We start from the raw sequence: 57,671 nt of genomic DNA on the forward strand, positions 1-57,671 counted from the left end.
TCATTCGAAAAAGGTGTGTTAGGTTCGCTCTGTATTGCTGCATCAAGCCAAAGTAAAAATTTAACTGAATATTACCCATTATTAAAATCTACAGCCAGTAAGTTATCCGCCATATTTTAAATATGGAAATATAAATTATAAAAACTAAATAATAATTAATTAAAATAGGTAACTCTATGAATCTATCTCATGATAAAAATGATACTGAGGTACGTGTATCTATTTTCTCACCATCAATATTAATTGCTATTATTATATTATCTTTTGTGGGTGCCATTATTGGTATTCAAATTATTGTCACCCTCGGAATATCTGCAAATACATCCATTATAGGTGCCGTGTTAGCTATTTTATTATCTCGGTTACCTATTGGTATATTTGCCTCATTTAAGTTTATTGATGCACAAAATTTAATTCAAACCAGTATTTCTGCTGCCACCTTCGCTGCCGCTAATGGCCTGATGGTTGCTATCGGTGTACCTTGGGTACTCGGCCTTCCAGAACTGATTTACCCTATGATGGCAGGGGCTTTTTTCGCCATTATTATTGATGGCACAATGTTATACGGTCTATTTAATACTAAAGCTTACCCAGCAAGTGCATCATGGCCAGCGGGTGTTGCTACGGCAGAAACGCTATGGGCAGGAAATAAAGGTGGAAAACGTTTAGGCGCATTACTTGCTGGATTTACTGCGGGTGCAGTTGGTGCGGGATTCGGCATCCCGATGGCATCTGCGGGAATTGCCCTAATTGGCAGTATTTTTGCCTTATTCATGTTTGCTATTGGTTTACTCATCCGTGGGTTTTCTGAGTCAGGCTTAATTACTTATAATTTATATGAAAACTATGTCCCTCATGGGGTCATGATTGGTGCCGGCATTGTCGCCTTAATTCAAATTGGTGCGATTGTTTTTCGTCAGAAAAAAAATGATGACCCAATACAAGAAGAAAGCGAAGAACTCGCTCAAAGTAGCCGCCGCATTAAGTCAACATTAATGAAAGGTGCCATCTTTTATTTCTTAACAGCGTTAGCACTAACATTCATTAGCCAAATATTTGTCACCATGACATTACCGCAGTTAATCGGCTTTCTGATTTTTGCAACGCTAGCTGCCTTAATTCAAGAAATGATTGTCGGCATGGCCGCTATGCACTCAGGCTGGTTTCCCGCCACCGCCGCAGCACTTATATCATTAATGATTGGTATTTTACTAGGATTTCCGCCAGAGGCGCTTGCGGTACTTGTCGGTTTTTGTGTTGCAACAGGCCCCGCCTTTGCCGATATGGGGTTCGACCTAAAAACGGGTTTTATGATCCGAGGTTATGGCAAAAACCAAAGTGTGGAACGTTTTGGCCGTAAACAACAGTACTTTGCTTCCATTATTGGTTTTACCTGTGCATTGGTTGTTGTTGCGCTCACTTACGATTTTTATTTTCAACAAGACAAAATTGTCCCTGCCTCTCGTTTATATGCCGCCACCATCCAAGCAGGAAGCTCATCTGATGTCGCTATGATGCTACTACTGTGGGCTATTCCAGGCGCAGTGATCCAATTAATTGGAGGAGCAAAACACCAAATTGGCGTTCTTTTTTCCACAGGTTTGATGATCAATTACCCCATCGCAGGCTGGACAGTCCTTGTCGCTTTAGCGGTACGGATAATCATTGAACGCTTCTTCCATGTCAGCTCCGACAAAATATCGACCTTTGCAGGCGGTTTGATTGCAGGCGATGCACTGTATTCAACAGCGAAAGCCTTCTTACCCACCATAAAAGCCAAACTGCTTGCTTTATGGACTCGCTAATTTGATGAGAGGAAATAAGTAATGACGAACAAATGGTCTCACGTCGCAAACGATACTTTGGTTTCACAACATTTTGCATATTTTGACACTGGAGCAGCGGCACCCCCGCCAAAACAGGTCATTGATGCTGTAAAAAATTACCTTGATAAAACCGCAGAGCTAGGTATCTATCTACCCAGTTTTCGAAAAGAAACATACCAACAAGTTGAAACCTGTCGCCAGAAAATGGCGGCCTTTATTGGTGCCAAAGAAAGCGAAATTGCCTTTACCAAAAATGGGACTGAATCCATCAGTTTAATTGCCCGAGGGATCACATGGCAAGCTGGAGATGAGGTGATCATCCCAGATACTGAAATGCTCAGCAATATCGCTATTTGGCAATTATTGGCTGATGAAAAAGGCATAAAGGTTGTTACTATTCAGGCAGATAGCCTAGGTGTTATCGACCCGATATCAGTCAAAAAAGCCATTACACACAAAACCAAACTTCTAAGCTTTGTTGCGCTTTCAAATATCACAGGTGTTATGCAGCCTGTTAAAGCCATTTGTGAAATCGCAAAACAGCACAATGTACTCAGCCACGTCAGTGCATCTCAAGCACTGGGTATGTATCAGGTGAATATTAATGATTGGCAATGTGATTTTATGTCCTCTTGCGGGCGAAAAGGGTTAAGAGCCATCGAAGGCAGTGGCATTCTTTTTATTAAAGAAGATAAAATCCCATCGATGATTCCGATGTTAGCAGGGTGGTGGAATAGCAGTATTGACAGCAAAACAGGTCGTGTTGTTCTTCCTACAACCGCCAAACGGTTCGAAGCTGGCTGCCCTAATATACCTGCCATTATCAGTTTAGATACCGCGTTAGATTATGCAAACCAGTTAGGTATTTCGCAGATAGAGGCACGAAATCGTGAATTAACCGCCTATGCGATGCAGCAACTCGCCTTATTACCAGACATTGAAATTTACGGCCCTGATAATAGCCACCAGCGAATAGGTATTATTCCATTTAATATTCGCGAGATTCACTCTGATTTATTAATGCAGAAATTAGAAACCAAAAATATCATCATTGAGTCAGGCCATTTTATGGCAACCGCTATTTTAAAATTTTATCGCATAGAAAAAATGGCTCGCATCTCCCTGCATTATTTTAATAACGAAAATGAAATTGACAGATTAATAACCGCGCTTCAAGAAATAATTAAGGAATATAAAAAATGACAAAGGCACTATTAATGAGCAGTTCACGTATGGGAAATATGAATTATTTAGAACATGCAGATGAACAAATTCACCGTTTATTACAACATAAAGAACAAGAAATTTTATTTATCCCTTACGCTGCGGTGACATTTAGCTTTGATGATTTTGAAGCTATTGTTCAACCTGTCTTTAACGCTTTAGGGTATAATTTAAAATCAATTCATCGTTTTAATGACCCAGTTTCAGCTGTTAAACATGCACAAGCCATTGCTATTGGGGGTGGAAATACATTTGCACTTCTAAAGCGCTTATACGATGCCAAAATTGTTGAGCTAATTTCACAACGCGTCAAACACGAAGCAATACCTTATATGGGATGGAGCGCAGGGAGTAATGTCGCAACGCCAAGTATACGAACAACCAATGACATGCCGATTGTTCAGCCCCCGTCTTTTCATGCCCTGAATATCGCCCCTTTTCAAATCAATCCGCATTTTATTTCTGGCAAACCTGTCGGCCATAATGGTGAAAGCCGCGAAGAGCGCTTAAATGAATTTTTAACGATTAATCCGAGTGAAGAATTAATTGCCTTATATGAAGGTACAGCCCTATTCATTGAAAATGAACAAGGTACTATTTTAGGTGACCAGAATGCACTTTGGTTGAAAGGGCCAAATGAGATTGAAGAGATTTCGGCAAATCATCCATTTCGCTTAGATATGATTAAAGGAGCCAACTAATGTCACTTAATTATATCAGTCAAGTGTATGACTTACTTGATACCCCTCAAGTTGATGGCGCCAAAATGGCAGAATTGCTGCGTTCAGTGGGAGTGGAACACGCCAATATTCAAGTCACGTCTATTCCCTATGAAGCACCTGAAGATCCTAGCCAACTGTGTCATTTTATTAAAGTAACACTTAAGGGTACTGAAGGTAAGCTTGCTGGTGGCAACTACCCCACATTAGGCATCATCGGCCGTTTAGGTGCTCAACAAGCGCAACCCAATAGAATGGGGTTAGTATCGGATGCGGATGGCTCGATTGTTGCGTTTGCCAGCGCCATGAAACTACTGGATATGGCAACTAAAGGTAACCGTTTAAAAGGTGATGTAATTATTTCCTCACATATCGCCACTCATGTATCAATCACCCCGCATGACCCTGTCGACTTTATGGGGATGCCTGTTTCTTCATCAACAATGAATACCTATGAGGTTGATGAACAAATGGATGCGATTTTGTCAATCGACACATCGAAAGGAAATAGCATCATTAAGCACCGAGGTATCGCTATTTCGCCAACCGCAAAACAGGGGTATATTTTACGCGTATCCCCAGACTTAGTGCGCTTGTTGGAGTACGCGACAGGTGATGTGGCCAAAACATTCCCAATTACGACGCAAGATATTTCCCCTTATGACAACGGGGTTTATCACTTTAATTCAATCATGCAACCGCATGTCGCCACCCCAGCTCCTGTTGTTGGTTTAGCCATTACCGCTAAAACAATCGTTCCAGGGAGTGATACTGGTGCAAGTTACGAAAGTGAACTCATTGATGCAACGCGTTTTACGGTGGAAGTCGCTAAGCAATTTTGTTGGGGTCGCATTCAGTTTTATCAACAAGATGAATACGAAGAGCTTTATAATTTATATGGCTCATTAGCCCAAATCCAAGGTTAATCACTTTACCGAAAAAAGCCCACTATTGTGGGCTTTTCAATATGTTAAACATATTAATCTTCTAGGATCACTTTCTTTTTAGTCATTACCATTGCAATGATCAGCAATAAAATTAAGAAAATAGATAAAGTTAATAATAAAGAATAGAAACCGTTCCACTGGTATTTTTCAATCACAATAGACAATGGATAACCTGCAATTGACGCACCAATATAGGCAAATAAGCTCACGAAACCTGTCGATGCACCCGCAGCATTTTTATGGGAGTTTTCAGCGGCAGCCATAGCAATTAAGAACTGTGGGCCAAAGATAAAGAAACCCGTCATAAAAAATAAGAACGAAAAGACATATTCATTATCAACAGGTACAATCCATAAACAGAATGATGTGACAATAATACCCAATGCGTAAATTACGTTCATTTGCGCACGGTTACCTTTAAAGATTAAATCAGAGCCCCATCCTGCAACGATTGCACCGAAGAAACCGCCAATCTCAAACATCATGACAACAGCATTAGCCGAAAGCAAATTAAAACCATGCTCTTCGATTAAATATAAGTTTGCCCAGTCATTAATACCTGTTCTGACGATATAAATAACCGCATAGGAAATCGCGAGAACCCAAAGGACTTTATTTTTGAAGATATATTCGTTCAGAATTTTACCTAACGGTAAACCAGCCCCTTTAGCTTCATACTTTAATTCCTCAAGGTCATTACGCCACTCACCCACAGTGGGTAACCCCATAGTACGAGGTCTATCACGCAAAAGAATACATAACCCAATACCAATCACAATGGCAATGATACCTGGAATGATCATCCCATAGCGCCAACCTAACGCGAGTGCAACTCCCCCTGATAAGATGGGAATTATCGCCCCACCAATATTATGGGAAGTATTCCAAATCGCCCACCAAAGACCACGCTCATTACGCGAATACCACGTATTGAGGATTTTGGCACAAGGCGGCCACCCCCAACCTTGGAAGAACGCATTCACCATCCATAAGAAAATAAACATGGATATTGAAGAGGTTAAACCAAATAGAATATTCACAACACCCGTTGCGATTAAACCAATTCCCATAAAATAGCGAGGGTTCGACCTATCACCAATAATACCAGAAAGGAATTTAGATGCGCCATAAGTTAGGTAGAACGCGGTGCCTACCATACCGATGTCAGCCTTAGTGATCCCTAAGTCAGTGAGCATCTCTGGCATCACGAAGTTAAAGCTTTTGCGTGTGAAATAAAAAACTGCGTAGCCAATGTAGCTTACAATCATTAAATGTAATCGCCAGTATTTGTATTTAGCGTCGATTTCAGATTTCGACATTGTTACTGGTATATCTGGTTGTTCCTTAAATATTGACATATTTAACCCCGTCTAAAAGTACAAGCAGGCAAAAATATGACAATAAATAAGTAGCAACAATAAGTGAATACACTTAAATATTACATTTTTGTTACACTTTTGTTTCAAAGTGTTATATCCATCAAATAATGCATTTTTTCTTATTTTATCTATAACACTAAAATAAAAATACTCAGCAAATTGTTATGCAAGTTGTTTCGACGAAATAATTCTCACCCCTTTTTCTGAATGAATGACTGAATTTAGCAAAGCGCCAGCAATATTTTTTGCAGGGCTAATTTGGCAACTCGCAGGTAATATACGGGATAAACAAGAAATAATGCGAATAACAATAACCTCACCAAGACGCTCTTGATTACGATGACCACTAATGACATTAGGACGCACTAATGTCAATGACTCAAAATTCAAGGCGATTAAGCTTTGTTCAAGCTCCCCCTTTATTCGGCTGTAGAAGAATGGTGAGTTTGCATTAGCACCTAATGCAGAGGTTAGCGCATAAGTTGGACAACCCCATTTTTTGGCAAGTTTTGCGCACGCTAAGGGGTAAGTGTAATCAACTTGGCGAAACGCAGATTTTGAACCCGCCACTTTCATTGTTGACCCTAAAGTGCAAATCACCGCATCCACTTCCCACATCATCGCATCATCGGGTAGCTGTTCAAAATTAACAATCGGTGCGAATAATTTGGGGTGCTCAGGTAATGCATGGCGTACAGGGGCAACAATTTGGCTAATTCGAGAGTCTGCAAGCGCTTGCTCTAACACATGACTACCCACTAACCCTGTTGCACCTATTAGTAATATTTTCATGGATAATCCTCATAAATTAGAAATAAGACCAATAATGCAGACTCAAAAAATATCCGTATCAATACACTGAATATAGAAAGTTATTTTAACCAATCCGAAAATCATCACTTAACTGAGCCCAGTGCCTAATTAATTGTTCTTTCTGTTTTTGGAACATAGGCAACTCCTTTAGCATCAAGGGCCAATACGCTCTAGCATGTTGCATAACATCTAATAAATGTGGCTTGATGACAAGCCAAGGAACACCAACTTTTTGTGCCCACTGTTCAAAATGCGCCAACGTAATCTCATTCCATTGTTTTGTACCAACAAATTTTAATGCAAGTTTATCGTTCTCAATGTAAGGACTCGTGAAAACCACATCATATAATGGTGATAGGCAAGGGGATATTTTATCTCGGTAGATTAGTGACCAATTTTTTAAATGGGCATCTCCATTACCTAATAAAATATTAATTAACAATCTCCTCGCCATTTGTTGGATATCTTTATATTTTTCTGAACTTGAATAATAAAGCGTGCTTCCTAAAATTTCATAATTTGCTTTTTGATACTTATCAGTGGGGTATAAACCAAATATTTGAGCAAAATCCTCCGTATGAATTCGGCCTTCTGAGCTACGATCAAACCGTTTAATCCCATAAGCATACTCCTCATCAGCCAACTTTATATCTGGAAGATCCTCAAGATCTGCTAACTTAATTAACCGTATTTCGGGGATGGCTGCCCCTGCACTTTCAGCTAATCTCATGCAGGTATATTCATTGACTGGAACACCCTGATGCAATGTGGAAGGCGTTTTAACAATCCACATATCCTCTGAAACTTCTTGATTAATATAGTAGCGTCCATCTAAATAAGAAGACGAAAATTTTATTTGAACGCCCGCTAATGAAAATTTGCTATCTGAATGTTTAACATCAATTTGTTGTGGTTCAGTCGAAGTTCGATATTGCAAAGCCCAATCAGGCACTTTTCCAGCACGAATTGGTTCTACATATAATGCCCCAGATAAATTACGTCCTAAATATGCCAAGAGCGCAAATTCATTGTCTATCTGACATTTAATCATTTTTGCAGTATGTTCCCTTAAAGCCCCTTCAGGTAACAAATTGGATAAAATAGGAGGGAGCTTTATTCGACTCATTAATGGGCTATCAAGATAATCTGTGTCCATTAACTGCCGCAATGTGAATACTGGACGCTCTAGCACTGACATACTCACAAAGTCAGGATGAAAAACGAGTATATTCCTTCCCCCAGCATAATGAACAACAATGGCAACCTCTAAACCATGTAACTGGATCCTGAGTCCTTCAACATTTTCAGTTTGTTTACTCATTTCGTCCTCGTGATATTTGTCCAAAAATCTAAGTCATCACTCTGTGAGGTTTGTAAATCTTCCTGGTCATCTGGCAGGTGTGTTTTTTCAGCATTAAATTGTAATGATGTTTTATTCGAATCTTTCTGTACAATTGAAATCGCTAAATCTAACCCTTCAAGCACACGAAGAAATGTTGATAATTTAATGTCGTTACCTGCTTCAACACGTTGGTATTGTTGCTGCTTCATACCAATACGCATGTACATATCTTTTTGCTCAAGACCTAAATTTTTGCGTTGTTTAATCAATGTACTCGCTATTTTTTTTATCTCGTCCATACCCACCTCAAATTACAACTTAAGTGATGTTTGCTACTCAATAATACAACTTTAGCATTGTAAAATATCAAAATACAACTTAAATATTGTACAAAACAAAAAAACAACCCACAGATTGTTTAAATCAAGAATTACAACAAATGAGTTGTATTATAACTTTAATACAATAATTAAGTTGTTTTTACTTCAAAATTTGCAGCTTGTAGCTCTTTTGTTGTTTGATTGTGAAAATCACTTGATATTGGCCATAATTATAAAGATAATCATTCTCAATATCATTTCTGTTATCAGTATAGTTAGCATGGTAAATAATATGACAGCGCCAGTTGCAGAAAATATCGCCGAAACGGCCAAGCAAACAATCAAAACTGACGTCGTAGAGAGCCAACAGCTCTTGGGGCCGACAGGAAAGGTTTCCATACAGCACAATGGCGAGCTTTACCAGTTAAGGCAAACACGTACAGGTAAATTGATTTTAACGAAGTAACGTTCCAACAAAAATTTTATCCGCAAGCCACCTAGGTCACTCATCCAGGCAGCCAGCTTAATCTAAAACATAGGAATCGGTTTCTATGGAGTTTAAACTGTCGTCTGTATTTGTTGATTTTTTATCTAAAAAGCAAACAAAAAGGTCATACTCCGACCGCGTAAAATTCGCAATCATCACTCGCACACTTTGCGATATTCCTGCGCATCTTACATTCGAAGCTCCCCATGTAATGCCAATTTCCTATCCTCCTGATGGGCAATCCGCCTGTCTATATGCATTTTCACCATTACATAAATAGCCTTTTATTTTCGCTAGTTAGCCTAGTAAAAAATGAAATTTTTACGGAGTATCACCATTATGTCTCATGTTTTACGGATATCCGTGTTGACCAGTGCGATCCTAAGTGTCATCGCCAGCGCTCATGCACAAGCGGCTGAACCCTCAACGACTAAAAAAAGCAATGACGTCATGACTGTTTATGCAACAGGGACTGAACGTGATAGCTTTGATGCGCCAATGATGGTGAGCGTGATTAAAAATAATTCACCTGAAACCCAAACAGCAAGCACAGTTAATGACATACTACGCAAAGTGCCCGGTATTAACGTGGCAGGGACTGGCCGTTCAAATGGGCAAGATGTCTCTATGCGTGGCTTTGACCGCCAAGGGATCTTGACGCTAGTAGATGGTGTTCGCCAAGGCACCGACACAGGCCATGTGAATGGCACATTTATTGACCCTGCTCTGATTAAACAAGTTGAAATCATTCGAGGTCCATCCGCCCTACTTTATGGTAGCGGTGCAATGGGGGGAGTCATCGCATGGGAAACGGTTGATGCTAAAGACCTACTACGTGATGGGCAAAACCACGGTTTTCGCGTATTTACCCAAGCCGCGACAGGTGACCATAGCTTTGGTTTTGGTGGCACAACGTTCGGGCGTACCGATAACCTTGATGGTGTTTTTAGCTTTGTAACAAAAGAAGTGGGTGATATTCGCATCAGTAATGGCGATGACATGGATAATAAAGAAACTATTGCCAACCTGCTAGCCAAAGGCACATGGCAAATTGATGATGCACAGAAGCTTGCAGGTCAGGTTCGTTACTATAATAACGATGCCCATGAACCTAAAAATCCACAGGTATTGAATGTCGCTAAGGATAACCTACAAGTTAACCGTACCACACGCCAACGTGATGCACAGGCAACTTACCAGCTCAACCCTGCCTCTCAAGATTGGTTAAACCTAAAAGTGACCCCTTACTATTCAGAGGTCAATATTACAGCAAAAGGGATTGGAACGCCTTATGAAGGTCGCACACAAAAAACCTACGGCTTAAAAGCAGATAACCGTTCTAACGTTTATGATTTACCGCTGGCGGCTCATAACCTCACCTATGGCAGCGAAGCTTATAAGCAAAAGCAAACCCCTTACGCAAACACAACCCAATTCCCTGATGCGGATATCACCTTTGCTTCTGGCTTCTTACAAGACGAAATAGCCCTAAAAGACTTACCCGTGTCATTTATTGTGGGTACACGTTATGACCACTATAAAGCAAAAGCAAAAGGCAATGAGGACGTTAAAGCAGATAAATGGTCATCGAAAGGCGCAGTAAGTATTACGCCAACAGATTGGTCCATGCTATTTGCATCCTACTCTGAAGCCTTCCGCGCGCCGACAATGATGGAAATGTATAACGATGCAATTCATTTCCCTATGGGTCCCAACAAATATAACAGGTGGCGACCAAACCCAAACTTAAAACCAGAAACAGCTCAAACTACTGAATATGGGATGGGATTACGTTTTGATGATTTATTGATGGAAAGGGATAACCTGCAATTTAAAGCAAGCTATTTTGATACAAAAGCCAAGGATTATATCAATACAAGCGTTAACTTTGCTGAAGGTTATACCACCTCTGTTAATGATAAACGCGCCAAAATTTGGGGTGTAGATGCATCACTGGATTATACAACAGACTATTTCACGTGGAACTTAGCCTACAACCGTACAACAGGCAAGAACGAATATGACGGCAAATCAATTACGTCAATCAAGCCAGAGTCATTAACCAGTAACCTGTCAATTCCTGTTGCTAATAGCGGTTTCTCTGTGGGCTGGTTAGGGGAATTTACCCGCCACACCGACTTTAATAAGGCCTCTAAAGCTAAGCAACAAGCTGGCTATGCCGTCCATGATTTCTACGTTAGCTACCAAGGCGACGGCGAACTCAAAGGTTTAGGCACAAGCGTGGTGTTAGGCAATGCCTTCGACAAAGAATATTACTCATCACAAGGCATTCCTCAAGATGGACGTAATGCCAAGCTACTGGTCAGCTTCCAGTGGTAATTTATACAATATTAAGGAGATAGACGTGAATTCAACCATTTTCGAGCGTTACCAACAAGCCAAAGCAGATAACAAAGCCAAATACGCTCGTGATCTTGCCGCTTACCTGAATATTTCTGAAGCACAGCTACTGCACAGCCGTGTGGGTCATGATAAAGCCGCGCGTTTAGAGGTTGATGCGCCAACCTTGTTGACTGAATTAGCGGCAGTTGGGCAAGTCAAAGCCATTACCCGCAATGAATATGTGGTGCATGAACAAGTGGGTCGTTATGACAATGCAACATTCAGCCCTCATGGTGGTTTGATTTTAAACCCTCGCGCGCTTGATTTGCGCATGTTTTTTTCCCATTGGGATGCGATTTTTGCACTGACAGAAGACACCAAACACGGTGAACGCCACAGTATCCAGTTCTTTGATAAACAAGGTGATGCGCTGCATAAAGTCTACACCACAGATGAAACTGACATGACGGCATGGCAAGCACTGATTGAAAAATACACCACCCAAAATAACCGTGAATTAGCCCATGTACCCGCGACGTCATTCACTAACCAACCTGTTAGTGATGAACTAAAACAGCAATTGGAACAAGAGTGGCGCAACATGACCGATGTGCACCAATTTTTTGTGTTATTGAAAAAGAATAATTTAAGCCGCCAGCAAGTTTTCGCCGCTGTGAGTGATGATTTAGCCTGGAAAGTGCCGAACGATTCCTTCAATCAGCTGATTAACACTGCGTTCAAGGAGCAGAACGAAATCATGATTTTTGTGGGCAACCGCGGATGTGTGCAAATTTTCACTGGTGAAATCAAAAAAATCATGCCATATCAGAGTGAAGGTTCAGATTTGAAATGGCTTAACATTTTCAATCCTGATTTTACCTTACACATGATTGAAAACGGCATTCATGAGTGCTGGGTGACACGCAAACCAACGCAAGATGGCTTTGTGACTAGCCTTGAAGTTTTCGATATTGAAGGGAATCAAATCGCACAAATGTACGGTCAACGCACTGAAGGTACGCCAGAGCAAGAACAATGGCGCCAGCAAGTCACTGCGTTACCACGCATTTAAAATTTAGGTAAATTTATTATGAAACAATGGCTTCTAACCTTATCGGTCCTGTTTGTCTCATTTAGTTCTTATGCTACCCAGCGCATTGTCACCCTCGGTGGTGATGTGACAGAAATAGTTTATGAACTCGGCGCTCAAGACCAACTTGTGGCTCGTGATAGCACCAGCCTGCACCCAGAGCAAGCGACTAAGCTTCCTGATGTGGGTTACATGCGAATGCTTAATGCAGAAGGCGTGCTTTCAATGCGCCCAACATTGGTTCTTGCCAGTGAATTAGCAAAACCGTCCATGGCGTTAACGCAAATAGAAAAAAGCGGCGTTAAAATTATCAAAGTCACGGGAAAGCCGAGTTTAGAAGCCATTCCAGAAAAAATCACGACCATTGCAGCTGCGGTTAATAAACCTGAGCAAGGCAAGCAATTGGTGGATAAATTTAATCAATCGCTTAGCCAAGTCAACACCGCGCCGATTGATAAAAAAGTGTTATTTATCATGAGCCACGGTGGCGTACTTCCCCTTGCTGCGGGGAAAAAAACCGCGGTTGATAGCATGATAACCGCAATTGGCGCAAAAAATGCAATGGCCAATTTTGATAGCTATCGCCCGCTTTCCTCGGAAGGTTTATTGTCTAGCCAACCAGACTTAATTGTTTTCACTGAAGAAGGCATTAAATCATTAGGTGGCGTCGATCGCGTGTGGAACTTGCCCGGTATCGCCATGACCCCCGCGGGGAAAAATAAAGCACTCGCCGTCGTTGATGATGTGGGCATGCTAACATTCAGTTTAGGCACGCCAAAAGTTATGCAGCAGCTACGAGAGGCATTAGAGAAGTCCCAATGATCCGTTTTAAGCGCCCTTTTTTCGTTATTCTTATTTTATTGTTCGTACTTTGTGGCTTGACGTTTATTGCATCCAACGCAGGGCCAATAAATTTTTCGTTCAATACTCTGTGGCAGGCTTCTGCCACCGATCCTGACTGGCAAATTTGGCTAAATATTCGTTTGCCACGCGTCTTGATAGCCATTTTAGTGGGGCTAGCACTGGCTGTGTCTGGTGCCATTATGCAGGGGCTTTTTCGTAATCCACTCGCTGACCCCAGTTTACTGGGCATTAGTAGTGGTGCAGCATTAGCCGTTGCCGCTTTTATCGTTTTATCATTTTCATTACCAGCAGTAATGCAAAACTATGGCCATATCGCAGCAGCTTTTATTGGTAGCTTAGTTGTCTCCTTAATTATTTTTAGCTTAAATCGTTCATCCAACGGTAATTTAGCGCGTCTACTCCTGGCGGGTATCGCAATAAATGCACTGTGTATGTCATTTATCGGCGTGCTGAGTTATATCAGTAATGACCAACAACTCAGAACCTTTAGTCTCTGGATGATGGGCACACTGGGAAATGTGGATTGGATGTCTCTAGCCATTGCCGCTACGGTCATTTTACCTGTCACCGCGGTTTGTTTGTGGCAAGGCAATAAACTGAATATCCTCCAATTAGGGGATGAAGATGCACACTATCTAGGTTTGAATGTTGAACGGGCTAAATTTGTATTGCTATTTCTCAGTGCCTTATTAGTCGGATGTGCGGTGGCGATGAGTGGCGTAATTGGCTTTGTTGGTCTAGTGGTTCCACACTTAATCCGCATGACATTAGGCCCCGATCATCGTTGGTTAATACCAGGGTCAGCCATTGTGGGCGCTGCCCTGTTATTAATCGCCGACACCATTGCCCGTACAGCAGTCGCCCCTGCTGAAATCCCTGTGGGTCTGCTCACTGGGTTGATTGGTGGGCCATACTTTTTATGGCTTATTTTACGCCAGCCTGCGGGGAGAATTTAAGCGATGCAAGAGAAATCTATTTTATTAGAGGCACAAAATCTCATTTATCAAATAGATGATAAGGTATTGATTAACAATGTTAGTCTCTCGATTAAACAACATGAAATGGTGGTTATTATTGGCCCTAATGGGGCAGGGAAATCCAGTCTACTAAAACTGTTAACGGGCTATAATTCCCCCACACAAGGTACCTGCTTGTTAGAGGGGCGCTCTTTAAATGAGTGGCAAGGTAATGAGTTAGCACGTAAACGAGCAGTAATGAAGCAACATAGTCATTTGCAATTTGCTTTCACTGTTGAGGACGTTGTGGCCATGGGACGTACCCCTTATGGTTCGGAACACAAGCAAGTTGCTATTGAAGAAGCATTATCCCTGACCCATTGCCAAGTGTTGCGCCACCGTGATTATCGGCAGCTTTCTGGCGGTGAACAACAACGAGTTCAGTTAGCACGTGTGTTAGCGCAATTATGGCAACCTACACAGCAAAGCGCTTGTCTATTTTTAGATGAACCCACGTCAGCTCTGGATTTATACCACCAGCAACATAGCTTGCGCTTACTTCACCAGCTCACCCGTGAACGTCCAATTGGCGTATGCTGCGTACTTCATGATTTAAACCTAACTGCATTATATGCCGATCGCGTTTTTTTAATTCACGAAGGAAAATTAGCCGCTAGCGGTACCCCTGCAGACGTGTTAACAGCAGAAAATCTCACTCGCTGGTACCAAGCAGACTTAGGGGTAAGCAAACACCCTGAGAATGATACACCTCATGTCTATTTGCGCCATTAATGATTGAATCGCACTATGACCAATAAGGGCACGCCAAAGGCGAACCCTTATTGGTCGCTATACATTTCTTTATTTATTTGTTTTCCTTGATGATTCATTTTATAACCATCTTGTTATGCTTAAGTTTAATCAAAAAACCAATTATTCATTTACCCCTCTAAAAAGGTGTGAAATTAATACAATCTATTGATAGTCATTTGAAATTTGAAGATAAATATTAAGAATTTTCCCCTAGAATACGCCTAAACATGTAAATGGACGAATAAGGGAGAAAATGGAAAACAATATTATCCAAACATTGATTGAATTAACGCATCGTGGCAATGATGATGTGAAAATTGCCGCAATTTCTGCGTTAGGAGATTACCGAGCGACAGTCGAACAACAAACCGCTATTCATCGTCTTCTTGAATTATGCAAAGATCCTAACAAAGATGTCGCCGTCTCCGCTATAAAAGCATTAAGTAAATTATCTGACCACTTTTGACCTAAAAACCGCCATCTTCAATTGAGTTAATTCGTTAACAAACCCACTGATATTTTCGCTCGTTTTTTACCCTACCACCACACTTTTTCTTACTAAATCAAAAACTCAGGTAGGTACACTCTCTGCCGTTCTGTCATTTTTATTATCAAAACCAATAAATTACATCTCATCTCATTTCATCCTCTTTTTTTTATATTTTTAAATAAATAATTTTGATAATATCAGTATCATTGAACTTAAATGCTGATATATATTAAATATCAGTACATTTAACTACTTTAATATTTATAACATGATCTCGTAGGATGGATAATGGATACACAAGTCATCAACACACTGCTCGATTTAACCAATAGAAAAAATGACGATGTCAAAATAGCGGCAATTTCAGCACTTGGTGATTGTAAGTTGCCAATCAATCAAATGAATACCATGAGCCGGTTGCTCGAACTTTGTAATGACCCGAATCGTGATGTGGCTATCAGCGCGATTAAAGCTGTGAGTAAGCTTTTAAATCATGATAATGAATAAGATAAATCACTTATTCACGATTGTGATAACTAGAATAAAATAGAAGGGTAAAATTAATGATAATCCTACCCTTCTCTATTTATTACGCCTGCTTTAAATGGCGTGCGTGAAAAGCAATATGTTCACCAATAAAGCTGCTAATAAAATAGTAGCTATGGTCATAGCCATCACGTAAATGCAGTGCGCAATCAAACTGTTTTTGCTCACTTATTTTTGCGAGTAACTCAGGCTTTAATTGCTCATGATAAAAGGGATCTGCAGTGCCTACATCCACTAACATTGGTGGCGTTTTTTCGGCTTTGCCCAGTAACTCAAGCGTGTCATACTGTCGCCATTGTGCTGTATTGTCCCCCAAATACGCGGTAAAGGCTTTTTGCCCCCATGGTACTTGTGTCGGCGCAATAATCGGCGCAAAAGCAGATAAGCTGCAATAACGCTCAGTATTACGCAAACCAATCATTAACGCCCCGTGCCCCCCCATAGAATGCCCTGAAATTGCCCGTTTATCCGTCACGGGTAAATAACTTTCCACTAAAGCGGGTAACTCTGAAACGATATAATCATACATTTGATAATGACGTTTCCACGGCTCTTGTGATGCATTGACGTAAAAACCAGCCCCTTGTCCCAGGTCATAGGCTGCATCATCTGCTACGCCTTCGCCCCTTGGGCTGGTATCTGGTGCAATCAGCACCACGCCCTGTTCTGCCGCAAATTGTTGCGCCGCTGCTTTCGTGATGAAGTTTTGCTCGTTACATGTCAGCCCTGACAACCAATAAATCACAGGGCAAGGCTGCGTTTGTGCCTGTGGTGGCAAATAAGCTGCAAATTTCATTTCACAACCTAGCACCGTTGATTGATGTTGATAAACATCCTGCCAGCCACCAAAGCAAGCGTGGCGCTCAATTCTCTCCATCAAAGACTCCTTATTCGTAGTGAATGACGGTGCGGATAGATTTGCCTTCATGCATTAAATCAAAGGCTTCATTGATGCTATCAAGGGGTAATGTGTGAGTCACAAACGGTGCTAGTTCTATATCACCTTTCATTGCATCTTCAACCATTTTTGGCAGTTGGCTGCGCCCTTTCACACCGCCAAAAGCGGTTCCACGCCATGAGCGACCTGTCACCAATTGGAATGGGCGAGTTGAAATTTCCTGTCCTGCACCTGCAACACCAATAATGATAGACTGCCCCCAGCCTCGATGTGCGCTTTCCAGTGCTGCACGCATGACATTCACGTTACCAATACATTCAAAGGTGTGATCGACACCCCATTCGGTCATTTCAACCAATACTTGTTGAATCGGCTTATCAAAGTCCTTTGGATTTAAGCACTCTGTTGCACCGAATTGGCGAGCTAACTCGAATTTTGAGGGATTCGTATCAATAGCAATAATACGGCCCGCTTTGGCTTGTCTAGCACCTTGAATCACCGCTAATCCAATACCGCCTAACCCGAAGACAGCAACTGAGTCCCCTTCTTGTACTTTCGCCGTATTATGTACTGCACCAATTCCTGTTGTTACACCACAACCTAATAAGCATACTTCTTCATGGTTCGCTTCAGGATTAATTTTAGCGAGGGAGACTTCAGCGACGACGGTATACTCACTAAATGTTGAGCAGCCCATGTAGTGATAAACAGGCTCACCATTATAAGAAAAACGCGTTGTACCATCAGGCATCACACCTTTTCCTTGCGTCGCACGGACAGATACACATAAGTTCGTTTTGCCTGATTCGCAGAAAACACACTTCCCACATTCAGCGGTATACAGTGGAATAACGTGGTCACCTACGCTGACACTCGTCACGCCTTCCCCCACTTCCACCACGACACCAGCCCCTTCGTGGCCTAAAACGACAGGGAATAATCCTTCTGGGTCGTCCCCTGAAAGCGTGAATGCATCCGTGTGGCAAACACCTGTATGGCTGATTTTAACCAAAACTTCACCCGCTTTGGGTGGCATAACATCGAGCTCAACAATTTTCAGTGGCTCACCTGGACCAAATGCAACTGCTGCACGTGATTTCATCGTTGTTCCTTTTTTATTTAACGCAAATAAGTGCGAATAAGTGAAATAGCATCATCAACGGACTCTTTTTGATGCTGTGTGGTGGCAGACTCTTGGAGCCCCTCGCGTAAATGACTTTCTAGTACCCCCGCCATTAATCCATTAACAGCCCCGCGAATGGCGGCAATTTGCTGTAAAACTGCAGCGCATTCCACTTCGTCCTCTAGGGCGGATTCAAGAGCTAAAAGTTGCCCTTTAAGTTTACGAACCCGAGTCAGTACCGCTTTTTTTTCTTTTGGTGAATGTGGCATCTTTAAGCCCCTTTCATATACATAGGGGGAGTATAGTATCTATATTGCTATCAGTACAGAATGGCACTCTTTAATTTACTTATTTAAAGCACAAAAAAAGAAAAAATAGCAAAGTGAGCTCTGTTTCACTTTGCCATTTATGGAAATATAACAATAGGAATTACAGCAAGTTAAAGTATTTATCAGGTTTATTCACAGGAGGAAGCGGTTTGAGATCCAGCATGTCCATTGCATTTCGCTCAATACTATTGCAAATCGCATTTAACGGCAGATCATTCGCCGAAGTCCCAAAAGGATCTTCCAATTCTTCCGCTAATGAGTCCCACGCTAAAAAAGTATATGAAATAAATACCGAAACAAATGGGGTCATATAGTGTAAATCAACCACTAACGCAAACGGCAATAACGTACAAAATAAATACACTGTGCGCTGCAAAATCAAGGTATAAGCAAAAGGAATAGGGGTATTCGAAATACGTTCACAACCACCTAAAACGTCAGATAACGCATTAATATCTTTATTGATTGCTTGGAATAATACGTCGCTAATCACTTTATTATCACGCAATTCCCCGACCTTCAGGCCAATCTGCATTAAAATACGGCTACTTGGAAATGGGCTATGAATGACTTCATCAAAAATAGCGCGCGGCAGCAGCCGATATAAATCAACAATGGGGCTGGTTTTTCTTAGTTCATGTTTTAAGCTCCAACCAAATGCAATCAATAAGTGAGCAAATTCTTTTTGTGCAGCTTTGTCATTTGGTAATAACCCTTTAATATTTCTTAATATGTTGCGTTGATTAATCAACAAATTAGCCCAAAGTGTTCTCGCTTCAATTAAACGGCTATAACACGCATTATTGCGAAAACCCAAAAAGATAGCGATGGCTATACCTAATAAACTAAAAGGCGCAATAGTTAAATGAATACCTAATTGTTCGTACCATTGGTAACTCAATACGGCAACAATCGAAATCATGATATTAAGAGATAAGCGAAAGGTGATTTTTGACAGCACGGAACCGTGCCAATCGAACAACCGAAAAAACCAGTGTTGATGCGGGCGAATGACCATAATGTAATCAATAATAATTTAGCAAAACGACATAAAACTTATTATTTCATTTATCAAACTGATAATCTATAGGTCATAATTGATTAACAGCCTCCTATTAATTTCCTCTAAATATAAAAATAGCTGATGGACACTCTCCAGAGCAGCTATTTTTTCTATATTATTTATCCCATTGCGCTATTTCGTTTTCAGTTAACGTTAAGGGCTGCGTACTGCCAGTTTCAGCCGATTTTACCGCAGCCTCCAGAACTGCCATAACCGCCAGCGCTTGCAATGGTGTTACAGGATTAGATGCATGACCATTCAATGCATTACGGATACCAACATAATACTGGCTTTGGTCACCTTTTGGTGTTTGCTGCTGCTTAGGAACTAACGTCTCATCGATTAGAATAATGGAATCATTATCCACCCCCCATTCTTTATCTTGAGGAGTGATCCCTTGCAGTAATTGTTTTTCTTGTTGATCTGGCTGAGATTTTACAGCACTGCCTTTATCGCCATGCACAGTAAAACGCGTAAATCCACCCGCGGCTAACATGCTGCAATGCAAAATCACTTTATGGGTTGGGTAATTTAATAACACATGCGCCCAATCATTAATTTGGCCATCATTCCTTAACGTCGCAATATTACCTTGTACAGACTGCGGCAAACCAAACAGTTGTAGTGCTTGGTCAATTAAATGTGGGCCTAAATCAAACCATAAGCCACTACCTGGTAAGTTTTGTTCACGCCAACGTACTCTTACTTCAGGGCGAAAGCGGTCGATGTGAGATTCAAAGTGCTTTATTTCACCTATCTGTTTTTGTTCAATCACATTTTTAATGGCGAGGTAATCGCTGTCCCAGCGGCGATTATGAAATACAGATAATAAAACATTGTGGGCTTTCGCAAGTTCAATTAACGCTCTTGCTTCTTGCAAATCCAACGTAAATGGCTTATCAACCACCACATTTTTACCCGCTTCAATTGCTAACTTTGCCAATGGTGCATGAGTCGCATTTGGGCTTGCTATCACCACTAAGTCAATATCAGAACGAAGAATAGCCTCCTCGGGTGAGGCTATCACCGTGGTGTTTGGAATATCACGTTTTACTTTTTCTTCATCACTTGAAGCGACTACAGCAAGATTCAACCCATCAACAGACCTAATTAAAGGCGCATGGAATGTTTTACCCACAAACCCATAGCCAATCAGTGCAACATTAATTTCTTTGCTCATAATCTTACCTATTCATTAAATACTAAGAGAATTTACAGTCACCTTGCTATTAGGACTGAGTTCATCCCAATCACAATCCAAAAATAGTTGGTCAATTTCGTCTAAATTAGCAACTAAATAAGGCTGACATAGGTTTAATTTCGTACTGTCTGCAACCACCCAATTCATTTGGCTATTGGCAATCATGGCATGCTTTACATCACAATCCGCTTCCTCTGTGGCACTTAGCCCCAGCGTGGGGTGCAGAGCACAAGCGCCTAGAATGGCAATATCCGCTCTGTATCTCGCCAGCATAGATAATGTGGCACTGCCAGAAAATAACCTTTGCTGAGGATCCCACTCACCACCGAGCAAAATTAACTGGATATCGGTGCGGTCACTGAAGTGAGTCGCGATGTCCAAAGATGTGGTAATGATGTTCATCGGGCCTTGGATAAAGCTAGCAACAGCCATTACCGTACTGCCAGAATCAAGGAAAAGTGTTGAACTCTGCGGAATCAACTTAGCGACCTGTTGCCCTAATTGTTTTTTAACCTCAGACAATAAAATATTTCGCCCGCGACGGCTCATAACTGGCACATTGAACCCCACAGCGCCGCCATGGCTTTTTTGTGCCAAACCTTGGTTTTCTAGTTCAGTCAAATCACGCCGGATAGTATCAGCAGAAACATGCAACTGATTAGATAAGTCTGCAACACTCACCTGCCCATTTTTTGCTATTATTTCAATAATATAATTCTGTCTCGCCTGTTTATGCATAACCGCAAAATCTCGCAAAATACCGCAATATGCATCATATTACCGCAATACGAAAAGAAATAAACATGAAAATAGTACAATAATTACCAATATTTTTAATCATATTGAAATTGTGTACTTTTATGTTGGATAAGAGAGGGGATCACACATAAGTGAAAGGCAGAAAGAAGTAGAAAACCGCCTATTCGGTTTTCTACTTAGCTTGAATTAAAACACTAATTTTTTAACGATTCTAACCGTTTAATTTCATCACGCAATGCATCAATTTCGCGTTCTAACTGACGACTTTCATCTGAATAATATTTACTGTTCAGTTTTGTTGGCCCTGTAGCTCCAGAATAATGGTCATAACAACGGTTTTGTACATTAGAAATAGCACGTTGTAACCCAGCGACTCGATGACGGTTCCCATGTGCTTTTGCGTATTTTAGCTGTTTTTCAAGTTGGTAAATTTTATTATCACAACCAGAGTAATTAGAACCCGCTTGGGAAGATAATGGAATAAACAGTGTTGATAAAATAATTAGCATTATCTTGATCATTTAATTCTCCAAATATAAAAAATAAATTAAATTTTGTCTATTTCATCACTTCTATATTTTATTAATATAAGTAAGCTCTTAATTTGGCTTAGGTTGAAAATTAAATCTAAAATAGACGCACCCTAAAGTCGAATAAATGATAACTTATATTTATAGTTGAGGCTTAAAACAGGTCTGATCACTTTTCATGATAATTTATTACAGACAGACATAGTTTTCCTTGTTACCTTACTCACATGGACTGTTCTCTACACGGATGTAGACACACCTTACTCTAAACGGCCACAATCACTAAACCACTCGCTAAATTAATACTTCAATTTATTCAATCAAATCCAATATTTCAGCTTAATTTTGTAAATATTTATTAAGCACAAATTGCACAACATTGTTTTTATCTAAAAATAAAAAAATCATTTCATTTGTATTTACTTGAACCGATAGGAATAAGTTTAAATTCCCCCCTTATTTTCATATATATTTTGCAGTCTCTTTACGGGCAAAGATATACTCTAGCCAAAGGTAATACTAAAGAGAGTAACCATGCACTCAACTAAATTTGAACTCACATTTGCCAGCGCTAACGAACAACATTTTCATACAGCCTTAAAACAAGCCAGCCAAGATTATCTACAAAGCAAACAGGATCATGTATATGCGAGTAAAACCGATATTGCAGTGGTCATCATCTTATTTAGTATCGCAATATTATGCTACCTACCTACGCTGTTTACCTCATCCATATTAACTTACAGTTTATCCTATTTTATTTTTGTCCTGCTCATCATGTTCCTCAATGTCATTGGACAACACGATGCTTGTCATAATACGTTATTTAAAAATAGCTGGAAAAACCGGGTATTTGGACGTTTAGTCACCTTACCTTTAGGGTTAGAGCCTGAATTTTGGCGAACCCGCCATGTTCACTACCACCACCATTTTGCCAATATTGAAGATTATGACTTAGATACAGAAGAAAATGGCATTTTTCGCCAAACGCCTTTTCAAAAATGGCGACCTTTCATGAAGTATCAACACATCTACTGGCCATTTATAGCGTCTTTTTCTTTAACATGGATAGCACTGGTTTTTGACTGGTCGGATAGAACAGGGAAAACCCGCCTGAAAGATAAAAAGGTTTTAGCGGGAAAAAAAGGTTGGGCACTTTTTATTGCTAGCAAAATTGGCCATTTACTACTGATGCTAGGCTTTCCCTTACTTTTTGCCCATGAACATGGAATAAGTTTAACAGCTATTTTTGTCACTTATATTTTAAGCCAAATGATTGCATCTATTTTTGTCATTTATTTGCTTTTGGGGACGCATTGGGCTGAAACTGAATTTTTTACTGCACCAGAAGACAAACAAATCAAGCATGGTTGGTACCATCATAATTTTGTTACTGCCTGTGATTGGATACCAACACCACATTGTCTATGGCGTTTAACTGGCGGCCTTAATTATCATCTCACCCATCACCTTTTCCCCAATTGGCACCATCGCCACTACCCTGCCTTGGCAAAGATTTTGGGTGAGTTAGCGATGCAACACAATATGCCTTACCGCTGCATTCGTTATAATGACTTGGTCGCAGCACAAATTCGCTTCTTAAAAAAGATGGGGAAAAAACCACACTAAATGTCATCTCACTATATGCATATTCTATAAATATAGTGAGGTCATTTTTCTATTTAAACAGTTACTCAACAAACAATTATTTAAGCATTTATTACCCCTTTAAATAAATACTTAAGATCCATTAACCAACCATATAGTATTCGACTAAATAACCTATACCCATATTATTCGTGGCGAATAATTAAAACGATTGATTTAATTATTGATATAAATTTAATCAAAAAAATATAGTATTAATTATTTTAACATTCATTTATCACTTGTTTAATTTTCATTTATTAAGGAATTATTAAATTCACTATTGCATTCATTGATACTTCATTTAAGTTATCCAAAATATACTTCATAAAAAATAATATTTCTAATTTACATACTACATTTTATAGAATGGTTGACACTCGCATGAAAAAAGCAGAGTACATTATAAAAAAACTACGCACATTTATTATCAGTGATAAGCTTTATCTTACTAATAAATTTGCAAAAAAACTAAATTATCGCCCTGATTTTAAAACACCTAAAAGCTTCAATGAAAAGGTAAATTTTAGAATGCTGCGTGATAAAAACCCACTGTATACGCAGCTTGCTGATAAACTAGCCGTCAGGAGCTACATCAGTCGAACCATTGGCGATGAATATTTAGTTCCTATCTTAGCCACCTATGGCCATGTAGATGAAATTAATATCGATGCACTTCCCCAACAATTTGTTCTCAAATGTAATCATGATAGCGGCAGCAGTGTAATTTGCCGAAACAAAGACAAATTTGATTGGCAATATGCCAAAGATAAATTGTCATTTCATTTATTCAAAAATCTTTATTACATTACTCGCGAACGTCATTATAAAAATATTTCCCCACAAATTATTTGTGAAGAATATATTGACTTATTCGCCAATAAAAATAGAAAACTCGTCCCTGAAACCTGTCGTATACATTGCTTTTCAGGTAAGCCCGTCTATGCAGAAATCGATTATACTGATGAGTCGGGCGAAGAGTTTATCAATATCTATGATATTAACTGGCAGTTGCAACCTGTCACTTTTGGCTACCCAAATATGTTAGAGCCAGTACCAGAGCCACCTCTCTTTAAAGAAATGCTACGCTTAGCTGAAATTCTCGTCACACCATTCGATTATTGCCGTGCAGACTTTTTGATGTCTGATGAAAACACCTTGTATTTTAGTGAACTCACGTTTGCACCTAATGCAGGTAGGACAGAGATATCACCACTGTCGTGGGACTTTAAATTAGGGGAGCATTGGGAACAACGCATTACCCAATCTGCCGGTTATGTACCTCTCGAAGGTGCCTTATCAACTATCTCCGTGAATAAGAAAAAGTAACGAATAGAAAAAAGGCCCTGTGATTCACAGAGCCTTTATAAACCATATTAACTTAAACAGTTAATTCGCCAGCACACTCGCTTTACGGCGCAAGCTGGCTATTAACATATAAATTGCCGTCACGAGCAACACAATAAAGAAGAAATCTACTAACCCATTATGTTGACTTAATAATGCCCCCGCCGCGATTGGCCCCATAGCAGAACCAATACTATAGCTAAACAGCATAACTTGTGTTGCAGCAACAATGTAAGATGAATCCAAGTTGTCACACGCTAAAGTAATCGCAATCGGGTATAACGCAAATGAAGACATTCCTAACAACGCTAATGCAACAATCATCACTAAGTAGTCGCTAGAAATATAAATAACCCCCATCGCGAATACCCCTAATAAGGAAACCATCGCTAACAGCAAAGTCTTACTCATCAAAATGGAAAGCTTGCTAACAACTGGTTGGATCAACATACCACCCAAAATAATTGAGGCCATTAACACCCCAACTTGGTCAGTTGTGAATTGATCTTTTTTCAATGATAAAGGCATCAACCCATAAATAGTACCCATAGTGATACCCGAAACCATACACCCGATAATTGCAGGTTTACTTAATCGCGCAATTTTTTTCAGTGATAATTTTTGGTGTGACCCGCTATCAGGCTGCCCTTGGCGAACGAATAATGGGGGCATTACAGCTAATAACAACAAACCCAATACGACCATAAAAGGATAAGCACCTTGGGTTCCGATAACGCCAATAGCGAGTTGCCCTAATGTTGTACCGCCATATAATGACGTCATATAAAAGCTTAAACGCTTAGCTCGTTCTTTCGGGCTGTCACCAATCAGCAGCCAAGATTCAACCACCACGAAGATACCCGCAACCGCGATACCTGCAATTAAACGGTTTGGAAGCCAAGCTTCAATCGAAGGCGCCCACGGCAAAACCACAACCGTTGCGGCTAGCATTAATAAAAAACCAATAAAAGCGAGGCGATGACCAATTTTGGCAATTACGGGCTCAATCAGCATTGAACCAATTAATAAGCCAATGTAGTAGGCACTTGCTAACCAGCCTGCGTACTGCGTATCAATTCCGAAGCTCCCCATTGATAATGGGATTAAGCTCATTAAATAACCCGATGCAATAGCAAAGATCGTTAACCCAGCAACAGGAACGAATGCATTATCGCGTTTGCGCATGATAGTAGTGGACTGATTCACGCCCCACTCTCCAACAAATAAAAATAAATAATATGCGCTGCAACTACATCGTAGAATACGACAAGGCTGTGTTCTCAAAAAAGGAACACATTTCGGCGATTAGTGCAGGAGTAAAATATAAAAATAAGACTGATTTGAGCGCAATATAGAACGTTAAATCGGTAAGTTAAAATGAGAAAATCTAATGGTGACTAGTAAAATAATTTATGTGAGAAAAATCACGTTTTTCCTGAAAGGAAACTTAGATCAAAATCGGTCAATAAAACAAACAAAACCCTTTAAATTCATATGGATAAAAAAATAATTACTTTTATTTTTTTGTTACAGCTTGACACAACTTAAGTCATATGGAAAAAGTCCTAAAAGTACTCAATGGTAAAATAATTTATTTATTATTTAACCTGGCTATCACACCCAATGCAAAATACCTTTTTTGCTGGCAAAAAAATGAAGGTAATTTAATTTATATTTCTATAATGCCCTCTTTAATTTATTTCGTTTTTAATCAAAAATACTTAATAGGAGATACGATTTAATAATTTCTTGTCGCATAGTTTACCAACTAGCATTTTTCTAATGCAGAAAGGCGGCGCCAAAGTGTTGTTCTGCTAATCCCTAGGTACTGAGCTACCGCTTTACGATCACCATTAAACCGGGCCATTATCTCAGTTAGTGATTCCTTACCTCTATCAATGACAACATCATTGTCATTGGCTATCCACTGGCGCTCTGGGGATAAACTGTTCAGCATCTCTTCAGTAATGGCCTTTTCAGGGTATGCACTACAATAAAGCGCAACTCGCTCCATTAAGTTTCGCAGCTCACGCACATTTCCAGGCCATGCATAATGTAGAAAAAAATGACGACAGCTTAAAAGTTGCTGTACGCGAAATGCAGGGAGCGGCAATACTAATCCCGCAAAGGCCAGTTTTAAAAGCCTTTCAGCGAGAACAAAAATATCCTCTCCACGTTCACTAAGCGCTGGCACTTGCATTCGAAGTACCCCTAAACGGTAGAATAGGTCAGCACGAAAATGCCCATTTTTCACCCAATCATCTAAATGACAATGGGTCGCACAAATCACGCGCACATTGACTTGCAAAGGTTTATAACCGCCAATTCGCACCACAGAGCGCTCTTCCAGCACCCGCAAAAGTCGCGTTTGCAACGCTAATGGCATTTCGCCAATTTCATCTAAAAATAATGTGCCACCATGAGCTAGTTCAAACAACCCCGCTCTTCCCCCACGCCGTGACCCTGTAAATGCCCCTTCTTCATAACCAAATAATTCTGCTTCTAATAATGTTTCAGGGATCGCGCCACAATTAACGGCTACAAAAGGCATTTGCTGCTTACTGCGTTTGTGTTGATTAAATAAGGTAAATTCGTGGTGAATCGCTTGTGCCACCATTTCTTTCCCTGTACCGCTTTCGCCTTGGATCAGCACAGTAGCCTCTGAGCGTGCATATAACATAATCGTCTGTCTTACCCGTTCCATTGACAATGATGAGCCAATTAAATCATTGATCGTATGGCGGATTTTTGGCGGAGTAACGGGTACATATTTATCTGATGAATGGCGATTACGGTGAGACATTCGGCTTAACTCAATCGCATCGGAAAAGGCCTGCCGTATGGTTTGAGTTGAATAGACAAAAATGCCTGTCATTCCCATTTCATCCGCCAAATCCATAATCAACCCAGCACCGACAACCACTGAAATCCCCATCGATTTCAAAGCCTTAAGCTGCTCTCGTGCATCTTCGGCAGTTACATAACTACGTTGTTCAATTTGCAATGCAAAACGTTGCTGAAAATCAGTTAATGATGGGATGGTATTTTTATAATTAATAATGCCGATCTTATCACTGATTTCTCGCCCCTTAGCAAGTGCTTGCATTACGTCAAATCCGTTGATATTAACGATGATAACAGGCACAGAAACATGGCTTTTGAGGTAAGCACCGTTTGAGCCAGCACTAATAATAGCATCACAATGTCCATGCTTTAGCCTCTCTCGTACGACCTCCGCCGCCTGTTCAAATCCCAGATTTAATGGTGTAATGTCTGCTTGTTCACTAAATTCGGGGCTTATATCGCGAAAAAGTGTATATAGCCGTGAAACAGACACTGTCCAAATAATCGGTTTTTCCATCTACTTCACTTCCTCACACTCATGTTTCAAAAAATGTTTCAAAAAATGTTTCAATTAACATTAGCGCGTTTCAATGAAACGCGCTAATCACAAATCCCAAATTTGTTTTCCTTATCACAAATCCATACTTTCTCTAACTGACTTATTTTTAACAATTTTATTCTTAACACTCACTTCTGTGCCTGTTGGCATGGCAATTGCTATATGATCATAGCGACCTTAAATAAAAACAATTTATTAACAATTAAGAGGCTTCTATGACATCTATCCCTGCTGGAAAAAAATTTCGCGATGCTATCGCTCAAGAATCCCCCCTTCAGTTAGTTGGAACGATTAATGCTAATCATGCCCTTCTAGCCCAACAAGCAGGCTATAAAGCGATTTACTTATCGGGTGGTGGCGTTGCGGCCGGATCATTAGGTATGCCTGACTTAGGGATCTCCACTCTAGAGGATGTGTTAATTGATATTCGTCGCATTACTGATGTCTGTGATTTGCCTTTGATGGTCGATGCTGATATTGGCTTTGGCCCCTCAGCTTTTAATGTCGCTCGTACCGTCAAGTCATTTTGCAAAGCAGGTGCGGCGGGATTACACCTTGAAGACCAAGTCGGTGCGAAACGCTGTGGTCACCGACCTAATAAAGAGATTGTCTCAACACAAGAAATGGTAGATAGAATCAAAGCCGCGGTAGATGCCCGTACTGACGATAGTTTTGTGATTATGGCTCGCACAGATGCACTCGCCGTCGAAGGCCTAGATGCTGCACTTGAACGAGCTCACGCCTACCTCGAAGCAGGTGCGGACATGTTATTCCCTGAGGCTATTACTGAACTGTCTATGTACCAACAATTTACCCAAAACACCCCCGCACCGGTTCTTGCTAATCTTACCGAATTTGGCCAAACCCCATTGTTTACGTTAGATGAGCTTCGCAGTGTCGGTATCGCTATCGCACTCTATCCGCTGTCTGCTTTTCGTGCGATGAATAAAGCCGCAGAGCAGGTCTACACTGCAATACGCCATGAAGGCACACAGAAAAACGTTATTCCTTTGATGCAAACACGTGATGAACTTTACCAAGGCATTCATTACTACGATTACGAACAAAAACTGGATGCCCTATTTTCGCAAAAAAAACCATAGGCACACAGACAGCACCAAGTTGAGTCTCCTCTATCCCTTACAAGGAAATTACGATGAATGAACAACTTAGTAGCACCGTATCACCACAATTTAAACCCAAAAAATCGGTGGCACTTTCAGGTGTCCCAGCGGGAAATACCGCACTTTGTACCGTAGGACGTAACGGCAATGACCTGCACTATCGTGGGTTTGATATTCATGACTTAGCCACTCAATGCGAATTCGAAGAAGTTGCACATTTGCTGATACACGATAAGCTTCCCACACAAACTGAGCTCATCGCCTATAAAGCAAAACTACAAACCTATCGCGGGCTCCCTGCAAGTGTGAAACAAACTTTAGAGTCTATTCCCGCAAATGCACATCCTATGGATGTCTTACGAACAGGGGTTTCGATGATGGGCTGTGTGCTCCCCGAGAAAGACTCTCACCCATTTTCAGGTGCCAAAGACATTGCTGACCGATTATTAGCCTCATTAGGCTCAATGTTACTGTACTGGTATCACTTTAGTCACCATGGTCGTCGTATCGAAACGCAAACCGATGACGACTCAATAGGTGCACATTTTTTGCATTTGTTGCACGGCAAAAAACCGCCAGCTCAATGGGAAAAATTCATGCATATTGCCGCAATTTTATATGCAGAACATGAGTTTAATGCCTCCACATTTGCCGCTCGCGTCATTGCAGGTACAGGTACCGATTTTTATTCAGCAATGACAGGCGCAATAGCCGCCTTACGAGGGCCAAAACATGGCGGCGCAAATGAGGTTTCATTAGAAATTCAACAGCGCTATACCTCAATGGATGAAGCCGAACGAGATATCACAGCTCGTATTCATAATAAAGAAGTCATTATTGGCTTTGGCCACCCAGTGTACACCCTTGCTGATCCACGCCATCCCATCATTAAATCCGTGGCATTGCAGCTTTCAGAACAAAATTTGAATCGCCATTTATACAGCGTTGCTGACCGTATCGAAACGGTAATGAAACGTGAAAAAGGCATGTTTCCAAATTTAGATTGGTTCTCTGCAGTGGCCTATCACTTAATGGGGGTACCAACCGCCATGTTTACTCCGCTATTTGTCATGGCGCGGACTGCAGGTTGGTCTGCTCATATTCTCGAACAAAGACAAGACAATAAAATTATTCGTCCATCGGCCAATTATATTGGGCCAGAAAATCAATTATTCACTCCAATAGAACAGCGTTAATAAAGGTAAAATAATGACAACACAAACCGTGAGTTCTCAAAAAATTGAATTTGATAAAGTTATCAGTGACATTGTTGATTATGTAATGGATTACCCGATTGTTTCTGAACTAGCTTACGATACCGCCTATCATTGCCTGCTCGATACACTAGGCTGTGGTATGGAATCGTTAGAATACCCCGCCTGTAAAAAACTGTTAGGCCCAATAGTGCCAGGCACAATTGTCCCCAATGGTACGAAAATTCCTGGCACTCAATTTCAATTAGACCCTGTTCAAGGTGCTTTTAATATTGGCACAATGTGCCGCTGGCTTGACTTTAATGACACTTGGCTCGCCGCTGAATGGGGCCACCCTTCAGATAATTTAGGTGGCATCCTTGCTACCGCCGATTGGTTATCGCGGGAAAACCTAGCTAAAGGCAAAAAACCATTAATCATCAAAGATGTATTAACGGCTATGATTAAAGCACACGAAATTCAAGGGTGCATTGCCCTTGAAAATGCCTTTAACAAAGTCGGCCTCGACCATGTTATTTTAGTCAAAGTCGCCTCAACAGCTGTTGTCGCACAAATGTTAGGTTTAAACCGCGAACAAATCCTCAATGCCGTTTCCCAAGCGTGGATTGATGGCCACAGCTTACGCACTTACCGCCATGCGCCGAATACAGGCTCAAGAAAATCATGGGCAGCTGGTGATGCGACCTCTCGCGCAGTTAGGCTCGCATTGATGGCGCAAAAAGGCGAAATGGGCTACCCTACGGCATTAACTGCCAAAACATGGGGGTTTTATGACGTTTTATTTAAGGGGCAACCGCTTCGCTTCCAACGCCCTTATGGTTCCTATGTTATGGAAAACGTGCTGTTTAAAATCGCTTTTCCTGCAGAGTTTCACTCTCAAACCGCCGTCGAAGCTGCATTACAATTACATAGAACATTAGCCACTATGGGTAAAAGTGCCGATGATATTGCATCAATTGCAATTCGCACCCATGAAGCCTGTATTCGCATTATTGATAAAAAAGGCCCACTCAATAACCCTGCTGACCGTGACCATTGCATACAATACATGGTGGCTGTGCCATTAATTTTTGGTCGACTCACCGCAGCTGACTATGAAGATAATATTGCAAAAGATAGCCGTATTGATGCACTTCGTGCCAAAATGCACTGCCATGAAGACACACAATTTACCGCCGACTACCATGACCCAGATAAACGTTCAATTTCTAATGGATTAACCATTACGCTAAATGATGGTCACGTGTTAGATGAAGTCGTGATTGAATACCCTGTAGGCCATAAGCGCCGCCGTAAAGAAGGGATGCCATTATTATTGAAGAAATTTAGAATTAATTTGGCAAGGCAGTTTCCTGAAGCGCAGCAGCTGCGTATTCTTCAAGCATCACTCGATAAACCCATGTTAGAAAAAATGCCTGTAAATGAATATCTGGATTTATTTGTGATTTAAATTCACCTTGAATAATGACAAAACGCCGCTATATATTGCGGCGTTGCTATTTTTAGTATCAATAAATTAGAAAATAAATTGATAGCGCGTTTGACTGGAATAAACCCGCTGCGCTTCTGCAATCCCTGTATATAACGCCCCCCATTCAGGGTGATTGACTGCATCAGGTGGAAACTGTGTTTCTAAAGCCACGCCAGAATACGCGGTATAAATTTGGCTTTTGCCTGCAATCGCAAACAATTGATTTCCACTATAAAGCTGCATCGCAGGCATAGTCGTGGTGATTTTCATCTGCACATCACCATCAGGTGCACCTAGTATTGCTGCTGTTTGCTTCCCATCGGCTATACCGCTATTGAAGATAAACGTATGGTCATACCCGCCAACTGCGGCCTGTACATCATCTTGTAAAAAATCTCGCCCAATGCGTTTACCCGCACGAAAATCAAAGTTCGTCTCCGTGACATCCCGCCACTCCCCTGTCGGGAGCCCTTCTGCTGTTGTGGGTAAAAATGTATCGGCCGCTATCTGCAAGTCATGCTCAAATGCGGTTCGAGCAGAATCTTCCCCTGCAAGGTTAAAATAAGTGTGATTGGTCAAGTTCACTGGGCAGTCTTCCGTTGACTGGTATTTATAATCAATAACTACTTGATTATCTTCAGTTAGCTCATAGCTAACCTCAACCAATAATGTTCCTGGAAAACCTTGATCCCCCGCAGGCGAAACTAAAGAAAAAACCGCTTTGGATGGACTAGGCTGCATGATCCCCCAAATTCGATAGCTAAAATTGCTTTTTCCACCATGTAAGCAGTGGATATCTTGATTATTGGAAACCGTGTATTGATGGCCATTTAACGTAAATCGTGAGCCACAAATGCGGTTTGCAACTCGCCCGATGGTCGCGCCGAGATAAACCCCCTGCTCCATCTGCTTCGCCATGTTGGGTGACCCTAAAACCACATCTCGCTTCCCACTTGGTAAAGGCAATATACAGCTAACCCAGCTGGCGCCTAAACTTGTGAGTAAAATTTTCATTCCATTTTGATTAGTCAGTGCAATAACTTTTGGCGATCGGATAGCGTGACGCTGTTCTTGAGTAAACCGCATTTTTCCCTCAATATTCGACAGTAATCTATTCAGCTGAAGGGGTTAAATATTAACATTTGCTCAACCGCCCCTTCCGCGTGAACAAAAAAATTGTTCCATCCTGCAACAACAAGTTGATTTTCCACTGGTTGCCTATTGAGTGCAATAACTTATTGGCTGATATTGTTTTAATATGACAAAAAAATAACCGAATAAGATACAAAATTCGGTTATTTTGAATACATATTGGTAACCATTTTATTAATGTTTGATGTGTTTGTCGTAAGGATCTAAGTGAGTCATCACATCTAAAATTTGTGGGTTTTCCATGAGTTTTTTACGTGTATTAACAGCAATATCATGCCCTTGAGTAATACTCATATTTCCATCAAGCTCTAAATGCACATCAACTAATAAAAAATCCCCTGATTTGCGGGTTTTTAAATCATGATAGCCCGATAATTCGTCGATGCTATCTAGTACATCGCGAATTTCTTGTAGTGTCTCCTCATCAGCGCCTTTATCCATTAAATCTTGCATAGATTGATTGGTAAATTTAAAACCCATTCTGAAAACAAATGTCCCCACAATCATTGCAGCAAGTGGATCAAAAATACGCAGTCCACATAAATTACCTACAATACCAATAGCCACAACCAAAGAAGATGCCGCATCAGAACGTGCATGCCATGCATTTGCAACTAACATGCTGGAATTCACTTTCTTTGCCACATACAACATATAACGGAATAACCCCTCTTTTGCGACTAATGCAACCAACGCTGCCACTAATGCGATCATATGAACTTCAGGGATCAAATCAGGATTGAGTAGCTTTTCAATGGCAGACCACACCATCCCCACGCCAACAATCAATAAAATAATCCCCAAAATCAATGATGCCCCATTTTCATAGCGAAAATGCCCATAAGGGTGGTCTTCATCTGGTTTTTTGTGGCTCTTTTTATTGGCGATCAGAACAACAAAATCCGCGATTAAATCGGATAATGTGTGGATCCCATCAGCGATTAAACCTGATGAGTGAGAAAAAATACCAATAATGATCTGCCAAATAGATAGTAGCGTATTGACTAACACACTAATCAATGTGCTTTTTTTCGCCGCCTTAAATTTAGCCTGCTGAACGACAAACTCCTTGCTTGGCTGCCCTACCGCTTCATTTTTATTCATACCATCATTTCTTTAATGAAAAACAAAATAATTATCATTTAAATAAACTTTTTAAATCAATAAGTTAAATAAATACTCTACCAATACTCGCACATTAAATGTTAAATGTCTCATGATAATTTGTAACCAGTTAGCTTAGATGAAAATGGTTATTCTTTATTTTTGATTACAAATGCGTTCATTATTTAAAATAGCGATAAATGCGCACTTAATAGCATTTCTTCTAGCTTATTTAACTTATAGTATATAAATAGTGAATTGCTATAATCGATTTCAAATAACATATGAATGAGGTGGCTATGTATAAAAAAATTCTAGTTCCTATCGATTTACTAGAAGATGAGCTAAATCAGGACATCATAAAACACGTTGAAGCCTTAGCCATGTTGGGGGCACCTGAAATTCATTTTTTATCCGTCATTCCGAGTGTTGAATTATTTTTTGGTATTGAAATCGCCGCACTACCCGAGAGCCAAAAAAACTCTGCGGAACGCTCGGTTTTAGCGATACGTGCACTGGAAGAAATAATTAAAGATATAAAAGTGCCAGATGCTCAGATTAATTGCAAAGTTAGCATTGGCTCAGCGAAAGATGAAATCTTAGATTATGCACAAGAGATTAATGCGGATTTAATTATGGTGGGTTCACACCATCCAAGTACCTCAACTTATTTATTAGGTTCAACAGCGTCAGCTATTGTTCGTCATGCAAAAACATCGGTCTTTGTGATCCGCTAAAATAATAGATAAAAAAATGCCGCAAATTTATAGGATCACCTTCAATTAGCGGCATTTTTTATTTATTTTTTGGTGGAATCAATTAGCTTATCGTCTGTTGACCAAATACGATATTTAACGTCCATATCTGCAGGCGCATAGACAACAATAGGGAGTTTGCTGTTATAACGAACAAACGCATCATCACCTAATTGTGTGGTAATAAAACGGTCTTCAGCTGGCTTAGTACAGGCCATCATCGTTGATGCAGGCCCTTTAATTTCATCCAACTTATAGTAGTCGTAACCCCAACCCTCTAAGGTTTTTTTATCAAGATCTCCCATAAACCACTGATGGTTACAATCTGCTTTAATTGTTTTACCAATGACCAGCTCAACCATAAAGTTATTTTCATTTTGCTGGTTAGCGAGTTGAATCACATGACGAGTCATACCTGATTCTGCTTTTGGATATGGTGCGATCTTTTCCAAGTCCTCCGTTGCTACTGCACAAGATGAGACAAGTGCCGCTGCCATTACAGATAAAATCGCTTTCTTCATCATTTGTTCCTATTTCAAAAGAGAAAATCAATTAAAAACTCTAAGTTCCACCACATAGTAAGTCAATTACACTGTAATTATCACTATAGATGATTCTTAATTACAAAAATATAGGTTTTTCACAGTAGGTAAGCGTAATAATACTTAATTTTAGTATAAGGATCATAAAAATGATAAAAATTATGTAAATTACCCGCTAATTTAATGCACAAAATATGCGCACTGATTATACTAAATTTGAGGCTTAATACATTCTGAGGAGGTAGTATGTTATCAGCAGATCAAGATTTAGTTTCAAAATTAGTATCCACACATCCCCGTTTTCAAACGCTATATGAAAAGCATCATCAACTTGATAAAGAAATCAGTAAACTCGAAGGCCCGTCTGGCGCTGGTTATAACGAGCACGTAGCCAAACTAAAAAAAGAAAAATTACATCTTAAAGATGAAATGCAAAAAATAATGCAATCTAGCCTGTAACCTATTAAAGATAGGCTCGATAATTTTATCTTTTTATTGAGTATTCAAGTGGTTTCAGTAAAAGAGGGTGGCCCACTGGTTAGCCCTCTTTTTCATTATCCCCAAATTTATTGAACTCTATCAAAGAATCCATTATTAAGCTCTCATAAGCTTTCTATTGAAACAATTAACATGTATATTAAATGCATGTTTTATTTTAAGCAGAGGCGATCATGGTTGGTAAACGAATAAATCGGGAAATTAAAACGATTGAAAAAATGATCAATATCTATGAGAAAGCGCACCCTGCCCCCAATGACAAACCAGATTATTATCAAAAGCTTTTCACTTATGCTGTTAATCGCTTAGAGAAATGTCGTTATGGGGAAGCGAAGCCTGCCTGCAAACAATGCCCTATTCATTGCTACCAACCGAAAATGCGAGAACAAATGAAAGCGGTGATGCGCTGGGCTGGCCCTAAAATGCTGTTACACCATCCAATACTCGCAATTCGACACCTACTTGATGACCGTAAGCCAGTGCCCCAACTTCCAGCTAAAATTAATAAGCGAGCAGCACAGAAACAAGACATAAATAAGTCGAATTAACTTAAGAGCAGAAACATTACAGCATAATCCACATAAGCGTAAGCTACTTTTTTTATACTTATTTACATAAGGTATGTCTTATTCTTTCAGTTTTTCCTCACCATTAAGAAATTATCAATATCCAACTGATATATTTATATTTTTTTGCAAAAAAACCTTTTATGCGTAAACATAAAAATGAAAAACATTGGAATCTCTTACCTTAGCACTGACTATTTATGACTGAAATGTATCCTTCTAAAAAATAGTAACCCAAAATAACTAATTACTAAAATCTATATTTATATTACCTATTAAAACCATTAACACCGCCTATCAATTAAAAATAGAGACATATGTCTCATTATTATGCATTTAAGCGCCATTTAAATAAAAAATATCAATCATAACGATAATTTAAATAAATAACTCAAGTAAACAATAAATAAATACATAAGAATTATTTATAACTTATGTTTTTTACGAATGTTTAATCAATTATTAACATGGTAATAAAACCGATTACTGCACTAAAAATGATGGTTCTATACAAAAATGAAAAAAAAACACGGCTAAAAGGTAAAAAACAATAAAAAATTTACAACTAGCCGAATAAAACAAAACAGAACAATAAACTGAATATTACCCATAACATTAGGATATTATAAAATTCGAATCCCAATAAGCATGGTAAAACCGAGCTAAAATAAAAAATAAATCGGAAAAACTATATTTTGAAACATTTATTAATATTTAGAATAACAAAATGACACATAAATAATCGATTTATATAATTTCAACCATACAAGTAATATCAATTTTTTATATCAACATAATTTCTTTTTTTGATATTTAATTTCGATAGTGATATTTAAATAGTATGAATACGATTACTTAGGTGGCTATAATGCAAATTAAAAATAATTTAAATCAGACAGTTATAAAAAAAATGACTATTGATAACGGGCTAGCACATACCATTATCGATTTAACATCCAAAGGTGTCATTATTGTAGAAAAAGGAACACTATTACTGGAAACCCCTGCCAATGTGCAAACTTTAAATGAAGGTGATATTTTATACCATAAACAAGGCTCTTACTCATTTCAGTCTGCTGATTTAACAACAGATTGTCAGTTACTCTGGGTAGGTTTAAGCGATGACTTTCTACGTGAATTTATTACTCTACATGGTTCACAACTGAGTGAGATCGAGCGATTTGAAGATACATCATCTGATATCATCAAATTCACCTCATTTCGCTTAATTAAAGACATTAAAAATAGCTTAAATGCAATCATTGACCACGATTATCCTGAGGCTATCGTATCATTACGAATAAGGGAATTATTGCTATTATTATCCTACAGTGAACAAGGTGCTATTTTACTTTCTAACTTTAAGCAATTAAGTAACCGTCAAGCCCAACGATTGCAATTATTCATGGAAAATAACTATTTGAAAGAATGGAAGTTAAGTGAATTTGCTCGTACATTTGGAATGGGTTTAACAACATTTAAAGAACTATTTAATACCGTTTATGCAACATCACCCCGTTCATGGATCAGTGAAAAACGAATTATGTATGCGCACCAATTATTGGTAAACACAGCAATGAGCATTGTTGAAGTTTCAATGGAAGCCGGCTTCTCTAGCCAATCTTATTTCACACAGAGTTATCGAAAACGATTTGGTTACACCCCGAGTAAATCAAGAATAACCGCTTAATTACTCAATAAAACCGAGCATAGACACATGCCCTGTCAGTTATAGTAATTTATGATTTAACTATAATCTGGCAGAAAGGCAACCCAAAGCCCCTTCTTTTATTTCACTTTTAACTATTTTTCATCTCCAATTACTCGCCATAAAAAAAGGCAATTTGCCTGAATGACAAATCACCTTTTCAAAAACCTAAACGAATTCTTTAGTTATTTGACTTTCATAATCTTTAAGTCAATGATAGACATAGAGTTTGGTGGTATTTCACCTGGGACGCCCTCTACCCCATAGCCACCTTCTGGCTTAATATAAACTTTCACCATACCGCCTTCTCCCGCACGTTCAACAAACGAATTTAATGGCGTAGGTAATTCATTATAAGGCAGCGTCACAGGGTTTTTATCGGTATACATGACTGTAACCGTTCCATCCGTTAACTGCTCTCTCATAATAAATGTGATGTCTTTCTTTTTAACATCGTTAATCGGCGTACCACGCTGAATAATTTTATAGTATGTATTATTATCCAGCTTACTGTATTTCTGTGCCGTAATATCTTGAATTATCTTCTGATTTTTCTTAGCATTTTCTGCGGCAACAACCTTGATATCTTTACTTGGTGGCACGCGTCCTGCTAGCCCTGCGTTCGAGCCCGTTTTACCTTTCGCTTTTAACGCATTATTTTCGTCTTGTAACAGAGTTATACGACGATTTAAATCCATAATTTGTGATTTAAGCGTCTCATCACTCGAGAATGATTTTTGTTCCTCTAACTCAGCCTGTAGTTTTTTCAATTGCTCTTGCGCAGAAGCTAATTCTGTTTGTGCTTTGGTTGCAGAACCCAATTTTTGAGCATCTAATTTCAAAGCACTAATTTGTTTATTTGCATCAGCCAGTTGTGACTCAACCTCTGCTTGTTTTTTAGCCTTGGCCGCGATGTCATTTTCAAGCTTGCTAATTTGCGTTTCTTGTTCTTTTGTTTGTTTTGCAAATTGTGAGTTTTGTAATTCGAGTTTTTTTCTTTCACTTTTTTGTGCCGCAAGTGCATCTTGAATCGCTTTTTTCTCTGAATCAAGTTTACCCAAAGCATCTTCTTTTTGCTTCAACAGCGCTAACTGCTTATTCAAATCTGCTGTTAATTCTTTTACTTGCTGATCACTTGCTTGTCCAATTAATGCCGTTTGTTTTTCAACGTCTTTTTGTAGTTTTTTCAAGTTATCATTAGCCTGAGCTAACTGTTTCTGAGCCGACGCATAATTTTGCTCATTTTGAGTTAGTGTGGCCTGGAGTTGCTGCAGCTGTTTCTGGCTTTCTGTATATTGTTTAGAAAGCGTATTTTGAGCTGCTTGATGCTCTTGTAATTGCTGTTTAGCCAGTGCAAGCTCAGATTCTAGCGTAATCTTTTGAGCAACTTTAGCCGATTGCTCAACGAGTGACGCTTGGATTTTATCTGCTTGCTGTGTTTTTTCTTTCAATTGAGCAGAAAGTTGCTGATTTTTTTGCTCTAATTCTTTCGATGTTACTTGTTGTTTCGTCAATGCCTCTTTCGCTAAACGGCTATCTATCTCTGCTTTCTTCAAACCATCTTCTTTTTGCTTTAACAATGCAATTTGTTTATTTAAATCGACAGTTAATGCTTTAATTTGCTGATCCGTAGCTTGGTTCATTAATGCAGTTTTGGTTTCTATATTCGCTTTTAACGTTTTAAGCTCTAAGTTAGCTTTGTTTAATTGCTCTTGCTCAGCAACATAATTCTGTTCATTTTGACTGAGTTTGGCTTGCAGCTCAGCCTGCTGTTTTTCACTGCCGGCCAACTGTTTCGCCAACGTGTTTTGCAGTGATTCATGCTCCGCTAACTGTTTCTTCGCTGCCGCTAATTCTGCTTCTAACGCAGCTTTATCCGCAGCCTTCGCCGTTTGTTCCGCTAACGCGGCTTGAATTTTATCGGCCTGTTGCGATTTTTCCGTTAATTGCGCGGCTAATTGCTGGTTTTTCTGCTCTAGCTCTTTGGCTGCTGCTTGCTGTTTGGCCAGCGCATCACGGGTTGATTCGCTATCCGCTTGGGCTTTTTTCAACCCATCTTCTTTTTGTTTCAGCAACGCTATCTGTTTATTTAAATCCGCCGTGATTGCTTTCACTTGTGCATCACTGGCTTGATTTAGCAATGCTGTTTGTTTTTCAACATCTTTACGTAATTGCTGTAAATCCGTATCGGCTTGCTTCAACTGCGCCTGTGCAGCAACATAATTCTGTTCATTTTGGCTGAGTTTGGCTTGCAGTTCAGCCTGCTGTTTTTCACTGCCGGCCAACTGTTTCGCCAACGTGTTTTGCAGTGATTCATGCTCCGCTAACTGTTTCTTCGCTGCCGCTAATTCTGCTTCTAACGCAGCTTTATCCGCAGCCTTCGCCGTTTGTTCTGCTAACGCGGCTTGAATTTTATCGGCCTGTTGCGATTTTTCCGTTAATTGCGCGGCTAATTGCTGGTTTTTCTGCTCTAGCTCTTTGGCTGCTGCTTGCTGTTTGGCCAGCGCATCACGGGTTGATTCGCTATCCGCTTGGGCTTTTTTCAACCCATCTTCTTTTTGTTTCAGCAACGCTATCTGTTTATTTAAATCCGCCGTGATTGCTTTCACTTGTGCATCACTGGCTTGATTTAGCAATGCTGTTTGTTTTTCAACATCTTTACGTAATTGCTGTAAATCCGTATCGGCTTGCTTCAACTGCGCCTGTGCAGCAACATAATTCTGTTCATTTTGGCTGAGTTTGGCTTGCAGCTCAGCCTGCTGTTTTTCACTGCCGGCCAACTGCTTCGCCAACGTGTTTTGCAGTGATTCATGCTCCGCTAACTGTTTCTTCGCTGCCGCTAATTCTGTTTCTAACGCAGCTTTATCCGCAGCCTTCGCCGTTTGTTCCGCTAATGCGGCTTGAATTTTATCGGCCTGTTGCGATTTTTCCGTTAATTGCGCAGCTAATTGCTGATTTTTCTGCTCAAGCTCTTTGGCTGCTGCTTGCTGTTTGGCCAGCGCATCACGGGTTGATTGGCTATCCGCTTGGGCCTTTTTCAGTCCGTCTTCTTTTTGTTTCAGCAACGCTATCTGTTTATTTAAATCCGCCGTGATGGCTTTTACTTGTGCATCACTGGCTTGGTTTAACAGCGCCGTTTGTTTTTCAACATCTTTACGTAATTGCTGTAAATCCGTATCGGCTTGCTTTAACTGCGCCTGTGCAGTGGCATAATTTTGTTCATTTTGGCTGAGTTTGGCTTGCAGCTCAGCCTGCTGTTTTTCACTTGAAGCTAACTGAGCCACCAGCTCATTTTGTGCTGTTTGTGACTCTTTTAACGCTTTCTCTAATACAACTTTTTGCTCTGCTTGTGCTGTTTTTTCAGTTAAAGAAGCCTGGATTTTTTCCGCTAGCTGTTCTTTCTCTGCTAACTGAGCTAACAATTGTTGATTTTGCTGCTCTAATTGTTTAGCGCCTGCTTGCTGAGCACTCAAAGCCGACTGGGCAACATCTTTTTCATTTTTTGCAGTATTTAGTTCAATTTCTTTTTGTTTGAGTAATTCTTTTTGCTGCAAAAGCTCATTGGTCACTAATTTCACTTGCTCATCTGAATTTCCTGCAAGCTGTAATTGGTTTTTAGCATCTAGCTCTAATTTTGCGATATCTGCTGTTAACTGCTCAATTTTTAAATTTGCAGTGACATACAGCTCCTCTTTCTCAGCAAGTTGTTGTTTGATTTTAGATTGCTCAATTGCACTTTCATTTAATTGTTTTTCAAGTTGAGCAATCGTTTCTTGGGTTTGCTGATTCTCTTGGCTAAGCTGTGTTAAATTATTCTGTTTCTGTTCAATCGTTTTTTCCGCTTCTGCCAGTTTACGATTTAGCGTATCAATTAACGATTGATCATCTGAAGATGAATTTAATAGAGCTTGTAATTGCGCAATTTGATTTTTATTTTGTTTAACATCGTCATTAAGCTGATTAATTTCAAATTCTTTTTCTGCAATTGTCTGTGTTAATTGCGCGATACTCTTATTATGGTTAATTAGCTCAGCGACAAGTTGTTCATCATTTAACAAATTGTTATACGAAATAAGCTGCCCTACACCTTGTGCAATACCAAATTTATACAAATTGGTTAGCTGCTGGCGTTCAATTAATTTTGCAAGTTGTTCAAGATAGGCTGAGGCATCTATCCCAGACGGTCTGGCAAATTTAGAAGAATACAGCCCAAGAGGATCGAGAACTAACTGATATTTAGCAAAGTCCCTTGCTAAATATTCAGGGTTCCATTGGCTACTTTGAAAAAAGTATGGATAGGATGAGAGTAAAATTGGCGCAGACGCGTTATCTGTTGTCACCGCACAGATATCAGAAAAAGTCGTTTTTTCTGGTTCTGTTGGCGTCACTTTAGCCGAATCGACTTGGCTTACCGATGCTGCGCCAGACTTTCTTTTACTCGTCGTTTTCCCTTTAGTCCCTTTATTCGCTGCCGCAGACTTTTGCTTTTCTTTCGGCGTAGGCACTGTCGAGAGTGAAGAGAAAATATCGTAACCTTGAGCTTGTGTATTAACTGGCTGTTGTTGCTGTTTTTGCTCTTTTACTTTACCTTCGCTTTCCAATTGGAGGTAAGTGTCAAAATCATCAATAACGCTATTAAATTTGTCTGCTTTTGGAGCATGACTAAAAAATGTCGTAACAAGTGCCAGCGACACACAAAGCCTAAGGTTTATTCTCATAATCCACTAATTTTCTTCAATGTTGATTCGGTAGACAATACTGAGTTATAGCGAACTTTTGCACAGAGTACTTTCGTTTTAGATTCAATCGCCATTTGCAGTAATTCAATTGTGTCAGGGCTAGCAGTGCCTTCAACTTCTCTGTAGAGACGATTGATTTCACTAACCTCTTTGAATGAGCCTACTAAACGGTTGTAATCTTTTGGTGAAAGTGTTTTCAGTGCGTTTAATTCCTTAACACACGTATTTAGGTGAGCAAATGTTTGTTGTTCAGCGCCACTTTGTCCATAAGTTGTTGACGCTATTGGTGTACGATTAATAGCGCTATTTAGAACTTTTTGTGATTCTGGATAAGAATCATCAGTTTGAGCCGCGCTTGCTGATGGTTGCTCAGCAGCAGGGGCGGTATTTGCTGTTACGGTTTGTTTACTTGGGGTATTCGGTGTTGCTGTATTGTATGTGTCTGAGCCAAATGTACAGCCAGAAAGAAGAGCCGTACCTGCTATAAGCAAAGATGCAACATAAAATTTATTTTTTAAAAACATATGGTTACCTTACCAGTACTTTTCTTCGCTATTATAATGATGTCCAAGAAACCTAGTGTAAGCTAAAAACTAGTTATTTTCTATAAGTCCGAATGTAGAAATAGAGTCATCTCATAAATTTATGATTAAAATAATTTTAGTTTTAAACTTATTTTATCGCTACCCTTTGGTAACTGTTATGAGCTTATTCTTATTAATACACCAAATCAGTCATAAATTAACACCTTTAAGGTGCTATTTAATTATATTGTGTTATCCAAATATTATTTTACTAGTTTATGTAACCATAAACATAACAGTTCAATAACACAAAACCTGGATTCTTTTTTATCTTACTATTGTAACACTTACTAACAAATAAATAGTTTTCGCTACACAAAAAAAGTGTTTTAACCTTTTTCACAATCTTTATGCTGCTTTAAACGCATTTTGATGCAACCACTTTACTTCAAATAAGTAACTTCCCTTAGACTTCATTTATAAAAAATGACAGCGAACAATAAATTTCAGGCACTCTCAATGGTTTATGCTGTAAAACTCAACATACACCGTACACAGTACTTGCGTAAGTATACCAACTCTTTGGAATAATTACTTATACTAAATTGATACTATTCGTAACTCAAATTTATTTTTAACATTATTATATAGACTACTTTTTGCTAATTAGCGAACATAAAAGCAAAAATACGTTGGCATATATTATGTTGATATTAAATTGATAGATTTAAAGACTCATAGATATGTAGAATAAAAAGAAAGGGAAGTTTGACACTATATAAGCGTAAGATAATGTGCCCAGTATTATCTGGGCACAAAAATAACATTGATTATTTTGTTGGACGTAGTGCAGGGAATAAAATAACATCACGAATAGTATGACTGTTAGTGAATAACATCACCATACGGTCTATACCAATACCAAGACCTGCAGTTGGCGGTAAACCATGTTCTAAAGCAGTAACATAGTCTTCGTCATAGAACATTGCTTCATCATCACCTTCGTCTTTTTGACGAACTTGCTCAGCAAAACGTTCTGCTTGGTCTTCTGCATCATTTAATTCTGAGAAACCATTACCAATTTCACGACCACCAATAAAGAATTCAAAACGGTCAGTAATAAATGGATTGTCATCATTACGACGCGCTAAAGGTGAAACCTCAGCAGGGTATTCAGTGATAAATGTTGGTTGAATTAAGTGGCTTTCAGCGACTTCCTCAAAGATTTCACACTGGACACGACCTAAGCCCCAACTTTTCTCAATCTTAATGCCTAATGATTTTGCAATCGCAACGGCTTTATCCATATCGTCTAAATCAGCCACATTAGTTTCTGGGCGATATTTACAGATAGCTTGCTTCATGGTCAATTTAGTGAACGGCTGACCAAAATCAAACTGCTGATCACCGTACTGAACGACTGTGTTGCCTAACACTTTTTGTGTCAGTGTACGGAATAAATCTTCCGTTAATTCAATCAAATCACGGTAATCTGCATACGCCATATAGAGTTCCATCATAGTGAACTCAGGGTTATGACGAGGCGATAAACCTTCATTACGGAAGTTACGGTTAATTTCAAAAACGCGTTCGAAACCACCGACCACTAACCGTTTTAAATACAGTTCTGGTGCGATACGCAAATACATATCGATATCTAACGCATTATGGTGCGTGATAAATGGACGTGCTGATGCACCACCTGGAATAACCTGCATCATTGGGGTTTCCACTTCCATAAAATCACGACCAACCATGAAGTTACGGACTTCAGCCAAGATTTTAGAGCGCACAATGAAGGTGTTACGCGATTCATCATTTGCAATCAAATCCAAATAACGCTGACGATAACGTGTTTCTTGGTCTGATAAACCGTGAAATTTATCTGGCAATGGACGCAAGGCTTTGGTTAACAACCGTACTTCATGACAATGAACAGTGAGTTCACCCGTTTTCGTTTTGAATAAACGCCCTTTCGCACCTAAAATGTCACCCAAGTCCCATTTTTTGAACTGTTCGTTATAAACGCCTTCCGCTAAGTCATCACGTGATACGTAGATTTGAATACGGCCACCAACATCTTGCAATGTTGCAAATGAAGCTTTACCCATGATACGGCGCGTCATCATACGACCCGCGATAGAGACTTCAATATTCAAGTCTTCCAGCTCTTCCGATGACTTTTCACCATACTGAGCATGAATTTTGTCTGAAAGATCTTCACGACGAAAATCATTTGGGAATGGAATTCCTTTTTCACGCAACGCCGCAAGTTTTTCTTTACGGGTTTTAAGTTCGTTATTCAAATCGGGAGCCTGTTCTGCACCCTGTTGCTCTTGAGACATTTTTCCCTCACAGGCCAGCTTTTAAACTAGCTTCAATGAATTTATCCAAATCACCATCCAGTACGGCTTGCGTGTTACGCGTTTCCACACCAGTACGTAAATCTTTTATTCTTGCATCATCAAGGACATAAGAACGAATCTGGCTTCCCCAGCCAATATCTGATTTGTTCTCTTCCATCGCTTGCTTGTCCGCATTTTTCTTTTGCATTTCCAGTTCATATAGCTTCGCTTTTAACTGGCGCATTGCTTGGTCTTTATTTTTATGCTGCGAACGGTCATTCTGGCACTGTGTCACAATATTCGTTGGAATATGAGTGATACGTACCGCTGATTCCGTTTTGTTTACGTGCTGACCCCCCGCACCTGAAGCGCGGTACACATCAATACGTAAGTCCGCTGGGTTAATTTCGATATCGATATCGTCATCAACTTCAGGGTAAATAAAGGCTGAGCTAAACGAAGTATGACGACGCCCGCCCGAGTCAAACGGACTCTTACGAACTAAACGGTGAACCCCTGTCTCTGTTCTTAACCAGCCGTAAGCGTAGTCACCAATAATTTTCACTGTCGCTGATTTTAGACCCGCGACATCACCATCAGACTCTTCAATAATCTCGGTTTTAAAGCCCTTCGACTCCGCCCAACGCAAGTACATACGTAATAACATACTTGCCCAATCCTGAGCTTCTGTACCACCAGAACCCGCTTGTAAATCGATATAGCAATCAGCGCTGTCGTATTCACCCGAAAACATGCGGCGAAATTCCAATTGCTCTAATTTGCCTTGCAGTAATTCAAGCTCCGCCCCTGCTTCATTGAAAGTATCTTCATCGTCAGCCTCAACAGCCAACTCCAATAAGCCTTCAACATCTTCAAGACCTTGTGTTAGTTGATCGATTGTTTCAACTATCGCCTCAAGAGATGAACGTTCTTTACCAAGAGCTTGCGCTCTTTCTGGCTCATTCCAAACATCGGGCTGCTCTAGCTCTGCGTTGACTTCTTCTAAGCGTTCTTTCTTGGCATCATAGTCAAAGATACCCCCTCAGAACCGATGTCCGATCAGACAGGTCCTGAATCTTACTTTTTACTGGGTTTATTTCAAACGTCATTTTCAATATCTTATGGTTGGTCAAAATAATTTTTATTTACAAACCAGCTAGTATAACGGAATTTATCTCAGGTTTATAGCACCCTAAAACGCTATTTCATCCCATACTTATCGATAATATTTATGTTTAATCAGGCCAAATATGCTCAACCATTAATTGTACGCTTCTTTGCCCTCGATATTCATTTACATCGAGTTTAAACGCTATTTTAGCTTTCTTAATGCTGTTATCTGGCCATCTACGCACATCAATGTTAAACATAATTGCATCCAGCATTGGCCCACCATTTGCAGGTTCTACCATCAGCTTAAGGTGACGCTCTCCCACTAGCCGTTGCTGTAATAATAAAAAGTGTCCGTCAAATACGGGTTCGGGGAATGATTGCCCCCATGGCCCACTTTCACGAATTAATTCTGCGGTTTCTAGGCAAAACTCGTTGCGAGACAGCTCACCATCGCTCCAAACAACACCCGCTAATTGTTCTGGTTTAATGAGATCCCCCATTAAACGCTCAAAATGATGCTTAAAATCCTCAAATTTACTTTCGTCTAAAGTCAAACCCGCAGCCATCGCATGGCCACCAAACTTTTGCATTAATCCAGGTTGCAAGGTATTTAAACGTTCAAGAGCATCACGCATATGAACACCTTGAACTGAACGCCCAGAACCTTTAAGTACGCCATCCCCTGCAGGAGCAAATGCAATCACAGGCCGATGATATTGCTCTTTAATTCGAGATGCTAAAATCCCAACAACCCCTTGGTGCCACTCAGGGTGATAAATGGCAAGGCCATTGGGTAGTTGATTATCACTGTACTCAAATTTGTTAAAAAGCGCCGACGCTTCGTGCTGCATTCCCTGTTCAATTTCACGACGAGTTTGATTTAACCCGTCTAATTCGTTAGCAAGCTCCCTCGCATAAGCCATATCATCAGTTAGCAGTAATTCAATACTCACTGACATATCATCCAGCCGACCCGCCGCATTTAACCGTGGGCCAAGGGCAAAACCAAAATCATTGGCAACGAGCCTTGGTAAATCACGCTTTGACACCTCAACAAGTGCCTTAATACCTGCGCAGCAACGTCCTGCTCTAACACGGTTTAATCCTTGGTGAACCAGTATCCGATTGTTGGTATCAAGAGGCACCACATCCGCCACTGTGCCTAATGCCACCAAATCAAGATATTCGGCTAAATTAGGTTCGCTTAACCCTTGCTGGATAAACCATTCTTTTTGTCGTAAATGTGCACGCAGTGCTGACATTAAATAAAATGTCACCCCAACGCCTGCTAATGATTTTGAGCCAAAGTGACACTCATTGAGGTTTGGATTAATAATCGCGTCGGCTTCAGGCAGCGTTTCTCCTGGCAAATGGTGATCGGTAATAATGACATTAATCCCATATTGCTTTGCAACGACTACACCTTCATGAGATGAAATACCATTATCCACGGTGATAATTAAATTTGCCCCCCGCTTATGTGCTTCTTCAACCACTAGCGGTGTTAGGCCATAACCATTTTCAAAACGATTCGGTACGATATAATTTAAATTGGCATAACCCATCGATTTTAATGCACGAATAGCCAGTGCTGTACTTGTTGCACCGTCCGCATCAAAATCCCCTACAATGGTAATGGATTCGTGCTCAGTTAGTGCTCGGTAAAGTAAGGCAAGTGCATTCTCAATGCCTGATAGCGAACGATAATCCAGCAAATTTGTGGCTTTACGCTCCAGCTGAGCCATATCCGTAATACCGCGATGCAAGTAAATACGCTGCAATAACTCAGGGAGCCCTGGAAGTTGAGCAGACTCACCATCAACGTGCCGTTGTCGTAAAAAAGTTTCTACATTCACAATAATTAACTATTTTTCGTCGAGTAATTGAATAAGTGCATCAGGTTTTAGGAAGCCAGGTAACATTTGACCATTAGGTAAAATAATCGCAGGGGTGCCAGTCACTTTAAATAAGTTAGCTACACTCATATGCTTACTTAGATCAATTTTACAGCTATCTATCATAGCGACTTCTTCACCTTTAAACGCCTGTGTTAACGCATTTTGTGGTAAGCCATTACACCAAATAGATGCCATCTTTTTACCTACATCACTTTGAACACCTTGACGAGGGTAAGCAAGGTAACGCACCGTCACACCTTTACTATTGAGTTCGCCGACAGTTTCATGGAGCTTTTTACAATATCCACAACTAATATCAGTGAAGACAGTGACCACGTATTTTTCTTGTGGTGCTTTAAAATAAATCATTTCATTTTTAAGGGCTTCAACCTTTTTCATTAGCGGCTGGTTACTAATATTCACTGGATTTTTTCCACTCATATCGTAAATTGGCCCTTGAAGTAGATACTTACCATCGTCCGTGATATAGACGACACCTGTTGCCGTCTCAACCACATTGAGCCCAACGATAGGTGAAGGTTTAATTGACTCCACCGTCATATCGTATTTTGCCAACGTATCGCGAATGACTTTCTCTTCCGTTGCACTGTATGCGTTCGCAGTAATCGCAGCAAAACAAGCAGCCGCCAGTAATAACAATTTGCGTTTCATTAATAATCCTTTAATTGTCATCCTCTTGGATGATGTTGCTCATGCAGCGCGCGTAATCGTTCAGTCGCAACATGAGTATAAATTTGCGTTGTTGATAAATCGCTGTGGCCTAATAACATCTGTACGACACGTAAGTCTGCCCCATGGTTCAATAAATGGGTTGCAAAGGCATGTCTCAGGACGTGAGGCGAGAGCGATTCTGCATCAATTTGTGCCAGCACCGCGTAGTACTTTATTCGATGCCAAAATGTCTGCCGGGTCATTTTTGTTCCACGTTTACTCGGAAACAAGATATCGCTAGTTTTACCCTTTAATAAATCAGGGCGACCTTCATCAATATATTTTTCCAGCCAATATATTGCCTCTTCCCCCAAAGGAATCAATCTTTCTTTATCGCCTTTACCGACAACACGAATGACGCCTTGGCGCAAACTAATGTCAGAAAACGTTAAACCAATCAGCTCAGAAACACGTAAACCGCAGGCATATAAAACCTCTAGCATGGCTTTATCCCGCAATTCTAGAGAGTCTTCTGTTGCAGGCGCATTTAATAAATCGTCGACTTGTTGTTCACTGAGGTCTTTTGGTAATCGCTGCGGTATTTTAGGTGCTGCAATGACAGCTGAAGGATCATCCCCTCGCAACTTTTCTCGATATAAGTATTGAAATAGACGACGCATCGCACTTAATAAACGAGCTGAGCTAGCGGCCTTATAACCACCATCAATACGTTCAGCGAGAAAAGATTGCAAATCAATTGATTGAACACTTTCTAAATGTAAATGATGCGCATCAAGCCATCTATCTAGCGATTGAAGATCATTACGATACGATGCTAATGTGTTTTCCGCTAAATCTTGTTCAAGCCAGATTGTATCAAGAAATTGCTCAATTAATGGATTAAGGTGTTTTGTTTCCACAGCTAATTCGTTTCCTTTGAATAATACCACACGATTCTATTATGCCTGAAAGGGGGTGCTTCTGTTACAATACCCCTCTTGTCATCAAAACCATAGCTGGACGTAGTAATAATATATATGAAAATAGGTCTTTTTTACGGTTCTAGCACCTGTTATACCGAAATAGTTGCTGAAAAAATACGTGATATTCTCGGTGATGATTTCGTCACACTGCATAATGTTAATGATACTCCCCCCAGTGAAATGGAACAGTATGATATTCTAATTTTGGGAATACCCACCTGGGATTTCGGTGAAATACAGGAAGACTGGCTAGAAATTTGGGACGCGCTTCCCAACCTTAACTTAACGGGCAAAATTGTTGCTATGTACGGGTTAGGCGATCAAATAGATTATAGTGAGTGGTTCCTCGATGCATTGGGGTTGCTATACCATCAACTTAAACCGACGGGCGTGCAGTTTATCGGTTTTTGGCCAACCGAAGGATATACTTTTGATAGCCCAAAACCTTTAAACGAAACAGGCGATATGTTTGTGGGGCTTGCACTTGATGAAGTGCACCAATTTGAACAAACTGATGAACGCATTGCCCAGTGGTGCGTACAAATTTTGCAAGAAATTGAAGCGTCCCTTTAAGACGCAATTCTGGCGGTAAATATTGTTCCTACCTGACTATGGGTTGAACTCACTTTTAAATATCTGGGTATTGGAGCAATAACTGATTGAGATTCCGCCAGTTTTCTTCTGAAACTGAATCTCTGGCAACCCACAAATGAATCTTCTGCGCCTTCCCTTGCAGAGCTTCCAGTGTCAGTAATATACCATAGCGGCTCAGCCACGGCGCTTTCACGATATTCCATTCGTTTTTCTTCCATTGAACCTTATTACCGTTTACCAGCACAGCAACACCTTTTATTTTGCTGATATTTTTTTGGCTTTTAGCCCAACTAGCCACCACAACAACGAGTAATGGCAGCCAAAATACGGAATTTCCTTGTGACCATGGAGCCAATAGCAAAAGCATGCCAACGACACCATGAACACAAGTAGAAAAAAATTGTGTCTTCCATGAAATGGAGAGATTAGATTTCCACAGGACCACGATTTTTATTTTTTTCCTGAATAAGTTTGACCATACGGAACAGCTCGTCATCCTCAGGACGACCGTGATTCATTAACCAATTGAATAAGTCTGGATCCGCACACTCTAATAAACGAACAAAAATTTGTTTGTCGTGTACCGTTAAGCTATCGTACTCATACTCAAAAAAAGGCATGATTGAAATATCTAGCTCACGCATTCCACGACGACAAGCCCAATGAATTCGTGCTTTATTCTCAATATCCATTCCACTACGACCTTTTGTTGCAGTTAACTGATAAGATTGATTATTTTCAATACTCTAACAGATTATCTGCGAAGAAAACATGTCATAGACTACATTGTTGTAATTTTAGTAGTAAAATGCCGTTTTTCTACAAACAGATGATAAAAAAATCCGAGATAATGCAAGCTGCATCATAATAACTACTTGCAATGTTATCTAGCTATTTTACCATTAAGCACCTTTAATCTACCCAAGAACAACAGGTGAAATCATGACTACCCACATTGATAGTACACAGCAATTTCCCCTTGAGTCTCAGTCTTTACCACTCGTTTTGATTTCACTGGAAAACTGGGAACTTATTCATCTTTCAGGCCTCGATGCAGAAAAATATCTGCAAGGACAAGTGACTGCTGATATCGCAACACTGGGACAAGCTCATACCTTAACAGCACATTGTGACCCAAAAGGAAAAATGTGGAGCGACCTACGTTTATTTCATCATTTAGAGGGCTTTTCTTATTTGCTTAGGCGCAGTGTTGCAGACTCGCAATTGGCTGAGCTTAAAAAATACGCCGTTTTCTCCAAGGTAACTTTTGAGAAAAAAACTGAGATAAAATTACTCGGCGTTGCAGGAAAAGGGGCAAGAGAAGCACTCGCAACGTTATTTACCACGTTACCTGATGAGCAAAACCAAGTTGTCTCTGAAGGTGATGCTACGTTGTTGTATTTTTCATTACCTGCTGAACGTTTTTTAGTGTTAGCCACTGAGGACGTTGCACAAAAAATGACTGAAACATTAGGTGCTACTCAAGTCAATGATAACCAATGGCTCGCGTTAGATCTCGAAGCGGGTTTCGCAGTTATCGACCAAGAAAACAGCGCACAGCACCTGCCGCAAGCAACCAATTTGCAAGCACTTCCTCACGGGATCAGCTTTAAAAAAGGCTGCTATACTGGCCAAGAAATGGTCGCTCGAGCAAAATTCCGTGGCGCCAATAAACGTGCGATGTATTTATTAAAAGGCACGGCCACAACACTTCCCACTATTGGTGAAGGTGTCGAATGGCAATTGGGTGACAAGTGGCGTCGCACAGGAACTGTTCTTGCCGCAGTTCGCCTAGGTAATGGTGAAATTTATGTGCAAATCATTATGAATAACGATATGGAAGCCGACAGCATTTTTCGTGTGATGGCTGATGAACAAAGCCATTTAACCATTGCCGCTTTACCTTATTCATTAGAAGAAGAACATTAATTGAGGTTTTTATGTCATCTGCATTAAGTAACAAGCCCATTGAGGTGGTTAATTTTGGGGCTTTTACTGAAGTCGTCCAATTTTTAATGGAACTCGATAAACTTAAAAGTATTTATCGTAAAAATAAGCTACTCAACCGTGAACGCCATGAAAATACCGCAGAGCACAGCTGGCAATTTGCCGTTGCCGCAATGAGTTTTGCGCCTTATGTTCAAGGCGTGAATATCGAACATGCAATTAAACTGGCTCTCGTACATGATATTGTTGAAATTGATGCAGGTGATGTATTGGTTTTCGATAATGCTGCTCGTGATGCTATTCATGCAGAAGAAGTCAAAGCCGCAAACCGTATTTTTAATCTTTTACCAAGCCCACAAAATACAACATTGTTAGCACTGTGGAACGAATACGACGCATTAGAAACCCCTGAGTCGCTCTATGCGAATGCGATTGATAGAGCCATGCCAATGCTGATGAACTTACATAATCAAGGTCAAAGTTGGGTTGAAAACCATATTCGCCTCGAACAAGTACTTAGTAAATGTGATTACATTGAGCAGATACTTCCTGAGTTCTACCAACAGCTTAAACAACAATTAGAGTTTGCCCAACAAAAAGGTTGGTTGCTTTAATTAATCGGCTAAAGCGGCTTTTCTGTCGCTTTAGCCTAATCCAGAAAGCATCTCTTCACTTACCTCCTCCTTAAATAAAACTAGCCTAATTAACAGCCATTTATTTAATCAAATTAAACTATACTTAAATAAATAATTGCCTAGTAATTTATCTTTTATGCAGTTTTGATTCTCTGTCAATGAGGTTAGATATGCCAAAAGACAATAAAAATGCTTCCCCTTATTTGTTATTGCTTGATATTCATTCCCCTTCTATTGTTCAGTTCAATAAGTCAACTCATCACCTAATGCCTCTAATTGAAGGACTCGGGGGTACACCTGACGGTATTGCAGTTGATCCTGATAATCGCTTAATCTATTGGAGCAACATGGGGGATAATTTTGATGAAAATGATGGCTCAATCAATGTTATGCATTTTGATGGTAGCAATAGAAAAATGCTATTAGGCAAAGGAGCAATAAGAACCCCCAAACAATTACAACTCGATCAGCTCAATCAACGGTTATATTGGTGCGATCGTGAAGGTGGAATGGTTTGCTCCTGCAGCATTAATGGTTCTGATCTAATGACCCACATTGCAAGGCCACGAGATAAAAATGATCAAGTTGACATACTCGAACAATGTGTAGGCTTTGCCATTGATCTAAAAAACAATTGGATTTACTGGACGCAAAAAGGAACGCCTAAGGGGAACTTAGGACGCATTTTTAGAGCACCATTAAGACCCAAAAATCCGCAATCTCCAGAAAGCCGCAGTGATATTCAGTTACTCTTGGCTGATTTACCTGAGCCTATCGATTTGTTACTCGATGAAGAAGCGAATATTTTATATTGGACTGATAGAGGGGCTGAACCTGATGGTAATAGCCTAAATTGTGCCAATGTAACCCTTCACGGGCTCACGAATCACCGCGTGATCAGCCGAGGATTCAAAGAAACAATAGGCCTAACTTATGATAAATCGGCACAACTGATGTATGTCGCCGATCTCAGTGGCGGCGTTTATCAAGCTAATATAACAACGGGTGAGGTTGAAAAAATTTACCAAGGCAACAGTTATACAGGTATTGACCAATATTCTGGTTAAACGATAGAAGAATAAAAAGGCTTGCCCCAATGAAAATGAAAAAGGAAGCAAGCCTAATATTTATCTAACTAAATACATCTAGTTTACCCGATTAATCAATTACATATATTCTTCAATCGGCACACATGAACAATGTAAATGGCGGTCGCCATAAACATCATCAAGGCGTTTTACCGCTGGCCAATATTTGTTCGCTTTGGTTTGTTCCGTTGGGAATACTGCCAGCTCGCGGCTATAAGCATGTGGCCACTCACTTGCCAGTTCAGTTTGCACGTGAGGGGAATTCACTAACGGGTTATCCTCTAATGTCCATTTCCCGTCAACCACTTGGTCAATTTCATCACGTATCGCTAACATCGCATCGATAAAACGATTGATTTCCGTGATACTTTCAGACTCAGTTGGTTCAATCATCAATGTTCCCGCCACAGGGAAAGACATCGTTGGCGCATGGAAACCATAGTCAATCAAACGCTTAGCAATATCTAATTCGCTGATCCCAGTATCTTTTTTAATAGGACGCAAATCGACGATACATTCGTGAGCCACATAGCCCTCTTGCCCCGTGTACAGAATGTCATAACGACCCGCAAGGCGCTTAGCGATGTAGTTCGCATTCAAAATCGCCACTTGACTAGCCTTTCTTAAGCCATATGAGCCCATCATGCGAATATACATCCAGCTGATAGGTAAGATTGACGCACTACCAAATGGAGCAGCGGAAACTGCACCTTGGTCAGTAACCATATCTAATTCAACCACACTATGCCCAGGCACAAATGGTGCGAGATGCTTTTTCACACCGATAGGCCCCATACCGGGACCGCCACCACCATGTGGAATACAGAAAGTTTTATGTAAATTAAGGTGAGAGACATCCGCTCCAATAAAGCCCGGTGTCGTCAATCCAACCTGCGCATTCATATTGGCACCATCAAGGTACACTTGCCCACCGTGCTGATGAATGATTTCACACACTTCGCGAATGCTTTCTTCATACACACCATGCGTAGATGGATAAGTGACCATCACACAGGATAAATCATCGCTATACTGCTGGGCTTTTTCACGCAAATCCGTTAAGTCAATATTACCTTCATCATCACAACGCACCACCACGACTTCCATTCCTGCCATATGGGCAGATGCAGGGTTAGTACCGTGTGCAGAAGCAGGGATCAGACAAATATTACGCGTACCTTCATTGCGGCTTTCATGGTAACGGCGAATAGCTAACAGACCGGCATATTCCCCTTGTGCACCTGAGTTTGGCTGCATACAAACCGCATCATAGCCCGTTAATTGCACCAACCAGTGAGAGAGCTGCTCAATCATTTGGTGATATCCTTGAGCTTGATCTGCTGGACAGAATGGGTGTAGCTCGCCAAATTCTGGCCATGTAATTGGGATCATTTCTGCTGCAGCATTAAGCTTCATAGTGCAAGAACCTAGCGGGATCATGGCTTGGTTCAGCGCTAAGTCTTTGCGCTCTAAGCTATGCATATAACGCATCATTTCCGTTTCGCTGTGGTAACGGTGGAAGTTAGGGTGCGCTAAGATGTCGTCTTTACGCTGTAATGCAGTGGGGATGGCTTGTTCAATTTCAGCGACTTGCTGATCTAGCTTTTCAAAATTTAGTTTTTCGTCTGAGCCTGTGATGACTGCAAATAATTGATTGATATCTTGGCGAGTGGTTATTTCACTTAGTGTGACGCCTACAGCGCCATGAATATCGGTACGTAAATTAATTTTTGCTTTTTCTGCGCGCGCTAATACCGCAGTTTTATCTGCCACCTCAATCGCTAAAGTATCAAACCATGTTTTGTGGCGTGATACAAAACCCGCATCTGCTAACGCTTTCGCCAAAATTGACGTAAAGCGGTGGATACGCCCTGCAATCAATTTAAGCCCTTCAGGACCATGATACACCGCATACATGGCAGCAATATTAGCCAGTAATACTTGGGATGTACAAATATTCGAGTTCGCTTTTTCACGGCGAATATGCTGCTCACGGGTTTGCATTGCCATACGTAATGCCGTATTACCCGCTGCATCACGTGAAACACCAATAATACGACCTGGCATAGCCCGTTTAAATTCATCACGGCATGCAAAGAATGCTGCGTGAGGCCCACCATAGCCCATCGGTACACCAAAGCGCTGAGCAGAACCAAAAACAATATCCGCCCCTTGTTTACCTGGTGCCGTTAATAATACGAGCGCCATCATTTCTGCTGCAACGCAGCTGATAATTTGACGCTCTTTTAATTGGGCAAGCAACTCAGTGTAATCATGAACATTGCCTGTTGTGCCAACTTGTTGTAACAACGCACCAAATACGCCTTCATGATCTAAAACTTTTTCAGCACTATCGACAATAATTTCAAAGCCAAAAGTCCCTGCACGCGTGCGCACTACATCAAGCGTTTGTGGATGCACGTCATCCGCCACAAAGAAACGCTCTGCATTTTTTAATTTACTAATGCGCTTCGCCATCGCCATCGCTTCTGCCGCGGCAGTGGCTTCATCCAATAATGATGCAGAAGCAAGGTCTAACC

General features: G+C 40.2%; 53 protein-coding genes (2 of these 53 running past the window's edge). 27 read left to right on the forward strand and 26 right to left on the reverse strand.

Annotation, left to right across the window (positions count from 1 at the left end):
* The 5 genes in view from KDJ85_RS07440 to KDJ85_RS07460 are tightly spaced (at most 56 nt apart) and all read left to right on the forward strand, a layout consistent with a single transcriptional unit that may run on beyond the window.
* Positions 1 to 120, forward strand: the end of a protein-coding gene (locus KDJ85_RS07440; RefSeq protein ID WP_225819108.1) for an IclR family transcriptional regulator. Its footprint begins 594 nt before the window's first position; the window shows 120 of its 714 coding nt (coding positions 595-714); its start codon lies beyond the left edge, outside the window; the stop codon is at positions 118 to 120.
* Positions 121 to 176: 56 nt separating this feature from the next.
* Positions 177 to 1,805, forward strand: coding sequence for an OPT/YSL family transporter (locus tag KDJ85_RS07445; RefSeq protein ID WP_225819109.1), 1,629 nt, complete (start codon positions 177 to 179; stop codon positions 1,803 to 1,805).
* A gap of 21 nt (positions 1,806 to 1,826) precedes the next feature.
* Positions 1,827 to 3,029, forward strand: a complete 1,203-nt coding sequence (locus KDJ85_RS07450; protein ID WP_225819110.1) for an aminotransferase class V-fold PLP-dependent enzyme — start codon at positions 1,827 to 1,829, stop codon at positions 3,027 to 3,029.
* Entirely contained in the window at positions 3,026 to 3,751 is a 726-nt protein-coding gene (gene pepE / locus KDJ85_RS07455) for a dipeptidase PepE (RefSeq protein WP_225819111.1), read from the forward strand. Before KDJ85_RS07450 ends, pepE begins: the two co-directional genes overlap by 4 nt.
* The gene (locus tag KDJ85_RS07460) at positions 3,751 to 4,695 is read left to right on the forward strand and encodes a DUF1177 domain-containing protein (protein ID WP_225819112.1); all 945 of its coding nucleotides are present in this window, start codon (positions 3,751 to 3,753) and stop codon (positions 4,693 to 4,695) included. The genes pepE and KDJ85_RS07460 overlap by 1 nt, the downstream gene beginning before the upstream one ends.
* Before the next feature lie 53 nt (positions 4,696 to 4,748).
* On the opposite strand, the gene uhpC is transcribed toward KDJ85_RS07460, so the two are convergent.
* The 4 genes from uhpC to KDJ85_RS07480 form a co-directional block, all read right to left on the reverse strand.
* Positions 4,749 to 6,074 carry an MFS transporter family glucose-6-phosphate receptor UhpC gene (gene uhpC, locus KDJ85_RS07465; protein ID WP_225819113.1) on the reverse strand — a complete coding sequence of 442 codons (1,326 nt, stop codon included), beginning with the start codon at positions 6,072 to 6,074 and terminating at the stop codon, positions 4,749 to 4,751.
* A 183-nt stretch (positions 6,075 to 6,257) separates the two neighbouring features.
* The gene (locus tag KDJ85_RS07470) at positions 6,258 to 6,887 is read right to left on the reverse strand and encodes a Rossmann-fold NAD(P)-binding domain-containing protein (protein WP_225819114.1); all 630 of its coding nucleotides are present in this window, start codon (positions 6,885 to 6,887) and stop codon (positions 6,258 to 6,260) included.
* An 85-nt stretch (positions 6,888 to 6,972) separates the two neighbouring features.
* Entirely contained in the window at positions 6,973 to 8,229 is a 1,257-nt protein-coding gene (locus tag KDJ85_RS07475) for a type II toxin-antitoxin system HipA family toxin (protein ID WP_225819115.1), read from the reverse strand.
* Positions 8,226 to 8,549, reverse strand: a complete 324-nt coding sequence (locus KDJ85_RS07480) for a helix-turn-helix domain-containing protein (RefSeq protein ID WP_225819116.1) — start codon at positions 8,547 to 8,549, stop codon at positions 8,226 to 8,228. Before KDJ85_RS07480 ends, KDJ85_RS07475 begins: the two co-directional genes overlap by 4 nt.
* Before the next feature lie 313 nt (positions 8,550 to 8,862).
* Between KDJ85_RS07480 and hemP the strand changes: the two genes are divergently transcribed.
* The 9 genes from hemP to KDJ85_RS07525 all read left to right on the forward strand — a co-directional run bounded on the left by hemP (position 8,863) and on the right by KDJ85_RS07525 (position 16,120).
* A complete protein-coding gene (gene hemP / locus KDJ85_RS07485) occupies positions 8,863 to 9,036 on the forward strand; it encodes a hemin uptake protein HemP (RefSeq protein WP_225819117.1) in 174 nt (57 codons plus the stop codon).
* Positions 9,037 to 9,121: 85 nt separating this feature from the next.
* Positions 9,122 to 9,337 carry a hypothetical protein gene (locus KDJ85_RS07490; protein WP_225819118.1) on the forward strand — a complete coding sequence of 72 codons (216 nt, stop codon included), beginning with the start codon at positions 9,122 to 9,124 and terminating at the stop codon, positions 9,335 to 9,337.
* Between the two features lie 59 nt (positions 9,338 to 9,396).
* Positions 9,397 to 11,397, forward strand: coding sequence for a TonB-dependent hemoglobin/transferrin/lactoferrin family receptor (locus KDJ85_RS07495; protein WP_225819119.1), 2,001 nt, complete (start codon positions 9,397 to 9,399; stop codon positions 11,395 to 11,397).
* Positions 11,398 to 11,422: 25 nt separating this feature from the next.
* Positions 11,423 to 12,472 (forward strand): hemin-degrading factor, encoded by a 1,050-nt coding sequence (locus tag KDJ85_RS07500; RefSeq protein ID WP_225819120.1) that lies wholly within the window; start codon positions 11,423 to 11,425, stop codon positions 12,470 to 12,472.
* 18 nt (positions 12,473 to 12,490) lie between these two features.
* Positions 12,491 to 13,312, forward strand: a complete 822-nt coding sequence (locus tag KDJ85_RS07505; RefSeq protein ID WP_225819121.1) for a heme/hemin ABC transporter substrate-binding protein — start codon at positions 12,491 to 12,493, stop codon at positions 13,310 to 13,312.
* Positions 13,309 to 14,310 carry a FecCD family ABC transporter permease gene (locus KDJ85_RS07510; protein ID WP_225819122.1) on the forward strand — a complete coding sequence of 334 codons (1,002 nt, stop codon included), beginning with the start codon at positions 13,309 to 13,311 and terminating at the stop codon, positions 14,308 to 14,310. The genes KDJ85_RS07505 and KDJ85_RS07510 overlap by 4 nt, the downstream gene beginning before the upstream one ends.
* 3 nt (positions 14,311 to 14,313) lie before the next feature.
* Positions 14,314 to 15,102, forward strand: a complete 789-nt coding sequence (locus KDJ85_RS07515) for a heme ABC transporter ATP-binding protein (RefSeq protein ID WP_225819123.1) — start codon at positions 14,314 to 14,316, stop codon at positions 15,100 to 15,102.
* 274 nt (positions 15,103 to 15,376) lie between these two features.
* Positions 15,377 to 15,589, forward strand: coding sequence for a HEAT repeat domain-containing protein (locus KDJ85_RS07520; protein WP_225819124.1), 213 nt, complete (start codon positions 15,377 to 15,379; stop codon positions 15,587 to 15,589).
* Positions 15,590 to 15,901: 312 nt separating this feature from the next.
* Complete coding sequence (locus tag KDJ85_RS07525; protein WP_206082618.1) at positions 15,902 to 16,120, forward strand: HEAT repeat domain-containing protein; 219 nt, start codon at positions 15,902 to 15,904, stop codon at positions 16,118 to 16,120.
* An 82-nt stretch (positions 16,121 to 16,202) separates the two neighbouring features.
* Here the strand turns inward: KDJ85_RS07525 and fghA are convergent, their stop codons facing one another.
* The 7 genes from fghA to KDJ85_RS07560 all read right to left on the reverse strand — a co-directional run bounded on the left by fghA (position 16,203) and on the right by KDJ85_RS07560 (position 22,053).
* Positions 16,203 to 17,036: an S-formylglutathione hydrolase gene (gene fghA / locus KDJ85_RS07530; protein WP_225819125.1), complete on the reverse strand. Its 834-nt coding sequence runs from the start codon at positions 17,034 to 17,036 to the stop codon at positions 16,203 to 16,205.
* A 10-nt stretch (positions 17,037 to 17,046) separates the two neighbouring features.
* Positions 17,047 to 18,159 (reverse strand): S-(hydroxymethyl)glutathione dehydrogenase/class III alcohol dehydrogenase, encoded by a 1,113-nt coding sequence (locus tag KDJ85_RS07535; protein ID WP_225819126.1) that lies wholly within the window; start codon positions 18,157 to 18,159, stop codon positions 17,047 to 17,049.
* Positions 18,160 to 18,176: 17 nt separating this feature from the next.
* Positions 18,177 to 18,449: a formaldehyde-responsive transcriptional repressor FrmR gene (frmR, locus tag KDJ85_RS07540; protein ID WP_206082621.1), complete on the reverse strand. Its 273-nt coding sequence runs from the start codon at positions 18,447 to 18,449 to the stop codon at positions 18,177 to 18,179.
* Positions 18,450 to 18,609: 160 nt separating this feature from the next.
* Positions 18,610 to 19,527 carry a bestrophin family protein gene (locus tag KDJ85_RS07545; protein ID WP_206082622.1) on the reverse strand — a complete coding sequence of 306 codons (918 nt, stop codon included), beginning with the start codon at positions 19,525 to 19,527 and terminating at the stop codon, positions 18,610 to 18,612.
* A gap of 160 nt (positions 19,528 to 19,687) precedes the next feature.
* Entirely contained in the window at positions 19,688 to 20,752 is a 1,065-nt protein-coding gene (locus KDJ85_RS07550; RefSeq protein ID WP_225819127.1) for an oxidoreductase, read from the reverse strand.
* A gap of 15 nt (positions 20,753 to 20,767) precedes the next feature.
* Complete coding sequence (locus tag KDJ85_RS07555) at positions 20,768 to 21,511, reverse strand: DeoR/GlpR family DNA-binding transcription regulator (protein WP_225819128.1); 744 nt, start codon at positions 21,509 to 21,511, stop codon at positions 20,768 to 20,770.
* A gap of 215 nt (positions 21,512 to 21,726) precedes the next feature.
* Complete coding sequence (locus KDJ85_RS07560; protein ID WP_225819129.1) at positions 21,727 to 22,053, reverse strand: DUF1090 family protein; 327 nt, start codon at positions 22,051 to 22,053, stop codon at positions 21,727 to 21,729.
* Between the two features lie 543 nt (positions 22,054 to 22,596).
* Between KDJ85_RS07560 and KDJ85_RS07565 the strand changes: the two genes are divergently transcribed.
* Positions 22,597 to 23,691 (forward strand): fatty acid desaturase family protein, encoded by a 1,095-nt coding sequence (locus tag KDJ85_RS07565; RefSeq protein WP_225819130.1) that lies wholly within the window; start codon positions 22,597 to 22,599, stop codon positions 23,689 to 23,691.
* Positions 23,692 to 24,093: 402 nt separating this feature from the next.
* Positions 24,094 to 25,038, forward strand: a complete 945-nt coding sequence (locus KDJ85_RS07570; RefSeq protein WP_225819131.1) for an ATP-grasp fold amidoligase family protein — start codon at positions 24,094 to 24,096, stop codon at positions 25,036 to 25,038.
* Positions 25,039 to 25,098: 60 nt separating this feature from the next.
* On the opposite strand, the gene KDJ85_RS07575 is transcribed toward KDJ85_RS07570, so the two are convergent.
* The gene (locus KDJ85_RS07575) at positions 25,099 to 26,241 is read right to left on the reverse strand and encodes an MFS transporter (protein WP_225819244.1); all 1,143 of its coding nucleotides are present in this window, start codon (positions 26,239 to 26,241) and stop codon (positions 25,099 to 25,101) included.
* 583 nt (positions 26,242 to 26,824) lie between these two features.
* Positions 26,825 to 28,417 (reverse strand): propionate catabolism operon regulatory protein PrpR, encoded by a 1,593-nt coding sequence (gene prpR / locus KDJ85_RS07580; RefSeq protein WP_225819132.1) that lies wholly within the window; start codon positions 28,415 to 28,417, stop codon positions 26,825 to 26,827.
* 257 nt (positions 28,418 to 28,674) lie between these two features.
* Between prpR and prpB the strand changes: the two genes are divergently transcribed.
* Genes prpB through KDJ85_RS07595 form a run of 3 tightly spaced genes read left to right on the forward strand, consistent with a single transcriptional unit; the run spans position 28,675 to position 32,247 of the window.
* Entirely contained in the window at positions 28,675 to 29,562 is an 888-nt protein-coding gene (gene prpB, locus KDJ85_RS07585) for a methylisocitrate lyase (RefSeq protein WP_225819133.1), read from the forward strand.
* A 53-nt stretch (positions 29,563 to 29,615) separates the two neighbouring features.
* A complete protein-coding gene (gene prpC / locus KDJ85_RS07590) occupies positions 29,616 to 30,779 on the forward strand; it encodes a bifunctional 2-methylcitrate synthase/citrate synthase (RefSeq protein ID WP_225819134.1) in 1,164 nt (387 codons plus the stop codon).
* 13 nt (positions 30,780 to 30,792) lie between these two features.
* Complete coding sequence (locus KDJ85_RS07595; protein WP_225819135.1) at positions 30,793 to 32,247, forward strand: bifunctional 2-methylcitrate dehydratase/aconitate hydratase; 1,455 nt, start codon at positions 30,793 to 30,795, stop codon at positions 32,245 to 32,247.
* Positions 32,248 to 32,313: 66 nt separating this feature from the next.
* Here the strand turns inward: KDJ85_RS07595 and KDJ85_RS07600 are convergent, their stop codons facing one another.
* Positions 32,314 to 33,354 carry a galactose-1-epimerase gene (locus KDJ85_RS07600; protein WP_225819136.1) on the reverse strand — a complete coding sequence of 347 codons (1,041 nt, stop codon included), beginning with the start codon at positions 33,352 to 33,354 and terminating at the stop codon, positions 32,314 to 32,316.
* A 240-nt stretch (positions 33,355 to 33,594) separates the two neighbouring features.
* Positions 33,595 to 34,524 (reverse strand): cation diffusion facilitator family transporter, encoded by a 930-nt coding sequence (locus KDJ85_RS07605; RefSeq protein WP_206082633.1) that lies wholly within the window; start codon positions 34,522 to 34,524, stop codon positions 33,595 to 33,597.
* Between the two features lie 299 nt (positions 34,525 to 34,823).
* On the opposite strand from KDJ85_RS07605, the gene KDJ85_RS07610 reads away from it, so the two are divergent.
* Positions 34,824 to 35,261, forward strand: a complete 438-nt coding sequence (locus KDJ85_RS07610) for a universal stress protein (RefSeq protein WP_225819137.1) — start codon at positions 34,824 to 34,826, stop codon at positions 35,259 to 35,261.
* A gap of 62 nt (positions 35,262 to 35,323) precedes the next feature.
* Here KDJ85_RS07610 and eco read toward each other — a convergent pair whose 3' ends face one another.
* Positions 35,324 to 35,800 carry a serine protease inhibitor ecotin gene (gene eco / locus KDJ85_RS07615; RefSeq protein WP_206082635.1) on the reverse strand — a complete coding sequence of 159 codons (477 nt, stop codon included), beginning with the start codon at positions 35,798 to 35,800 and terminating at the stop codon, positions 35,324 to 35,326.
* A 267-nt stretch (positions 35,801 to 36,067) separates the two neighbouring features.
* Here eco and KDJ85_RS07620 point away from each other — a divergent pair, with 267 nt between their 5' ends.
* The 3 genes from KDJ85_RS07620 (at position 36,068) to KDJ85_RS07630 (ending at position 38,575) form a co-directional block, all read left to right on the forward strand.
* Positions 36,068 to 36,280, forward strand: a complete 213-nt coding sequence (locus KDJ85_RS07620; RefSeq protein ID WP_225819138.1) for a DUF465 domain-containing protein — start codon at positions 36,068 to 36,070, stop codon at positions 36,278 to 36,280.
* Positions 36,281 to 36,492: 212 nt separating this feature from the next.
* The gene (locus KDJ85_RS07625; RefSeq protein ID WP_225819139.1) at positions 36,493 to 36,867 is read left to right on the forward strand and encodes a nitrous oxide-stimulated promoter family protein; all 375 of its coding nucleotides are present in this window, start codon (positions 36,493 to 36,495) and stop codon (positions 36,865 to 36,867) included.
* Positions 36,868 to 37,753: 886 nt separating this feature from the next.
* A complete protein-coding gene (locus KDJ85_RS07630; RefSeq protein ID WP_225819140.1) occupies positions 37,754 to 38,575 on the forward strand; it encodes a helix-turn-helix transcriptional regulator in 822 nt (273 codons plus the stop codon).
* Between the two features lie 203 nt (positions 38,576 to 38,778).
* On the opposite strand, the gene KDJ85_RS07635 is transcribed toward KDJ85_RS07630, so the two are convergent.
* From KDJ85_RS07635 to xerD, 7 genes are all read right to left on the reverse strand, one after another.
* Positions 38,779 to 43,287, reverse strand: a complete 4,509-nt coding sequence (locus KDJ85_RS07635) for a hypothetical protein (RefSeq protein WP_225819141.1) — start codon at positions 43,285 to 43,287, stop codon at positions 38,779 to 38,781.
* 20 nt (positions 43,288 to 43,307) lie between these two features.
* On the reverse strand, positions 43,308 to 43,856 hold the full coding sequence (locus tag KDJ85_RS07640; RefSeq protein WP_225819142.1) for a hypothetical protein: 549 nt from the start codon (positions 43,854 to 43,856) through the stop codon (positions 43,308 to 43,310).
* A gap of 830 nt (positions 43,857 to 44,686) precedes the next feature.
* Positions 44,687 to 46,201, reverse strand: coding sequence for a lysine--tRNA ligase (gene lysS, locus KDJ85_RS07645; RefSeq protein ID WP_225819143.1), 1,515 nt, complete (start codon positions 46,199 to 46,201; stop codon positions 44,687 to 44,689).
* 7 nt (positions 46,202 to 46,208) lie between these two features.
* Positions 46,209 to 47,310, reverse strand: a protein-coding gene (prfB, locus tag KDJ85_RS07650; protein WP_206082641.1) for a peptide chain release factor 2 whose coding sequence is annotated in 2 segments (ribosomal slippage) — positions 46,209 to 47,231 and positions 47,233 to 47,310 — 1,101 coding nt in all. Because the reading frame shifts where the segments join, the coding sequence is not laid out codon by codon here.
* A gap of 126 nt (positions 47,311 to 47,436) precedes the next feature.
* Positions 47,437 to 49,170, reverse strand: coding sequence for a single-stranded-DNA-specific exonuclease RecJ (gene recJ, locus KDJ85_RS07655; protein ID WP_225819144.1), 1,734 nt, complete (start codon positions 49,168 to 49,170; stop codon positions 47,437 to 47,439).
* Positions 49,171 to 49,179: 9 nt separating this feature from the next.
* A complete protein-coding gene (gene dsbC / locus KDJ85_RS07660; RefSeq protein WP_225819145.1) occupies positions 49,180 to 49,884 on the reverse strand; it encodes a bifunctional protein-disulfide isomerase/oxidoreductase DsbC in 705 nt (234 codons plus the stop codon).
* A 17-nt stretch (positions 49,885 to 49,901) separates the two neighbouring features.
* Positions 49,902 to 50,804: a site-specific tyrosine recombinase XerD gene (xerD, locus tag KDJ85_RS07665; protein ID WP_225819146.1), complete on the reverse strand. Its 903-nt coding sequence runs from the start codon at positions 50,802 to 50,804 to the stop codon at positions 49,902 to 49,904.
* A gap of 117 nt (positions 50,805 to 50,921) precedes the next feature.
* Between xerD and fldB the strand changes: the two genes are divergently transcribed.
* Positions 50,922 to 51,440, forward strand: coding sequence for a flavodoxin FldB (fldB, locus tag KDJ85_RS07670; RefSeq protein WP_225819147.1), 519 nt, complete (start codon positions 50,922 to 50,924; stop codon positions 51,438 to 51,440).
* 55 nt (positions 51,441 to 51,495) lie between these two features.
* Here fldB and KDJ85_RS07675 read toward each other — a convergent pair whose 3' ends face one another.
* Positions 51,496 to 51,906, reverse strand: a complete 411-nt coding sequence (locus tag KDJ85_RS07675; RefSeq protein ID WP_225819148.1) for a protein YgfX — start codon at positions 51,904 to 51,906, stop codon at positions 51,496 to 51,498.
* The gene (sdhE, locus tag KDJ85_RS07680) at positions 51,887 to 52,153 is read right to left on the reverse strand and encodes an FAD assembly factor SdhE (RefSeq protein WP_206082647.1); all 267 of its coding nucleotides are present in this window, start codon (positions 52,151 to 52,153) and stop codon (positions 51,887 to 51,889) included. The genes KDJ85_RS07675 and sdhE overlap by 20 nt, the downstream gene beginning before the upstream one ends.
* A gap of 250 nt (positions 52,154 to 52,403) precedes the next feature.
* On the opposite strand from sdhE, the gene ygfZ reads away from it, so the two are divergent.
* The 3 genes from ygfZ to KDJ85_RS07695 all read left to right on the forward strand — a co-directional run bounded on the left by ygfZ (position 52,404) and on the right by KDJ85_RS07695 (position 55,110).
* Positions 52,404 to 53,390: a tRNA-modifying protein YgfZ gene (gene ygfZ / locus KDJ85_RS07685; protein ID WP_225819149.1), complete on the forward strand. Its 987-nt coding sequence runs from the start codon at positions 52,404 to 52,406 to the stop codon at positions 53,388 to 53,390.
* Positions 53,391 to 53,401: 11 nt separating this feature from the next.
* The gene (locus tag KDJ85_RS07690; protein WP_225819150.1) at positions 53,402 to 54,022 is read left to right on the forward strand and encodes an HD domain-containing protein; all 621 of its coding nucleotides are present in this window, start codon (positions 53,402 to 53,404) and stop codon (positions 54,020 to 54,022) included.
* Between the two features lie 191 nt (positions 54,023 to 54,213).
* Entirely contained in the window at positions 54,214 to 55,110 is an 897-nt protein-coding gene (locus KDJ85_RS07695) for a YncE family protein (RefSeq protein ID WP_225819151.1), read from the forward strand.
* Positions 55,111 to 55,209: 99 nt separating this feature from the next.
* On the opposite strand, the gene gcvP is transcribed toward KDJ85_RS07695, so the two are convergent.
* Positions 55,210 to 57,671 carry the 3' portion of an aminomethyl-transferring glycine dehydrogenase gene (gene gcvP / locus KDJ85_RS07700; protein ID WP_225819152.1) on the reverse strand. Its footprint extends 415 nt past the window's final position, so only the last 2,462 of its 2,877 coding nucleotides appear in the window; the start codon falls outside the window, past its right edge; it ends in the stop codon at positions 55,210 to 55,212.

This window comes from Providencia vermicola, assembly GCF_020381325.1.
Lineage (GTDB): Bacteria > Pseudomonadota > Gammaproteobacteria > Enterobacterales > Enterobacteriaceae > Providencia > Providencia vermicola.

Bases quoted from the DNA above. Each gene is read 5' to 3' on its own strand.
- KDJ85_RS07445 (WP_225819109.1), top strand. From the start codon at position 177: ATGAATCTATCTCATGATAAAAATGATACTGAGGTACGTGTATCTATT.
- KDJ85_RS07450 (WP_225819110.1), top strand. From the start codon at position 1,827: ATGACGAACAAATGGTCTCACGTCGCAAACGATACTTTGGTTTCACAA.
- pepE (WP_225819111.1), top strand. From the start codon at position 3,026: ATGACAAAGGCACTATTAATGAGCAGTTCACGTATGGGAAATATGAAT.
- KDJ85_RS07460 (WP_225819112.1), top strand. From the start codon at position 3,751: ATGTCACTTAATTATATCAGTCAAGTGTATGACTTACTTGATACCCCT.
- uhpC (WP_225819113.1), bottom strand. From the start codon at position 6,074: ATGTCAATATTTAAGGAACAACCAGATATACCAGTAACAATGTCGAAA.
- KDJ85_RS07470 (WP_225819114.1), bottom strand. From the start codon at position 6,887: ATGAAAATATTACTAATAGGTGCAACAGGGTTAGTGGGTAGTCATGTG.
- KDJ85_RS07475 (WP_225819115.1), bottom strand. From the start codon at position 8,229: ATGAGTAAACAAACTGAAAATGTTGAAGGACTCAGGATCCAGTTACAT.
- KDJ85_RS07480 (WP_225819116.1), bottom strand. From the start codon at position 8,549: ATGGACGAGATAAAAAAAATAGCGAGTACATTGATTAAACAACGCAAA.
- hemP (WP_225819117.1), top strand. From the start codon at position 8,863: ATGACAGCGCCAGTTGCAGAAAATATCGCCGAAACGGCCAAGCAAACA.
- KDJ85_RS07490 (WP_225819118.1), top strand. From the start codon at position 9,122: ATGGAGTTTAAACTGTCGTCTGTATTTGTTGATTTTTTATCTAAAAAG.
- KDJ85_RS07495 (WP_225819119.1), top strand. From the start codon at position 9,397: ATGTCTCATGTTTTACGGATATCCGTGTTGACCAGTGCGATCCTAAGT.
- KDJ85_RS07505 (WP_225819121.1), top strand. From the start codon at position 12,491: ATGAAACAATGGCTTCTAACCTTATCGGTCCTGTTTGTCTCATTTAGT.
- KDJ85_RS07510 (WP_225819122.1), top strand. From the start codon at position 13,309: ATGATCCGTTTTAAGCGCCCTTTTTTCGTTATTCTTATTTTATTGTTC.
- KDJ85_RS07515 (WP_225819123.1), top strand. From the start codon at position 14,314: ATGCAAGAGAAATCTATTTTATTAGAGGCACAAAATCTCATTTATCAA.
- KDJ85_RS07520 (WP_225819124.1), top strand. From the start codon at position 15,377: ATGGAAAACAATATTATCCAAACATTGATTGAATTAACGCATCGTGGC.
- KDJ85_RS07525 (WP_206082618.1), top strand. From the start codon at position 15,902: ATGGATACACAAGTCATCAACACACTGCTCGATTTAACCAATAGAAAA.
- fghA (WP_225819125.1), bottom strand. From the start codon at position 17,036: ATGGAGAGAATTGAGCGCCACGCTTGCTTTGGTGGCTGGCAGGATGTT.
- KDJ85_RS07535 (WP_225819126.1), bottom strand. From the start codon at position 18,159: ATGAAATCACGTGCAGCAGTTGCATTTGGTCCAGGTGAGCCACTGAAA.
- frmR (WP_206082621.1), bottom strand. From the start codon at position 18,449: ATGCCACATTCACCAAAAGAAAAAAAAGCGGTACTGACTCGGGTTCGT.
- KDJ85_RS07545 (WP_206082622.1), bottom strand. From the start codon at position 19,527: ATGGTCATTCGCCCGCATCAACACTGGTTTTTTCGGTTGTTCGATTGG.
- KDJ85_RS07550 (WP_225819127.1), bottom strand. From the start codon at position 20,752: ATGAGCAAAGAAATTAATGTTGCACTGATTGGCTATGGGTTTGTGGGT.
- KDJ85_RS07555 (WP_225819128.1), bottom strand. From the start codon at position 21,511: ATGCATAAACAGGCGAGACAGAATTATATTATTGAAATAATAGCAAAA.
- KDJ85_RS07560 (WP_225819129.1), bottom strand. From the start codon at position 22,053: ATGATCAAGATAATGCTAATTATTTTATCAACACTGTTTATTCCATTA.
- KDJ85_RS07565 (WP_225819130.1), top strand. From the start codon at position 22,597: ATGCACTCAACTAAATTTGAACTCACATTTGCCAGCGCTAACGAACAA.
- KDJ85_RS07570 (WP_225819131.1), top strand. From the start codon at position 24,094: ATGAAAAAAGCAGAGTACATTATAAAAAAACTACGCACATTTATTATC.
- KDJ85_RS07575 (WP_225819244.1), bottom strand. From the start codon at position 26,241: ATGCGCAAACGCGATAATGCATTCGTTCCTGTTGCTGGGTTAACGATC.
- prpR (WP_225819132.1), bottom strand. From the start codon at position 28,417: ATGGAAAAACCGATTATTTGGACAGTGTCTGTTTCACGGCTATATACA.
- prpB (WP_225819133.1), top strand. From the start codon at position 28,675: ATGACATCTATCCCTGCTGGAAAAAAATTTCGCGATGCTATCGCTCAA.
- prpC (WP_225819134.1), top strand. From the start codon at position 29,616: ATGAATGAACAACTTAGTAGCACCGTATCACCACAATTTAAACCCAAA.
- KDJ85_RS07595 (WP_225819135.1), top strand. From the start codon at position 30,793: ATGACAACACAAACCGTGAGTTCTCAAAAAATTGAATTTGATAAAGTT.
- KDJ85_RS07600 (WP_225819136.1), bottom strand. From the start codon at position 33,354: ATGCGGTTTACTCAAGAACAGCGTCACGCTATCCGATCGCCAAAAGTT.
- KDJ85_RS07605 (WP_206082633.1), bottom strand. From the start codon at position 34,524: ATGAATAAAAATGAAGCGGTAGGGCAGCCAAGCAAGGAGTTTGTCGTT.
- KDJ85_RS07610 (WP_225819137.1), top strand. From the start codon at position 34,824: ATGTATAAAAAAATTCTAGTTCCTATCGATTTACTAGAAGATGAGCTA.
- eco (WP_206082635.1), bottom strand. From the start codon at position 35,800: ATGAAGAAAGCGATTTTATCTGTAATGGCAGCGGCACTTGTCTCATCT.
- KDJ85_RS07620 (WP_225819138.1), top strand. From the start codon at position 36,068: ATGTTATCAGCAGATCAAGATTTAGTTTCAAAATTAGTATCCACACAT.
- KDJ85_RS07625 (WP_225819139.1), top strand. From the start codon at position 36,493: ATGGTTGGTAAACGAATAAATCGGGAAATTAAAACGATTGAAAAAATG.
- KDJ85_RS07630 (WP_225819140.1), top strand. From the start codon at position 37,754: ATGCAAATTAAAAATAATTTAAATCAGACAGTTATAAAAAAAATGACT.
- KDJ85_RS07640 (WP_225819142.1), bottom strand. From the start codon at position 43,856: ATGTTTTTAAAAAATAAATTTTATGTTGCATCTTTGCTTATAGCAGGT.
- lysS (WP_225819143.1), bottom strand. From the start codon at position 46,201: ATGTCTCAAGAGCAACAGGGTGCAGAACAGGCTCCCGATTTGAATAAC.
- dsbC (WP_225819145.1), bottom strand. From the start codon at position 49,884: ATGAAACGCAAATTGTTATTACTGGCGGCTGCTTGTTTTGCTGCGATT.
- fldB (WP_225819147.1), top strand. From the start codon at position 50,922: ATGAAAATAGGTCTTTTTTACGGTTCTAGCACCTGTTATACCGAAATA.
- sdhE (WP_206082647.1), bottom strand. From the start codon at position 52,153: ATGGATATTGAGAATAAAGCACGAATTCATTGGGCTTGTCGTCGTGGA.
- ygfZ (WP_225819149.1), top strand. From the start codon at position 52,404: ATGACTACCCACATTGATAGTACACAGCAATTTCCCCTTGAGTCTCAG.
- KDJ85_RS07690 (WP_225819150.1), top strand. From the start codon at position 53,402: ATGTCATCTGCATTAAGTAACAAGCCCATTGAGGTGGTTAATTTTGGG.
- KDJ85_RS07695 (WP_225819151.1), top strand. From the start codon at position 54,214: ATGCCAAAAGACAATAAAAATGCTTCCCCTTATTTGTTATTGCTTGAT.